General features: G+C 42.4%; 57 protein-coding genes (1 of these 57 running past the window's edge). 49 read left to right on the top strand and 8 right to left on the bottom strand.

Features of this window, described 5'->3' with window-relative positions:
• The 3 genes from ACEQ1T_RS11460 to ACEQ1T_RS11450 form a co-directional block, all read left to right on the top strand.
• A protein-coding gene (locus ACEQ1T_RS11460; protein WP_370223037.1) for an isochorismatase family protein crosses the window boundary here: on the top strand, window positions 1-73 show its final stretch. Its footprint begins 308 nt before the window's first position; only the last 73 of its 381 coding nucleotides appear in the window; its start codon lies off the left edge, out of view; its stop codon occupies window positions 71-73.
• A gap of 118 nt (window positions 74-191) precedes the next feature.
• Window positions 192-1013: a manganese catalase family protein gene (locus ACEQ1T_RS11455; protein ID WP_370222997.1), complete on the top strand. Its 822-nt coding sequence runs from the start codon at window positions 192-194 to the stop codon at window positions 1011-1013.
• A gap of 74 nt (window positions 1014-1087) precedes the next feature.
• Complete coding sequence (locus tag ACEQ1T_RS11450) at window positions 1088-1777, top strand: DUF421 domain-containing protein (RefSeq protein WP_206844657.1); 690 nt, start codon at window positions 1088-1090, stop codon at window positions 1775-1777.
• A 22-nt stretch (window positions 1778-1799) separates the two neighbouring features.
• Here the strand turns inward: ACEQ1T_RS11450 and ACEQ1T_RS11445 are convergent, their stop codons facing one another.
• Entirely contained in the window at window positions 1800-2537 is a 738-nt protein-coding gene (locus tag ACEQ1T_RS11445) for a YqcI/YcgG family protein (RefSeq protein WP_370223035.1), read from the bottom strand.
• A gap of 438 nt (window positions 2538-2975) precedes the next feature.
• Here ACEQ1T_RS11445 and ACEQ1T_RS11440 point away from each other — a divergent pair, with 438 nt between their 5' ends.
• Window positions 2976-3818, top strand: a complete 843-nt coding sequence (locus ACEQ1T_RS11440) for an STAS domain-containing protein (protein ID WP_370222996.1) — start codon at window positions 2976-2978, stop codon at window positions 3816-3818.
• 131 nt (window positions 3819-3949) lie between these two features.
• On the opposite strand, the gene ACEQ1T_RS11435 is transcribed toward ACEQ1T_RS11440, so the two are convergent.
• A complete protein-coding gene (locus ACEQ1T_RS11435) occupies window positions 3950-4234 on the bottom strand; it encodes a hypothetical protein (protein ID WP_370222994.1) in 285 nt (94 codons plus the stop codon).
• 373 nt (window positions 4235-4607) lie between these two features.
• Here ACEQ1T_RS11435 and ACEQ1T_RS11430 point away from each other — a divergent pair, with 373 nt between their 5' ends.
• Both ACEQ1T_RS11430 and ACEQ1T_RS11425 read left to right on the top strand, forming a co-directional pair.
• The gene (locus ACEQ1T_RS11430) at window positions 4608-5324 is read left to right on the top strand and encodes a TIGR02206 family membrane protein (protein ID WP_370222993.1); all 717 of its coding nucleotides are present in this window, start codon (window positions 4608-4610) and stop codon (window positions 5322-5324) included.
• Window positions 5325-5407: 83 nt separating this feature from the next.
• Window positions 5408-6379, top strand: a complete 972-nt coding sequence (locus ACEQ1T_RS11425) for an HD domain-containing protein (RefSeq protein ID WP_370222992.1) — start codon at window positions 5408-5410, stop codon at window positions 6377-6379.
• A gap of 49 nt (window positions 6380-6428) precedes the next feature.
• On the opposite strand, the gene ACEQ1T_RS11420 is transcribed toward ACEQ1T_RS11425, so the two are convergent.
• The gene (locus tag ACEQ1T_RS11420; RefSeq protein WP_370222990.1) at window positions 6429-6587 is read right to left on the bottom strand and encodes a hypothetical protein; all 159 of its coding nucleotides are present in this window, start codon (window positions 6585-6587) and stop codon (window positions 6429-6431) included.
• Window positions 6588-6711: 124 nt separating this feature from the next.
• On the opposite strand from ACEQ1T_RS11420, the gene ACEQ1T_RS11415 reads away from it, so the two are divergent.
• Complete coding sequence (locus ACEQ1T_RS11415; protein WP_370222989.1) at window positions 6712-6936, top strand: hypothetical protein; 225 nt, start codon at window positions 6712-6714, stop codon at window positions 6934-6936.
• A gap of 53 nt (window positions 6937-6989) precedes the next feature.
• On the opposite strand, the gene ACEQ1T_RS11410 is transcribed toward ACEQ1T_RS11415, so the two are convergent.
• On the bottom strand, window positions 6990-7781 hold the full coding sequence (locus tag ACEQ1T_RS11410; RefSeq protein ID WP_370222988.1) for a DeoR/GlpR family DNA-binding transcription regulator: 792 nt from the start codon (window positions 7779-7781) through the stop codon (window positions 6990-6992).
• Window positions 7782-8096: 315 nt separating this feature from the next.
• Here ACEQ1T_RS11410 and ACEQ1T_RS11405 point away from each other — a divergent pair, with 315 nt between their 5' ends.
• From ACEQ1T_RS11405 to ACEQ1T_RS11270, 28 genes are all read left to right on the top strand, one after another.
• Complete coding sequence (locus ACEQ1T_RS11405; protein ID WP_370222987.1) at window positions 8097-9299, top strand: metallophosphoesterase family protein; 1203 nt, start codon at window positions 8097-8099, stop codon at window positions 9297-9299.
• A 78-nt stretch (window positions 9300-9377) separates the two neighbouring features.
• Window positions 9378-10784: a metallophosphoesterase gene (locus ACEQ1T_RS11400; RefSeq protein ID WP_370222985.1), complete on the top strand. Its 1407-nt coding sequence runs from the start codon at window positions 9378-9380 to the stop codon at window positions 10782-10784.
• A gap of 40 nt (window positions 10785-10824) precedes the next feature.
• Window positions 10825-11004 carry a twin-arginine translocase TatA/TatE family subunit gene (locus ACEQ1T_RS11395; protein WP_053435217.1) on the top strand — a complete coding sequence of 60 codons (180 nt, stop codon included), beginning with the start codon at window positions 10825-10827 and terminating at the stop codon, window positions 11002-11004.
• A 428-nt stretch (window positions 11005-11432) separates the two neighbouring features.
• Entirely contained in the window at window positions 11433-12299 is an 867-nt protein-coding gene (locus ACEQ1T_RS11390) for a PHP domain-containing protein (RefSeq protein WP_370222984.1), read from the top strand.
• 32 nt (window positions 12300-12331) lie between these two features.
• The gene (locus ACEQ1T_RS11385; protein WP_206844681.1) at window positions 12332-12967 is read left to right on the top strand and encodes a DapH/DapD/GlmU-related protein; all 636 of its coding nucleotides are present in this window, start codon (window positions 12332-12334) and stop codon (window positions 12965-12967) included.
• Window positions 12968-13108: 141 nt separating this feature from the next.
• A complete protein-coding gene (locus tag ACEQ1T_RS11380; RefSeq protein ID WP_206844682.1) occupies window positions 13109-13810 on the top strand; it encodes a GntR family transcriptional regulator in 702 nt (233 codons plus the stop codon).
• A 123-nt stretch (window positions 13811-13933) separates the two neighbouring features.
• The gene (phnG, locus tag ACEQ1T_RS11375) at window positions 13934-14356 is read left to right on the top strand and encodes a phosphonate C-P lyase system protein PhnG (protein ID WP_206844683.1); all 423 of its coding nucleotides are present in this window, start codon (window positions 13934-13936) and stop codon (window positions 14354-14356) included.
• A gap of 18 nt (window positions 14357-14374) precedes the next feature.
• Window positions 14375-14995, top strand: a complete 621-nt coding sequence (gene phnH, locus ACEQ1T_RS11370; RefSeq protein ID WP_370222983.1) for a phosphonate C-P lyase system protein PhnH — start codon at window positions 14375-14377, stop codon at window positions 14993-14995.
• A complete protein-coding gene (locus tag ACEQ1T_RS11365) occupies window positions 14983-16116 on the top strand; it encodes a carbon-phosphorus lyase complex subunit PhnI (RefSeq protein WP_370222981.1) in 1134 nt (377 codons plus the stop codon). Before phnH ends, ACEQ1T_RS11365 begins: the two co-directional genes overlap by 13 nt.
• Entirely contained in the window at window positions 16109-16963 is an 855-nt protein-coding gene (locus ACEQ1T_RS11360) for an alpha-D-ribose 1-methylphosphonate 5-phosphate C-P-lyase PhnJ (RefSeq protein ID WP_370222980.1), read from the top strand. The genes ACEQ1T_RS11365 and ACEQ1T_RS11360 overlap by 8 nt, the downstream gene beginning before the upstream one ends.
• Window positions 16964-17809: an ATP-binding cassette domain-containing protein gene (locus ACEQ1T_RS11355; RefSeq protein WP_370222979.1), complete on the top strand. Its 846-nt coding sequence runs from the start codon at window positions 16964-16966 to the stop codon at window positions 17807-17809.
• A 42-nt stretch (window positions 17810-17851) separates the two neighbouring features.
• Complete coding sequence (gene phnM, locus ACEQ1T_RS11350; RefSeq protein ID WP_206844689.1) at window positions 17852-19030, top strand: phosphonate metabolism protein PhnM; 1179 nt, start codon at window positions 17852-17854, stop codon at window positions 19028-19030.
• 40 nt (window positions 19031-19070) lie between these two features.
• Window positions 19071-19775, top strand: coding sequence for a phosphonate C-P lyase system protein PhnL (locus tag ACEQ1T_RS11345; protein ID WP_370222977.1), 705 nt, complete (start codon window positions 19071-19073; stop codon window positions 19773-19775).
• 117 nt (window positions 19776-19892) lie between these two features.
• The gene (phnD, locus tag ACEQ1T_RS11340; protein ID WP_370222976.1) at window positions 19893-20927 is read left to right on the top strand and encodes a phosphate/phosphite/phosphonate ABC transporter substrate-binding protein; all 1035 of its coding nucleotides are present in this window, start codon (window positions 19893-19895) and stop codon (window positions 20925-20927) included.
• A gap of 162 nt (window positions 20928-21089) precedes the next feature.
• Window positions 21090-21878: a phosphonate ABC transporter ATP-binding protein gene (gene phnC, locus ACEQ1T_RS11335; RefSeq protein ID WP_206844695.1), complete on the top strand. Its 789-nt coding sequence runs from the start codon at window positions 21090-21092 to the stop codon at window positions 21876-21878.
• Entirely contained in the window at window positions 21868-22653 is a 786-nt protein-coding gene (locus tag ACEQ1T_RS11330; RefSeq protein WP_113881563.1) for an ABC transporter permease, read from the top strand. The genes phnC and ACEQ1T_RS11330 overlap by 11 nt, the downstream gene beginning before the upstream one ends.
• Window positions 22653-23510 carry an ABC transporter permease gene (locus tag ACEQ1T_RS11325; RefSeq protein ID WP_206844697.1) on the top strand — a complete coding sequence of 286 codons (858 nt, stop codon included), beginning with the start codon at window positions 22653-22655 and terminating at the stop codon, window positions 23508-23510. Before ACEQ1T_RS11330 ends, ACEQ1T_RS11325 begins: the two co-directional genes overlap by 1 nt.
• 372 nt (window positions 23511-23882) lie before the next feature.
• The gene (locus ACEQ1T_RS11320) at window positions 23883-25466 is read left to right on the top strand and encodes a glutathione ABC transporter substrate-binding protein (protein WP_206844698.1); all 1584 of its coding nucleotides are present in this window, start codon (window positions 23883-23885) and stop codon (window positions 25464-25466) included.
• Between the two features lie 76 nt (window positions 25467-25542).
• Complete coding sequence (gene gsiC / locus ACEQ1T_RS11315; protein WP_048007856.1) at window positions 25543-26466, top strand: glutathione ABC transporter permease GsiC; 924 nt, start codon at window positions 25543-25545, stop codon at window positions 26464-26466.
• A gap of 12 nt (window positions 26467-26478) precedes the next feature.
• Window positions 26479-27375 (top strand): ABC transporter permease, encoded by an 897-nt coding sequence (locus ACEQ1T_RS11310; RefSeq protein WP_048007855.1) that lies wholly within the window; start codon window positions 26479-26481, stop codon window positions 27373-27375.
• A 15-nt stretch (window positions 27376-27390) separates the two neighbouring features.
• Window positions 27391-28380, top strand: coding sequence for an ABC transporter ATP-binding protein (locus tag ACEQ1T_RS11305; protein WP_206844699.1), 990 nt, complete (start codon window positions 27391-27393; stop codon window positions 28378-28380).
• A complete protein-coding gene (locus ACEQ1T_RS11300; RefSeq protein ID WP_370222973.1) occupies window positions 28373-29341 on the top strand; it encodes an ABC transporter ATP-binding protein in 969 nt (322 codons plus the stop codon). Before ACEQ1T_RS11305 ends, ACEQ1T_RS11300 begins: the two co-directional genes overlap by 8 nt.
• Window positions 29342-29572: 231 nt before the next feature.
• Window positions 29573-30481: a sugar phosphate isomerase/epimerase family protein gene (locus tag ACEQ1T_RS11295; RefSeq protein ID WP_370222972.1), complete on the top strand. Its 909-nt coding sequence runs from the start codon at window positions 29573-29575 to the stop codon at window positions 30479-30481.
• Window positions 30482-30486: 5 nt separating this feature from the next.
• Entirely contained in the window at window positions 30487-31548 is a 1062-nt protein-coding gene (locus ACEQ1T_RS11290; RefSeq protein ID WP_370222971.1) for a Gfo/Idh/MocA family protein, read from the top strand.
• A 1-nt stretch (window position 31549) separates the two neighbouring features.
• Complete coding sequence (locus tag ACEQ1T_RS11285) at window positions 31550-32437, top strand: sugar phosphate isomerase/epimerase family protein (protein WP_370222970.1); 888 nt, start codon at window positions 31550-31552, stop codon at window positions 32435-32437.
• Between the two features lie 224 nt (window positions 32438-32661).
• Entirely contained in the window at window positions 32662-33816 is a 1155-nt protein-coding gene (locus ACEQ1T_RS11280) for an ROK family transcriptional regulator (protein WP_370222968.1), read from the top strand.
• A 28-nt stretch (window positions 33817-33844) separates the two neighbouring features.
• Window positions 33845-34861: an asparaginase gene (locus ACEQ1T_RS11275; protein WP_206844713.1), complete on the top strand. Its 1017-nt coding sequence runs from the start codon at window positions 33845-33847 to the stop codon at window positions 34859-34861.
• Window positions 34862-34894: 33 nt separating this feature from the next.
• Entirely contained in the window at window positions 34895-35581 is a 687-nt protein-coding gene (locus ACEQ1T_RS11270) for a copper homeostasis protein CutC (RefSeq protein ID WP_370222967.1), read from the top strand.
• Window positions 35582-35746: 165 nt separating this feature from the next.
• Here the strand turns inward: ACEQ1T_RS11270 and ACEQ1T_RS11265 are convergent, their stop codons facing one another.
• The gene (locus tag ACEQ1T_RS11265; RefSeq protein ID WP_197204514.1) at window positions 35747-36535 is read right to left on the bottom strand and encodes an HAD family hydrolase; all 789 of its coding nucleotides are present in this window, start codon (window positions 36533-36535) and stop codon (window positions 35747-35749) included.
• A gap of 132 nt (window positions 36536-36667) precedes the next feature.
• Between ACEQ1T_RS11265 and ACEQ1T_RS11260 the strand changes: the two genes are divergently transcribed.
• The 5 genes from ACEQ1T_RS11260 (at window position 36668) to ACEQ1T_RS11240 (ending at window position 40777) form a co-directional block, all read left to right on the top strand.
• A complete protein-coding gene (locus tag ACEQ1T_RS11260) occupies window positions 36668-37276 on the top strand; it encodes a GNAT family N-acetyltransferase (RefSeq protein WP_370222965.1) in 609 nt (202 codons plus the stop codon).
• A 146-nt stretch (window positions 37277-37422) separates the two neighbouring features.
• Window positions 37423-37722: a hypothetical protein gene (locus ACEQ1T_RS11255; protein ID WP_370222964.1), complete on the top strand. Its 300-nt coding sequence runs from the start codon at window positions 37423-37425 to the stop codon at window positions 37720-37722.
• 50 nt (window positions 37723-37772) lie between these two features.
• Window positions 37773-38039 (top strand): hypothetical protein, encoded by a 267-nt coding sequence (locus ACEQ1T_RS11250; RefSeq protein WP_206844724.1) that lies wholly within the window; start codon window positions 37773-37775, stop codon window positions 38037-38039.
• A gap of 223 nt (window positions 38040-38262) precedes the next feature.
• Window positions 38263-38436, top strand: a complete 174-nt coding sequence (locus ACEQ1T_RS11245) for a hypothetical protein (RefSeq protein ID WP_370222963.1) — start codon at window positions 38263-38265, stop codon at window positions 38434-38436.
• A gap of 436 nt (window positions 38437-38872) precedes the next feature.
• On the top strand, window positions 38873-40777 hold the full coding sequence (locus ACEQ1T_RS11240) for an endonuclease MutS2 (protein ID WP_370222961.1): 1905 nt from the start codon (window positions 38873-38875) through the stop codon (window positions 40775-40777).
• A gap of 334 nt (window positions 40778-41111) precedes the next feature.
• Here the strand turns inward: ACEQ1T_RS11240 and ACEQ1T_RS11235 are convergent, their stop codons facing one another.
• Complete coding sequence (locus tag ACEQ1T_RS11235; protein WP_370222960.1) at window positions 41112-42566, bottom strand: flavin monoamine oxidase family protein; 1455 nt, start codon at window positions 42564-42566, stop codon at window positions 41112-41114.
• 348 nt (window positions 42567-42914) lie between these two features.
• Between ACEQ1T_RS11235 and ACEQ1T_RS11230 the strand changes: the two genes are divergently transcribed.
• From ACEQ1T_RS11230 to hutH, 3 genes are all read left to right on the top strand, one after another.
• On the top strand, window positions 42915-44384 hold the full coding sequence (locus tag ACEQ1T_RS11230) for a helix-turn-helix domain-containing protein (RefSeq protein WP_370222959.1): 1470 nt from the start codon (window positions 42915-42917) through the stop codon (window positions 44382-44384).
• A gap of 384 nt (window positions 44385-44768) precedes the next feature.
• Window positions 44769-46349 carry a BCCT family transporter gene (locus ACEQ1T_RS11225; protein ID WP_206844737.1) on the top strand — a complete coding sequence of 527 codons (1581 nt, stop codon included), beginning with the start codon at window positions 44769-44771 and terminating at the stop codon, window positions 46347-46349.
• Window positions 46350-46375: 26 nt separating this feature from the next.
• Entirely contained in the window at window positions 46376-47941 is a 1566-nt protein-coding gene (hutH, locus tag ACEQ1T_RS11220) for a histidine ammonia-lyase (protein WP_370222957.1), read from the top strand.
• Between the two features lie 110 nt (window positions 47942-48051).
• Here the strand turns inward: hutH and ACEQ1T_RS11215 are convergent, their stop codons facing one another.
• The gene (locus ACEQ1T_RS11215; protein ID WP_370222956.1) at window positions 48052-49473 is read right to left on the bottom strand and encodes a Na+/H+ antiporter NhaC family protein; all 1422 of its coding nucleotides are present in this window, start codon (window positions 49471-49473) and stop codon (window positions 48052-48054) included.
• Between the two features lie 93 nt (window positions 49474-49566).
• Window positions 49567-49761: a hypothetical protein gene (locus ACEQ1T_RS11210; protein ID WP_206844743.1), complete on the bottom strand. Its 195-nt coding sequence runs from the start codon at window positions 49759-49761 to the stop codon at window positions 49567-49569.
• On the opposite strand from ACEQ1T_RS11210, the gene ACEQ1T_RS11205 reads away from it, so the two are divergent.
• From ACEQ1T_RS11205 to ACEQ1T_RS11180, 6 genes are all read left to right on the top strand, one after another.
• Window positions 49760-50056 (top strand): heterocycloanthracin/sonorensin family bacteriocin, encoded by a 297-nt coding sequence (locus tag ACEQ1T_RS11205; RefSeq protein ID WP_370222955.1) that lies wholly within the window; start codon window positions 49760-49762, stop codon window positions 50054-50056. The two genes, ACEQ1T_RS11210 and ACEQ1T_RS11205, sit on opposite strands and share 2 nt — an antisense overlap.
• Before the next feature lie 159 nt (window positions 50057-50215).
• Window positions 50216-52171: a putative thiazole-containing bacteriocin maturation protein gene (locus tag ACEQ1T_RS11200; protein WP_370222954.1), complete on the top strand. Its 1956-nt coding sequence runs from the start codon at window positions 50216-50218 to the stop codon at window positions 52169-52171.
• Window positions 52168-54111, top strand: coding sequence for a TOMM precursor leader peptide-binding protein (locus ACEQ1T_RS11195; RefSeq protein ID WP_370222952.1), 1944 nt, complete (start codon window positions 52168-52170; stop codon window positions 54109-54111). The genes ACEQ1T_RS11200 and ACEQ1T_RS11195 overlap by 4 nt, the downstream gene beginning before the upstream one ends.
• A 23-nt stretch (window positions 54112-54134) precedes the next feature.
• Window positions 54135-55709 carry a SagB family peptide dehydrogenase gene (locus ACEQ1T_RS11190; RefSeq protein WP_370222951.1) on the top strand — a complete coding sequence of 525 codons (1575 nt, stop codon included), beginning with the start codon at window positions 54135-54137 and terminating at the stop codon, window positions 55707-55709.
• 364 nt (window positions 55710-56073) lie between these two features.
• Window positions 56074-56853: an aminoglycoside adenylyltransferase domain-containing protein gene (locus ACEQ1T_RS11185; protein ID WP_370222949.1), complete on the top strand. Its 780-nt coding sequence runs from the start codon at window positions 56074-56076 to the stop codon at window positions 56851-56853.
• 138 nt (window positions 56854-56991) lie between these two features.
• The gene (locus tag ACEQ1T_RS11180; RefSeq protein ID WP_370222948.1) at window positions 56992-57669 is read left to right on the top strand and encodes a GNAT family N-acetyltransferase; all 678 of its coding nucleotides are present in this window, start codon (window positions 56992-56994) and stop codon (window positions 57667-57669) included.
• Window positions 57670-57671 lie beyond the last annotated feature (2 nt).

Genomic DNA, 57671 nt, shown 5'->3' with positions numbered 1-57671 from the left:
TAGGGGACAGTCCATCCACCGGAGACGGTACAAGAATTGGAGCTGGCTGCTTGGCATAATGAGTTTGCAGTGATTGTGACGTCCGATGAAGTGATATGCCAGTTAACTTAAAGATATTCAAAAGCATATAAAAGATCAGTATAGAGACACTAACTATGTATGTTTTTAAAAAATATGGAGGTGTCTGTTACATGTTCTTTCACGTAAAGGAATTACAATATAGAGCAAAGCCAAGCAAGCCTGATCCTGTCTATGCCAAAAAGCTTCAAGAGGTATTGGGCGGACAATTTGGTGAAATATCCGTTATGATGCAGTATCTTTTTCAGGGATGGAACTGCAGGGGGGAGCAGAAGTACCGTGATATGCTGATGGATATCGGTACAGAAGAAATAGCTCACGTAGAAATGCTCGCAACCATGATTGCCCAGCTTCTGGATAAAGCGCCAGTGGAGGAGCAGGAGGAAGCTGCAAAGGATCCGATTGTTGCAAGTGTGATGGGCGGCATGAACGTACAGCACGCTATCGTAAACGGTCTTGGCGCAAGTCCTAACGATGCAGTGGGATTCCCATGGACTGCCCGTTATATCATTTCAAGCGGAAATCTTTTGGCAGATTTCAGAGCGAATTTGAATGCAGAATCACAAGGACGCCTGCAGGTCGTCAGGTTATATGAAATGACGGATGACCCTGGTGTCAGGGATATGCTTTCATTCCTGATTGCCCGTGATTCTTATCACCAGAATCAGTGGGCAGCAGCTATCGCTGAGCTGGAGGAGAAAGAAGGATTAGTGGTCCCAAGCACATTTAACAGAGAATATGAAAAATCGGATGTGGCTTATACTTTCATGAGCTGTTCTGAAGGTACAGAAAGCCAGATGGGGCGGTGGGCAAACGGTCCTTCCATGGATGGATTAGGGGAATTCAAATACGAAGCTAAGCCAGTAGCAACTGGACAAGCACCTGTACTTGAACCTGCACCAGGCTATATTCATGGTACGCCTCCTGTAAAATAATGCGAGTTGCTCCCGGGAGACTGGGGGCTTCTTTCTTATAAACATGTCTATCTTGAAAGGTGAGTGGCTTTACTATGCCAGTTAATGAGACGATCCTTCGTGTAACTATCTCGTTTTTAGTACTTTTCTTATTAGCCAGACTGATGGGACGGAAGGAAATTGGGCAAATGACCTTTTTCAACTGGGCTTCAGCTATTGGAATCGGGTCTATCGCAGGAAACCTAGCAGTGAATGAGAGTACCCGCATTAAAGATGGAGTAATTGCACTGTTCGTTTGGACGCTTTTCACCATCGCAATGGACATGATCGACCTTAAATCGAAACAGGGAAGGACAGTCACAACAGGTGAGCCATTAATAGTTATAAAAGCTGGCAAGATAATGGAAGGGGCACTTAAAATATCGAGGGTGGACCTTGATGAGCTACAGGCGTTATTGAGGCAAAAGGACATTTTTTCGCTTACCGATGTCGATTACGCAATCCTGGAGACAAACGGAGACCTGTCCGTTTTGAAAAAAGAAAGTAAACAGCCTGTTACGAAAAATGATCTAAATATTATGAGTCCAAAAAAGGATCTATTTCCTTTACCAACAGAAGTCATTTCTGATGGAAAGATCAATCCAGGGAATCTATCTAAATTACATTTAGACAAAAACTGGCTTGACAGAGAACTGCAAAAAGCAAATATCCAATCAGTTGAGAATGTGTTTTTTGCCCAGGTACAGCGGGATGGCACTCTTTATATTGATCGAAAAAACAAATAGAGAACAAAGCGGCTTTGTCCTCCTATTTGTTCTTTGTGATTTCAAGCAGACGATGAAAAGGGCATTTCGAGATCGTGGTGTTATCGTCGCGAAGAAAATATTGTTTCCATTCGAAATTGTCATCGGTGCCATAACTGTTCAGATCAGGGTGGATGGCGATACTATCATATTTTTGCAGCCGTTTGCGGATTTGATTTTTAAGCCGGGATGCTAATGTTTTCTTTTTCATAAACTCCTGCAGAACCCACCTCGGTGTGATGGCGAGCATCATCGTATCAAAATGCCGGCTCTGCCGATTTTTATGCGCAGGGGTGGCACAATAGACAAAGTACTTTTCTCCGTGAAAGCAAAATTCCCAAAGTGGATCATGCGGGTCTTTTGGGATTTCGTTTGGCCACTCAGCATTATCCATCTCAGATAACCCTGTAAGCTGCTCCCAAAAAAGCTGCTCATATTCCTCCAAACTCAAATAATCCCTTTTTTTGTAAAAAATGATCAGCGAAGTGTAGCTTCCGAATTCTCTTGAATGTACAGAGAATTCCTTCAGCAGGGCTGCGGTTTGCTGAATGGAGGCCGGATCCCTTGGGTCGTCCGCAAATCCGTATCGCAGCTGATTTTTTGCAAACCCGATAGTTGCAGGTATGCAGGGGAAAGGCCTCTCTTTATCCGTCATCTTTGTCAGAAATCTATCAAAAGCAATCTGCTGCCAATCTTCTAAACTGTGCATGCCGGAGGAGTTCGCAGTAAATAGACTATTGATGTTAGTCACCCCCTTTTGACTTCTACACTATATTCAAAATGGGATAAGACAGGTGAGTGTCCATGGGGAAAATGGGCGGACAGAGATGGTGACGGTAGGAGGCGTTGTGAGTTTGGCGGGGGATAGCGACGAGAAATAGGAGTGGGCTGGAGTTTGGCAGGCGTGGCGGGTGCATGGCGATGAAAAGGGATGGAGTAACGGGAAAATAGTAGTCATGCCGGATCATGACGACGGAAAAAGGTAGGGAAAAACTAGTATCCAATTAAGAAATGGCAGTTAATCAGAGAGAATAACGCCGATAAGGCCGCGGGCTAAAAATTCTCAAATTAATTTTAAATTCAAGGTTTATTCCAAAACGCGCACGGGTAAAGAGATGTGTTTAGGATGGAGCGGAAATATACATAAAGGATAAAAATTTAAGTACTTTAGGGGGAGAACATGAGTAATCAAATACGTCTTTTAGGGGAACAGATTTTAAGAGAGAAAGATATTATGGCGGAAAATCTGCATAGGGATCGAATGAACGGTGTGGAGATGACGGAATTGGAGAGAATGCAGGCTGACCAAATGGAAGCTCAGATCATTCGAATTCGTGCTGAGTTTATTGAATTGTTCGGTGAAGCATTGCTGAATCATGAGAATAAAGATAAAACGATGGAAAAGATAGAAAAATGGTGCAAGGAAACAGGGGAATATTTCTTTAAGCTTGGAATCCCTTTGGATGAAGCTTTAAAGGATGCGGGTTATTACAGGAGACATATCTGGAAAACATTAGAGAAGGCCATGTTGGAGCATGAGATGCCGGCAGCAGAGGTTTTTAAAGTTATCTATTTGATAGATCCCCTGCTGGATCATTCTATCCATTGCTTCAGCATGTCTTATGTCAAATACCATCAGGTAACACTCGAAAATGCAAAGCAGGCCTTCCTTGAGTTATCTGTCCCGGTTGTTCCGCTTTCAAAAGGAGTTGGCATCCTCCCGCTAATTGGCAACATTGATACAGAGAGAGCGCAGCTTCTGATGGAAGAAACGTTAAAACAATCTGCGAATCTTAAGCTGTCGCATTTAATTTTAGACATTTCAGGCGTGATGATTGTTGATACAATGGTGGCAGATCAGCTGTTTAAAGTAATTGAAGCACTCTCTCTGATTGGGGTAAAAACGATCATTACAGGAATCCGTCCGGAAGTGGCTCAGACGATAGTCACGCTGGGCATTAAGCTGAATGGTATTCAGGTGAAAGCCAATTTGTATCAGGCTTTTGAAGAACTGCATGGATGAGCATGAAATAAAGCAGAGGAATTCAAATTGAATTTACTCTGCTTTTTTGATTTTATAGATTGGGTTTTCGAGCCCAAAAATTTATATAGAGATTAGAAAGAGAAATTTCAACAGTCTCTTCACTTTCCAAATCAATCTCTGAAGAGTATAAATAGAAACTGAATTTCATCCCCATCCTTGTATTTTAAAGGGGCCGAGCCAGCGGGAAATAGATCAATTGTTTTACCCTGACAGGATGCTGTTGCTTTTGCCTGCAGTGTATCTGTATATCCATTATTATGTCTGTCGTGTTCAATTCCGGAAACCAGAGTCGCACTGCTGAAATTATAGTTACCACTGGAGCGGAAAATCACCTGATAATTTGACTTTGTGTCGATAAATACCTCTGAAACGTAAATCTTATTGTTTCCTTCCACATAGATAATCCTACCCTCATTTTTATCCAAATTGTTTAAGTTTATTTTGACAGTGTAATTCCCTTCAACAGGATATGCTTGAGCAAAAATATTCTCATCATCTGATATATCCTTTATTCCATGTATCCAGATTCCGAAGAATCCGGCTAACCAGAGGAAAAATGTTAAACCAAGTATGGCAATGAAATGATAAAAAGAGGAGACTTAAAATTCATTTCTTTCCCCCTAACCCTTTTAACTATAATGTTAACATAATTTTCCTTTTATGCTGGCATAAAATCTGGTTTTCCGCATAATAACCGTGTTAATTTTCCTCGCCGTGAATACAATGAATCAAACAGCACTTCAATGCATATTGAGGGGTGATGACATCATGTTTTCGGTAACGGGTATGCAGGGATTTGAAATGTTTTCGCTTATGCACCTTGTTACACTGATTCTTTTCTTTTTTACCGCCTGGTGGCTGGTGTATTACAGGCAGGCGTTAAGGGCCTATCAGAAAATTATTAAATGGTCGCTGTTTGGTGCACTGCTGGCTTGTGAAGTAACGCATCATATATGGCTGGTTCTGACACATCAGTGGGATGTGGCAGATCTGCCTCTCCAGTTATGCTCTTTGAGCACTTTCATTGCTCTTTACCTGTTTTTGAAGCCTAATAAAAAGGCTTTCTGGCTGCTGTATTTTATTGGTGCAATTCCTCCAATTTTAAGCATGGTGACACCTGATATGCTTTACCAATTTCCTCATTACCGCTACATCAAATACTTTCTTCATCATTCTGCAATTCCGCTCGCCGTATTATATTTTATTTTGTTTGAAGGATACAGAGTGCCTAAAAAAGCAGTGCTGACTGGCTTTTTAACGCTCAACGTAATTGCGGTGCCAGTCTTCTTTTTAAATAGGCTGCTTGGAACAAATTTCTTCTATTTGGCCAGCCCGACAGAAACTAAAACCCTGCTGTCGTTTTTCGGGAACGGTGTCTGGTACTATGTAACGCTTGAAGCTGCTGCACTGCTTGTCTTTTTTATTACTTATTTACCCATGCATTACATGCAGGCAGCTGAACAAAACAGGGTCCGCGGAAAATGAAAGCCTTAATCCTGCCGGGATTAGGGCTTTTTCTTTAAAACATATATAATTGTAAGTACATATTTATCAAAGCAGGAGGATTTATGCTGGCTGTAGATGAGCTTTACGGAGAATACAAGCTTGAAAGAGTAATAGAAGAAATAATCAACAGCAGGCCGGTGCAAAGGCTGAAAGGTGTACACCAGGGCGGCGCGGGCTATCTTGTCAATGAGAAATGGAATGTAACGAGGTACGAACATTCATTGGGCGTGATGCTGTTATTAAGGAAAATGGGCGGTTCTGTGGAAGAGCAAATTGCCGGTTTGCTTCATGATGTTTCTCACACTGCCTTTTCTCATGTGATAGATGGGGCTTTGGAAAATGAAGAAGAAGATTATCATGAACATATTTTTGAGCGTGTTGTCCTTGAATCTGAGATCCCTGCCATTTTAAAAAGGCATCATCTTGACTTTGAAGGTATCCTTTTTGGTGATTCACAATGGACTTTATTAGAGCAGCCCGCACCTGAACTTTGTGCAGACCGGGTGGACTACACGTTAAGGGATATGTACCGTTATGGTTATATTTCATTAGAAGAAGCGCATCATTTTCTGCAGCATCTGACAGTTGTTGATGGCAGGATGTACCTATCTGAAATTGGGGCTGCTGAGTGGTTTGTAAAAACTTATTATAAAGAAGTCATTGATTTCTTCATGGAACCCTTAAATATTTATGCCAATGACTTTTTTGCAAAGGTCCTAAAAAGATCTCTCGAAAAAAAACTTCTTCATCTGGATGATCTGCTTGGCAATGATGAAGAGGTATTAGTGAAAATGAGGGAATCAGGGGATCTGGAAGTGAAGCGTCTGCTTGAAAAAATTGATCATAAGGTCAGGACAGAAGAAAACAGGTCAGACTATGATATTCACTTCAAAGGGAAAATGAGATTGATTGACCCTTCCGTAATGATTAACAGCAAGCTGGTCAGAGCATCACAGCTGTCAGAAGAGGTTAAAAACAGAGGACAAAAAGCATATGAAAAAGCTAAAGAAGGTGTGTATATAAAAGTCTTATGAGAAATGAAGCCTTATCCCTGCTGGCGGACAGGAATAAGGCTTTTTCTTTTTATCGTTTATTCTGTTCCTTTTCTTTTTCATACTGCCGCTGCGGTGTCATTTTGGAAATGGCATCTTCAACAACTTCCTGTGCTTTCTGAGCATCCCGATCCTGTTTTTGTGCTTCTTCCTGAATGCGGTTTACATCCTGTGGAGTTTTTTCGCTCATATCATTTGCCTCCCTTTTTTCCAGTATGTTACTAATGTTTCCGTTTAAGAAGGAAATAAACAATCCGGAAGGAGATGAAACCAAAAGGCAGCTAAAACGTAAAATGATAGAGAGGGCTGAGAAGATGACAGATTTCATATTGATGTTTATCTTATTTATTCCTGTATACGGGGTGCTGATCTGGAGTTATGTTGATCCGGAAGAAAGCCTGCTGTGGGGAAAGCGGTGGATGTATAAGGAAGAGCCCGAGATATCGGAAGGTGCCATTCGTTATACAAAATTGATGTCTTTGGTCAGTATCATCCTTCTAACTGTAATCTTTGCAGTTGCTTTCATAGGCCTCTTTTAAGAGAACTCTCAGTCAGTCTGCATAAACAGTGGCCTGAGAGTACTGTTTTAATTTTATGTATAGACTTTCACCCATTTTAGCCCATTGAATTTAATTTCCTCCTCTGGCCAATCGTACGGTAAATCCGCATCAGTAATGACAAAATCAATAGACGAAAAAGGGCTGACATGGAAAAATGCCCTCTGATTGAGTTTTGAGGAATCGGCTGCCACATAAACCTGTTTAGATCTTTTTATCATGATGGAAGAGGCGGCAGCTTCATCAATAGTATAATCGCATATTCCATCGCGGTTCATTCCTCCACATGATATAAAGGCCTTGTCAAAGTAAAAGTGTTCCAGCATCTGATTAGTTAGTGAACCTGAGGTTGAGCGCTGCAGAGGATTCACGGTCCCGCCAATCAGAATGACCCTGCCATTGAACAGTTTATTTTCCATACGCGCATTTAATATTTCTGCAGCAGCCAGGGAATTGGTTACGATCGTTACATTTTCAACATTTTCAATCGAACCGGCAATATGAAGAGTTGTGGAGCCGACATCCAAAACGATAGTTTCCCCATCGGAAATAAAGCTTGCGGCAGCTTCACCAATTTTCTTTTTGATGGGAAGGCTTATGCCCATCCTTTTATTAAACTGCTGCTCCTTTTCTAAGCCAAAATAGCATATCGCTCCTCCATGAATTCTCCGCAATTTGTTTCTCTTCTCTAGCCGTCTCAAGTCACTCCGGATCGTTTCTGGCGTTACACTTAATGTTCTGGAGAGCTCCGCTACACTCACTTTATTTTTTATTTCTAATTCCCTGATAATTCTACTGTGCCTTTCCGCAGCGAACCCTTTTTTCATTGTTGGCAACCCCCGTCTTTCATGTTATGCATCATTATAGGGATGAAGTTTTAAAAATTGAGGTCAAAAATATTAATTTATTTAAAAGTTTTAAAACAGAAATGAAAACAAAAGAATACAAAGAGAGGAAAGTCCCGAATTTCATTCTTCCTTCCTATTAATCACCGATGAATAATAGAAAATCATTTTTTGTTTATCTTTTTGCCTTTGTTTTCTTTACTAAACAATCTATTGATATTAATACTGCTTTAATAGATTTACTCTAGGATTTTAACCGTAGGGGAAATTTTTTATCAATTCATGGAGGTAAGGCTGATGAAGAAAGAAAATGAAAGCAAAGGAATGGACAGAAGGGCATTTATTAAAGCGGGAGGAGCAGGGACACTAGCTTTAACCATGGCAGCGGCAGGTTTACCTGGAGACATATTCGAAAACAGGGTTCAAGCGGAAGAGATCAGTGAAAAGCTGGAAGGACCGAAGCTTTCCTTCAATTCCAATGGGAAATTTAAAGTTGTACAATTCAATGATACTCAGGATGATGAACGGATCGACAGGCGGACCATACAACTGATGGAAAAAGTGCTGGATTCTGAGAAGCCTGATTTTGTTGTTTTAAATGGTGACAATATAACAGGCGGCTGTGATACAGAATTAGAAATGAAGCAGGCTATGAATAATGTCGTCCAGCCAATGGAGCAAAGGGGAATCCGCTGGGCGGCTACGTTTGGAAACCATGATGAAGACTCAACTCCAAAGAGCGGCATGGATGAGAGTGATATGCTCAAGTTTTATATGAAATATAAGCATAATATGAACACACCTGGACAAAAAGGCCTTACGGGAACAGGAAATATGAATCTATTAATCAAAAAATCCAAAGGAAATAAGGCAGCATTTAATCTCTGGCTTTTGGACAGCGGCAGATATGCCCCTCAAACGATCGCCGGGCAGGATTTCAAGGGCTATCCAACATGGGATTGGCTGCGATTTAATCAGGTCAATTGGTATTATGAAAGATCAAAAGCAATAGAAAAGCATTATGGCTATAAAGTGCCTTCTCTTGTATTCATTCATATTCCTCTATGGGAGCACCGTTTTATGTGGTGGGGCAGTGTGGACGGCCGTACACAGGCAGGGCATGATTTGGCTGCTGCAAGACATCAAATTAATGGAGAGCGGAATGAAGATGAGTGCCCCGGCCCAATAAACAGCGGCTTGTTTACAGCCATGCTCGATAGAGGGGATGTGAAAGGAGTATTTTGCGGCCATGACCATATTAATACATATTGCGGAAACTACTATGGAATTCTGCTTGGATATGCCGGAAATACCGGTTTTGGCACTTACGGTCTTTCAGGCCCCGACAGAAACAGACTTCGGGGAGCGAGAGTATTTAATTTAGATGAAAATCATGATGGTGTTTTGGTCGATACACATATGGTTTTTGCCAAAGACTATGGTATTGATTTAACAGCCAACGACCAAAGTATTGATCCGCTGCCGCTGGAGAAAAAATAGGCTAAAGCAGGCCTCTGGTGTTAAAAAGAGACTGTGTTAAGAGGAGTCTGGAAAAATGGGAGAAGGAGTTTATAAATCATGAAAGATAATCGGACTGGACAAAAAGATGGAAATATATTTATTAAAGAAATGGATCGCCGTGCTTTTTTGCAGAAAACTACCTTAGCTGCCAGTGCAACAATTGGATTATCTCTTGCTAACTCTCTTAATTTAATTACAGCAAGTGCTGCCTCTTCTGCTTCGATCATGAACTCTGGAGGCAATAGTCCGGATTTAGTATTTCCGGTTATTAGTGACATTCATATCCATAACAGCAGCAATAAAACACTTGAAAAGTTTATAACAACTTTAGAACAGCTAAATAAGGCTATTCCGAAGCAGGATGCTTTTTTGGTTGTGGGAGATTTAACAGATTATGGATATGAATCCGAATACGATAAGTTTATGTCAGCTTATAATGTCCACAAACAGCCAGGTGCCGTTTCCATGTTTGCCATAGGGAATCATGACTATTGGAATGGCTTATCAGTAGCAGACGCCCAAAAGCGATTCCTAGAAAAAACAGGCATGGAATCTATTTACTATCACAAGGTAATCAAAGGCTACCATTTTATCATTCTGGGAACAGAAGATGGTTTAACAGAAGGCACTTTTTCCGTGGAACAAATTAATTGGCTGGGTGAGCAGCTGAAGATTGCGCATGAAGATGATTGGAAAAAGCCAATCTTTGTCTTTCACCATCAGCCGATTAAAGGGACTGTCTATGGAAGTGAATGGGGCTTTAATCAAAATAGAGACCTTTTTTACAACACTTTAAAAGAATATCCGCAAGTCATCTCATTTTCAGGACATACGCACTATCCTCTTGATGACCCGAGAATCATTCACCAGAAGGATTTTACTTCAATTGGAACCTCAACCGGTGCCTATTTGTGGCTGGACGCCGGCAGAATTCAAGGGGAAGTGCCTGAAGGTGCAGATGTCCTGAATCAGGCATTAATTGTGGAGGTGCATAATAATAAGGTGCTGATCAGACGCCGCGATATTCATCAGAATGATTGGACAGGAGAGCCATTTGAACTTAGCTATCCGGCAAATAAGCGGAAATTTTCTTACACAGAAGACAGGGATAAGAAAGCGCCTTTTTTTACAAAAGATGCGATGCTTTCCATTAATCATGAAATGACATCAGCCACTGGCATGGCCATTATGTTTACGCAAGCCAAGGATGACCTGCTGGTTCATGACTACAAGGTAGTGGCAAGACATGCAAATTCAGAGAAAGTCGTGAAGGAATTTCTTGCTTTCTCGGAATTCTATAAAGATCCTGTGCCAAACCCGTTAACGTTAACAATTGAAGGGTTACAGGCAAATACAGCCTATCAAATTGAGGTGCATGCACTGGATGCTTATGGGAATGTATGTAAGAAGCCTTTGAGAGCTTTAGGGAAGACGAAGACAATGGCTGCCGCAAATCCCGTTTGATAATGACGTTTAGTAACAATACTCTGCAGGAGGGATGAACATGCTGCAAAATATAGGTATACCTGGACTAATATTAGTATTAGTTATCGCACTTATCATTTTCGGACCATCGAAGCTGCCGGAAATTGGCCGGGCATTCGGCTCGACTTTGAGGGAATTTAAAAGTTCAACAAAAGAATTGCTGTCAGAGAACCAGGAAGACAGCAGCAAAACTAAATAATACAGCAGAAATGGGCCGACTATTTTGGAGTTGGCCCTATTTCGTGAAGATTTTTTGAAAAATATCTGTCTTCTTGTTTTTTCTTATATTCTTTGTAAAAAAAGGCGTTTGTTACGTCATCTAGTCTAGTAAAAATGGGGAAATCGGTCACTTTCGGAAGTATATCGGCCAGAAATTGAATATATCGGTCACTTTCACGGTATATCGGTAAATTTTTACGTATATCGGTCACTTTCAGGATATATCGGTCACTTTTCCAATATATCGGTCAGTTGCTTTAATGCCGGGCTTTTAATAAGGCAATTCTATCAAACTGAAAAATCAAAATGACAATTACATAATCTTAACAGAAATTTACATCCCATTAACCTATTTGGCTTGGCACCAAGTTATTCTAATAAAAAAGGCTATGAATAGGAGGAATGAAAATGAAAGCAGAGCTGCATTGCCATACGAATGTTTCTGATTGCCCGCTATCGATTGATGAGGTATTGAATCTTGCCATTGCCAATGAGGTTACACATTTGGCCATTACGAACCACGACACGACAAAAGGGCTGCAGGAAGCAATTGATCGTGGAAAGAGGTATGGAGTGGAGGTTATCCCCGGTATTGAAATTTCTGCTTTTGACTTTGACAGGGGACGCCGGGTGCACATTCTGGGCTATTTTATCGAACCAGGGCATAAGGCAATTGAATCGCTGTGCCAGCCGATTGTTGAGCGGAGGCATAAGCTCTCTTTTGAAATGGTTAAAAGGCTGATTTCAGCAGGGTACAGCATAACATGGGAGCACTGTCTGGAGCTTTCTGAAGGAGGAACCGGAGTTTATAAGCAGCATATCATGGCAGCTCTTATAGAGGCTGGATATGCTGATTCCATTTACGGATCCCTTTATAAAAAATTATTTAGCCGCGGTCAAAATGGAGAATCGCCAGGAGTTGCTTTTATCCCGATGGAATATGTGGATGCGCGGCTTGCTGTTGAGGCTATTCTTGAAGCAGGCGGTGTGCCCGTCCTTGCCCACCCTGGCCAATACGGAAATTTTGAAAAGGTGCCTGAGCTGGTTGAAGCCGGCCTGCAGGGGATAGAAGTCTGGCACCCCCTTCACAGCGGACAGCATGAAGAAATGGCTAGGAAACTGGCCATCCAATATGGATTAACCATGACTGGAGGTTCCGACTTTCATGGTGCCTACGGTGAGAAACCGGTTGTGCTGGGCAGCATGTCTCCGGGGGTGGAGAGAGTGCATGAACTGGCTGCGAGACGGCAGAGATTGAAAAGCCAGCGTTTATAGGGGTCACATTAAAAAAGGAGTGGGATATGCCCATGTCAATGATTTTTAAACCAAAAAAGGATGAAAAGCTCTCTGTTTCACCTGCTGTACATCATTCCAGCTTCATCATTGACAGCTATGCGGGAGAATGGACGTCAATCGGAGAAAGAAATAAAATTATCGAATCGAAATTTGGGGACTACACTTATACGATGGATGATGTAACAGTCAACTATACTGAAATCGGTAAGTTCTGTTCCATTGCTTCTCATGCATGCATTAATCCTGTTCAGCATCCGATGGACCGGGTGACCCAGCACCATATGACTTATCGGAAAGTTGACTATGGCTTCGGCGATCAGGATGATCATGAATTTTTTGATTGGCGCCGTACAAACCGGGTTAAAATAGGCCATGATGTATGGATTGGGCATGGTGCTATCATTATGAAGGGTGTCGAAATTGGCACAGGTGCAGTCATCGGTTCCGGTGCAGTCGTTACAAAGGATGTTAAACCCTATACAATTGCAGCGGGCGTGCCGGCAAAGCCATTAAAAAGAAGGTTTTCTGAAAAGACAGCTGAAAAACTGCTTGAAATTGCGTGGTGGGATTGGCCAAGGGAGAAACTTGAAGCCCATTTTGAAGAATTAAATGATACGGAAGCTTTTATCAGGAAATTTGGAAGTTAAATACAGACTTACAAAGACCCAGTTACCAAAAAGATTGGGTCTTTTTTATATTCATAAAAATATTACAATTACGTAACTTTCCATTTAAATTCATTCATTAGACTTAAATTGTTTCTGGATTTCGAAAGGGGCGCCGACTGTATGAGTGAAAAAATGATGCTGGTAGATGAGCTGATTACACAAATAAAGGAAGGGAAGTACAAACCGAATGAAAAGCTTCCTTCTGAGAATGAGCTTGCAGATCAATATAGGATTCCAAGAATGGTTGTACGGAAAGCGTATGAGCAATTGCAGGAACTGGGGTTCATTTTTTCAAAGCAGGGAAGAGGCAGTTATGTCCAAAATAGGAAGCAGCAGATTCCGCTGATTTTAACAGGGGATATCAGTTTTAGTGAAAAGATGAATGAGCTTGGGTTTGACTTCAGGTCGGAGAATATTTGCTGTGAAAAAATCCAGTTTGATTCTGAAGTCTTTCATGCGCTAAAAGTCGATCCGGAGGATGAAGTCTATAAAATCTCCAGGCTAAGAATAGTGGACGGCTGCCCGATTGCCTTGCACACATCCTATGCAGCCAAATCTGTTTTTCCCCAAATTGATAGAGATGGTCCTGGGATCAAATCTATTTTTCACTACTATAGATCCCATGGCTATAAAGAATTTACATCGGGCCAAAGCCAGCTGAGTGTGGTTTTCCCAATAGAGCCTGAACGGAAAATACTGCAATGCTCAAGTTTAATTCCGCTTTTGCTCCTGGAGTCCCTCTGCGTGGATAAGGAGACGGGAACAGTACTGGAATTCTCAAGAATCAAGTATAGAAGCGATTGCTTTACCTATTTAATTTAAACTGGCTTTGGTGCAAATATCAGGTTAATAAAACTCTTACATAATTTACACTTCTTTAACATCCGCCAGCTTGGCAACAAGATAGATTTAAGATGCAGAACAAAAACAGATGGAGGCCAAAAGGTGAAAAGAAAACAGCGTACAGAAATTTTGATTGAAGGTTCACATGAGTTGGCTAAATCATTAGCGAATGAGATTGAACAAAAATATTCAGTTTCTGTTTTACAGGAGCCGGAACATGGACTTGTGATGTTAAAGGTTCGGGAAACTTCCAGGAAAAGCCTGTTTCATTTAGGAGAAGTACTCGTCACAGAATGCAAGGCTAAGGTGGAAGGGAAGATCGGCATTGGGATTGTGAAAGGAGATCACCCGGATTTGGCTTATCATCTTGCCGTGATTGACGCGGCATTTCTCGGGGATCTTCCCGAGATCAAACCATGGGCCGGGATACTCGAAATTGAAAAATACTATATAGATCAAAAAAGAAAAGCAAAGAATGAAGAAATTTTAAGAACAAAAGTCAGCTTTGAGACGATGGATGTTTAATAGAAGGAGGTACAGGGGTTGAAATTAGATGTTGTTCATGACCTGCAAGCTGTATATAGAAAATTGGTCGATAGCTCTTCAAGGCCAGGGCTGATATCAGACCTAGGCAAGGAGGCTGCGCTGCTGGACGGAGAGAATCCAGCAGGCTGCTCCAGCTCAATTTTACTGCTGGCATTAACGCTGCTTGATCCTGAGGTTACGTTTAAAGTATACGGCGGTGATGCTGAAGCACTTGAAAAGGAAATAAATCAATTAACCTTTGCAAAAGCGGTTCAGGCAGACAAGGCCGATTATTTAATTCTCCTGAAGGATGCCGGGGCAGGGTCTCTGGAACATGCCATTGAAATGGCGAATCCGGGAACGTTCATAAATCCGCACAAATCCGCAATGATTATAGCAGAAACAGGGATGATTACTGAAGGGAACAAACTGCTATTAAGTGGACCTGGTATTCAAACAAGCACAGGAATCAATATAGAACTGGCTGGAAATTGGATTGTAAATCGCAATGAAAAAAATAAGGAGTATCCAACAGGGGTCGACCTGGTATTCGTGGACCGAAATCATCAGCTTTTATCATTGCCAAGAACGACTCAAATAACAGAAAGCAGGGAGGTGGAAAAACAATGGGTTATGTAGCAGTAAAAGGCGGGACACAGGCCATTGAAGAGTCGAGTAAACGCTTGAAATATGAAAGGCTTCACAAGGAGCAGGTGCTTGAGACCGGGCAGATTGAAGGCGGTATGAGAGGCTTAATCGATCAGGTGATGTCAGAAAGCAGCCTTTATGATGAAAAGCTTGCCGCATTAGCGATTAAGCAGGCAGAAGGAAATCCGGAAGAAGCGGTATTCCTGCTACGCGCATACCGCTCAACCCTGCCGAGAAAGCACTCTTCTCAAATCATTGAAACCGGGGAGATGAAGGTGGAACGCCGGATTTCAGCCAGTTTCAAGGACATTCCGGGCGGTCAGATCCTTGGCGCTACAACCGATTATACCCACCGCCTCCTGGATTTCAATCTAATGAAGGAAACGGAAGAGTCGGTTAGCGAATGGCTGTCAAATTATGCTTTGGAAAATAGGACAATTGAAATGCTGCAGCATGCACCTGAATTTGTACTGCCAAAAGTGCTGGATTATTTGAGGAAAGAAGGACTGATACCTCCTCTCGAAAACAATGATGCTAAGCCTGATGATGTGACGAGGGAAAGTCTTGAGTTTCCATCAAGCCGAAGCCAGCGCCTGCAAATTCTGACAAGAGGGGAGACTGGAGCTGTTACTTCACTCGCCTATGCGGTCATCAGAGGGTATGGCGCTTTGCATCCGACTGTTGGTGAGCTAAGAGTAGGAAGCCTGCCAATATATGTGGGCCATCCGAATGAAGAGGGCAATGACGAAGAAGAATATTACATTGGTGATATCAAAACAACAGAAGCAGAAATGCTGATGCCGTTCATGGCAGAAAAGGAAAAAGGCAAGAAGGAATTGGAGTTTGAAATCGGATATGGATTGTGTTTCGGACAGAATGAGACGAAAGCGATCGCCATGGGCATTCTCGATAATTGCCTCGAGCATCCTGATAATAGCTTCCCCAGCCATAATGAGGAATTTGTCCTCCTCCATATTGATTCTGTGGAGTCAACCGGCTTTATATCACACTTGAAGATGCCGCATTATGTAACCTTCCAGTCGAAGCTAGACAGTGTGAGAAAGACAAAAGCGAAAGCAGAAGAACAGGAAGAGGTGCAAGCATATGAATAACGCCTATAATTTTGCTTTCTTTGACGAAGGCTCGAAGCGGGAGATTAGAAGAGCCACTTTAAAAGCGATTGCCATCCCGGGTTATCAGGTACCATTTGCATCAAGGGAAATGCCGATTGGAAGGGGCTGGGGGACAGGAGGCCTGCAGCTGACACTCTCACTGATCGGGAAAGAGGATGTATTGAAGGTCATCGATCAGGGATCTGATGAATCTGTCAATGCAGTCAGCATCAAAAAGCTAGTAAAGGATACAACTGGTGTCCAAATAACGGACCATACCTCTCAGGCAACCATTATCCAATCACGTCACAGAATTCCTGAGGTGCCGCTGAGAACGGACCAAATCCTTGTTTTGCAGGTGCCGCTTCCTGAACCGTTACGGTATTTTGAACCGAGTGAGCATGAGACAAAAAAGCTGCATTCTGAAAAAGAATACAGCGGTGCCTGGCTTATGCTATTCGAACAGATAATGAAATACGGAAGCATGACAACAGGTGCAGATCATCCGGTCATGGTTCACGGCCGCTATGTAATGGCACCAAGCCCGATCCCTCGCTTTGATAATCCGAAAATGGATGAAAACGAAGCACTTATTTTGCTGGGAGCAGGACGGGAAAAGAAGATATATGCAGTTCCACCCTATACTAGGATTGTTTCCCTCGATTTTGAAGATTATCCGTTTGAAGGGGAAAGCTTTCATGATAAATGCTGCAGATTATGCGGGTCTGAGGGAGTGTTCCTTGACGAACTGATTGATGAGGCAACGGGAGAGACGTTTTACCAATGCAATGATACCAGCTATTGCTGTGAAATTTTAAACGAAGCTGAAAAGGCAGGAGTGAATTAAATGACTGAATTTGAGGTTCCGGTGTTATCTATTAAAAACTTAAACAAGCAATTCGGTCCTGGCTGTGATCATTGCAGGAACCCTGAGCCTTTGACCCTGATCAAAAATTACTGCAGTGTGTGCGGAACGGTGTATGCGTGCAGGGATGTGTCCTTCGATGTCTACCCGGGAGAGGTGCTTGGGATTGTAGGGGAAAGCGGAAGCGGCAAGTCCACTTTAATGCAATGCCTGTACTTTGACCAGGAAACGACCTCAGGGGAAGCTTATATTTCTTCCTATCAGAATGGGATGAAGAATCTTTTTAATGAGTCTTCCCAGCAAAAACGGTATATCCGCAACCATTTAATGGGGAAAGTCTATCAAAACCCTTTATTGGGATTGAAAATCGACTTTTCTTCGATTGGAAATATTGCCGAAAAGTTGATTGCAGCCGGCAGCAGGAATGTGGGAATGATGGAAGCCAGGGGATCAGAATTGCTCAGCAAGGTGAATATTCCTGTCCATCGCCGAAAAGAAGCTCCAAAGAATTTTTCCGGAGGAATGCAGCAGCGTGTGCAGATTGCTAAGGCTCTTTCTAATCAGCCGCCGATTCTCCTTTTGGATGAGGTTACGACGGGATTGGATCTATCCGTACAGGCTAGCGTTTTGGATTTGATTAAGAGCCTGCAGCGGGAAATGAATATTAGCATTGTGCTGGTTTCACATGATTTGGGTGTTATTCGGATGCTGGCGGACAGAACTTTGGTCATGCTGGAGGGACAGGTCATTGAACAGGGGCTGACAGATCAAATACTTGAAGACCCTCAAGCTCCATTTACTCAAAGCTTGGTTCATTCGCTTCTTTAAGGCAACGGAAAAAATCTCATTTCAAATTAGGGGGAAGCACACTTGTACGTCATTACAAACGGAAAACTAATTACAGAGGATACTATTCTGCAAGGCTATGATCTTCTGATAGAAGGTGATCGGATCAGCAGAATTGCTCCAAAGGGAGAAATGAAATTTGAAGAATCCCTGGAGGTGATAGATGCAGCGGGCGGGTATGTTTCACCGGGATTTATCGATATCCATTCCGATTATATTGAACATATGGCAGCACCGAGGCCAACGTCTTTAATGAACTTTCATTTAAGTCTCAGGGAAGCAGAGAAGGAGCTTATATCCCATGGGATCACAACGATGTTCCATTCGCTTTCCCTCTATAAAGAAACAGAATATGCATACAAGCCGATTCGGGAACCGGAAAATGTCAGAAAGCTCATTGACCTGATAGATGAGACACACAGTACAAAGCATCTTGTGCGCCACCGTTTCCACGCAAGGATGGAGATTGATAATGTGGATGAAATCGAGAACCTCAAAAGCTACATCAGTGAAAATAAGGTGCATTTGATTTCATTTATGGATCATACACCAGGACAGGGCCAATATCGTCATCTGGAAATCTACCGGAACACCGTTAAAAGCTATAACAGTATGAGCGATGCCGCTATAGATGTTTTAATCCGAAATCACCAAACAAAAGAAAAGCTCTCTGTCGAAGATATGAAGGACATTGCCGGGCACGCGCATGCACATGGGATTGCAGTTGCTTCACATGATGATGACAGCTTTGAAAAAATCGAGCTGGTGAAGAGCTTCGGCACGACAATAAGCGAATTTCCAATAACTCAGGAGGTAGCCTATAAAGCGAAGGAGCTTGGCATGTATACGGTAGCAGGAGCACCGAATGTTCTGCTCGGAGGCTCCCACAGCGGAAACCTGGGTGCAGCAGAAGCGATTCAAAATGATTCGATTGATATATTGTGCAGTGATTATTATCCGGCTGCTATGCTTCATGCCATTTTTGAACTGGCAAGAAATTACGGGATGGACCTTGCAGAAATGATCAGACTTGTCACCATTAATCCGGCCAAAGCCGTTAACATGGATGAAGAAATCGGTTCGATTGAGGCAGGAAAGAAGGCTGACCTATTGATTATTGAAAAATTGGCCGACGATTTTCCAGTCATAACAGGCGTGTTCGTTGATGGGAAGCTTATTCAAAAAACAAATTACAGAATTTGATTTCAAGCTGTAATACTACAAAGAGAAAGCAGGTGGATCGGTGGAGAATCTATTGGAAATCAAAGATCTGTCCAAATCATTTACCCTTCATAACCTCGGGAAAAATATTCATGCAGTTAGCGGCATTGATATCAGCTTAAGGGAAGGGGAATTCATCGGGATTACAGGAAAAAGCGGGAGCGGAAAATCGACGATATTGAAATGCATTTTTGGAACCTACTGCCTTCAGGAAGGGAGCATTTGGTACAATTCCAAAAAGTTCGGGCCTATCAATTTGGCTGAGGCAACAAATAGACAGATGATTTATTTGCGCAAGCAAGAAATTGGCTATGTGTCTCAATTTCTGAATGTTATGCCAAGAACGACTGCCAGGCAGCTTGTAGAGCAGGCTATTGTTGAAATGGGAAGGGACCAGGTTCGTGCTGAGAAAGAGACAGAGCGGATCCTATCGCATTTCGAGCTGGATCAAGGGCTGTGGGACAGCTATCCTGCCACCTTTTCTGGCGGGGAAAAACTCAGGCTGAACATTGCCCGGGCTATGGTCAAGAAGCCAAGACTGCTTCTTTTGGATGAACCGACCGCAAGCCTGGACTATGAATCTAAAATGAAGGTGAAAATCTTAATAGAGCAATTAATGAATGAAGGCACGACAATGCTTGGAATCTTCCATGATCTTGAATTTATGAACAACTTATGTGATCAGGAATACAACATGCAGAATGGTGTATTTACATTGTCTCATTAATTCTTTACCAGTGCTTAACGATTTCTCATAATGCCTTATCAGTAGATTAATATTCTTTCGCTATAGTTAGGTCGATGGTATTATAAAAACTTTTCTAAATAAGAGAGGGGAAAAATCATGAAGAAAATGGCGCTATTTTTGCTTTCAATTGTGATGACCGCTGTATTTGCAGGCTGTTCGTTTACAGCGAACTCAGAGAAGGACGATACGCTGACGATTGCCTGGCTTCCGAACGAATCAGGCGCTGATTTAGGAGAAGCACGTGACGAAATTGGGAAACTGATAGAAGAAAAAACAGGCAAGAAAGTAGAGCATCAAACAACGACTGATTATATTGTGGCAATTGAAGCGATTGCGAACGGCAACGCAGATATGGCGTTCCTTGGTGCACAAGGATACATAGAAGCACATAACAAGAATGAAAAGGTTCTTCCGCTGGTTGTTCCAAGCGGTGAGTCCGGCACTCTGGAGGACGCTGTGTATTACAGCTGGCTGGCTGTTCCGAAGGAAAATGCAGATGAATACAAAAACGGCGGGGAATTTGCCATAGACAATATTCAAGGAAAGAAATTCTCTTTTGTTTCGAACAGCTCAACTTCAGGATTCAAGGTTCCATCTACAGGCATTACTGATTATTTCAGTGAAAAAGAAGAGTTTAAGAGTTTGACAGCTGAGGATTTACTTGAGGGCGGAGAGGACAAGTTCTTCAATGAAGTATTATTTGGCGGCTCTCACCAGGGTTCTGCTGTCAATCTATTAACCGGCAAAGCGGACGTGGCGGCATTCTGTGATACATGTGTGAACAATTATGTGGAGCTTGCAGAGGGTGAAGCCAACAAACAGGGTGCTGTTTACAAAGTGAAAGATGATGCTGCTGAGCCATTGAACACGGTTGCCGGAAAAGAATTCAGCTTAATCTCAGTAACTCCTGTATTGAATGCACCATTTGTAATCAATTCCGGCACATTGAGCGAAGAAGATCACAAACAGCTGCTTGAAATTATGACTTCAGACGAAGTGGCAAATAACGAAAAAATCTTCGTTCCGGAGGACTCCGAATTTTCAGGGTTATTCAGCAGAAAGTCCGGTAATGAGCGTTTGGTGGAAGTTGAAGATGAATGGTTCAACCCTATCCGTGAGCTTGCAAAATAAATCGAAGTTCTATCGGCGGGGAGGGCTTTATTCCCCGCTGATGGCCGGTTGAACAATCGAATTTTATCGGCAGTTGAAATATTTATTTACTATATTGTCCTTTAAGTAGTCTGGACTGCCCGTTAATGCGGGATAAAACAATTGGATAGGAGGGGTTAACTCATGTCAGCATTATTGGAAGTTAATCACCTTACAAAGCAATTTGGCAAAGATTCGAAAGCATTAAATGATGTGAGCTTCTCAGTCCAGGAGGGGGAATTCGTTTCCATTATCGGCCCATCAGGAGCAGGGAAATCAACTCTTCTCCGCTGCATCAACCGCATGATTGATGCTACAGGCGGAGATATCCGCTTCCAGGGTCTCCATGTAATGGACCTGAAGAAAAAAGAATTAAAACAGGTCCGCACCAAAATTGGCATGATCTTTCAGCACTATAATTTAGTCAATCGATTGTCGGTAATCGAGAACACTTTGCACGGAAAATTGGGGACCAAATCAACATTGGCTGGCGTTTTGGGACTTTACAGCAAAGAGGAAAAGCAGCAGGCAATCCAGATTTTGAAAGTGCTTGGCCTGAACGAAATGATTTATAAGCGTGCAGACCAATTAAGCGGCGGGCAAAAACAGAGGGTAGGAATAGCGCGCGCGCTTATCCAAAATCCGCGGATGCTCTTGTGCGACGAACCCATTGCATCCCTGGATCCTAATTCGGCGAAAGTAATTATGGATCATTTGAAGAAGGTTTCAACAACTATGGGCATTACAGTGGTTGTAAATCTTCATCAGGTTGATGTGGCCATCAAATATTCTGATCGAATTATCGGCATTAACAAGGGGCAGGCAGTATATAACGGTACAGCTAAAGGAATGACTTCTGAAGACATTCAGCGGATATATGGATCAGAAGCGGATGATTTAATCTTTGACATAGGAGGCATCCATGCAGGCTGATATCTTTGCTAAGAAAAAACGAAACACACTTGCCTTCCTTTTACTTCTTGGAGCCGTGACAATCCTTGCCATGATCATTACAGAATACAATGCTTTAAAGGGTTTTGCTTCAATCCCGAAAGCCATCCAATGGGGAATGGCAAACTTTTATCCAACCGCAGAATCCTTAGAAAAGCTGCCAGTTATTCTTGAAAAGCTGCAGGAAACACTCCTGGTTTCGATTGCGGCCACGACAGCAGCAGCTGTATTCGCCCTGTTATTTTCCATTTTCGGTTCAAATACTACAAGGGTAAATGCCTTTTTTGGAGCGATTACAAGAGGAATTGCCACTGTCTTTCGTAACATTGATGTTGCCGCCTGGGCACTGATTTTGCTGTTTTCATTTGGACAAAGCGCGTTAACTGGCTATTTTGCTTTGTTCTTTGGGTCATTTGGATTCTTAACCAGAGCTTTTACCGAAACAATTGATGAAGTAAGCGGGGGTTCTGTGGAGGCGTTAAAAGCGACAGGCGCAGGCTACTTTTCCATCATCTTTCAATCGGTCATTCCATCAAGCATTCCGCAATTAATCAGCTGGATTTTGTTCATGATTGAAACAAATATCCGCAGTGCCACACTGATTGGACTGCTGACAGGATCTGGAATCGGTTTTACATTCAACTTATATTATAAAAGTTTGGCTTATGACACAGCAAGTTTGGTCGTTGTTGTCATCATAGCTGCTATCCTTTTGATCGAATATGCATCCAATTATGTAAGGAAGGTGATTTTGTAATGGAGGTGAAGGAACAGCTCAGTAATGTCTCAGCATCAGCTGACCATCTGCTTGGTCAAAGAATGCCGGCTAAACCTTTGAATAAACCGGCTATTGTGACGAGATTAACTCTCTTTATTCTCGCTGCTGTAACAGTCTATGCATTTTACAGCTTTGATTATAAGGAACTGAACTTTATGGATGCGCTTCTCGGCACATTCGCCAATTTAAAAACCATATTCCTTGAACCGCACTTGAAGCATTTCTCCTTTGGACATGCCCTATATCAAGTTATGGTTACACTTGGCCTCGCCTTTCTGACTACCTTGTTTGGCGCTATCATAGCAGTCCTATTTGGATTGCTGGCGGCTGAGAATCTGTCTTCGAAAAGGGTTTCAATATTCATTAAAAGCATGGTCGCATTTATAAGAGCCGTGCCGACCGTCCTGTGGGTCCTGATCTTTGCGGTTGCAGCCGGCCTTGGAAGTACAGCTGCAGTTATTGGAATGACCTTTCACTCGATCGGCTATTTAATCAAAGCCTATTCAGAGTCCTTTGAAGAATTGGATAGGGGAGTGATAGAAGCGCTGCAGGCGAGCGGAGCCAATTGGTGGCAAATTGTCTTTCAAGCAGTTATCCCATCTTCCATCACTTATATGATCTCCTGGACATTTCTCCGCTTTGAGATTAACTTTGCAGTAGCCGTTGCCATGGGAGCAGCAGCAGGAGCCGGCGGAATTGGATTTGACATGTTCATGGCAAGCAGCTTTTACCTGGATATGAGGGAAATCGGGGCTATTACTTATTTTATTTTGGCCGTTGCAGTAATCCTTGAAATCTTTGCCGCTAAGATTAAGAGAAAGCTTAAAACAGCATAGTGAATAAGCCATTATTTGACCAGGCCCTGATGAGCCTGGTCTTTATATTTTGCTGTATATGACGACTCTCACTGTTCACAAATTTGATGTTCTGTGAATCTTTGAAAAGTATAGATGAAATCCTGTCTAAAAATTAAAAATATAAAATTTTCTGAATTCACTATTGAAATTACGAGATTATCAATCTATAATGAATTTAATTATTTTCATCAGTGGAGAAAATAATATGTAAATAACCTTTAAATAGCGAAAATACATAGATAATTTTACATATTTACTAACATGGTGAAAATAATTGTCGATTTTAAGCTCTTTTAGATTAAACATCTGAGAAAAGCAAAAAAGACAAAATTGTTCGAGGGGGAAAGCAATTTGAGAAGGGTAAACGTGTGGAAAATGCTGTTTGTTGCTTTTGTATCTGCGATTTTACTGGCTGGCTGTTCCAGCGAAGAAAGCGGTGGAACTTCTGAAAAGGAGAATTCAGGGAAATCAGCAAGCGGCAAGGATCAGGAGTTAGTCATTGCTGTTAATGAAAACTTCATTTCAATGGACCCGCATAATACGGGCGATACGAATTCAAATTCAGTCCAGACTGCCATGCTGGAGGGATTACTGGGATCGGATGAAGAGGGACAAATCATTCCGCAGCTGGCTGAGGAATACAGTGTCAGTGATGATGCACTGGAATATACTTTCAAGCTTCGTCAGGGTGTTACCTTCCATGATGGGGAGCCGTTTAATGCAGAGGCGGTTAAAACCAGCTTTGAAAGGATTATGAAGGATGAAAGCCTTCGTTTAAACAGCCGCGGATTTAATCTTATTACCAGCATTGATGTAATTGATGAGTATCAGATTAAAGTCACTTTAAAAGAACCATATGCAGGTATGCTGACAAGATTTGTTTCCGCTAAAATCCTAAGCCCGAAGCTGATCAATGACTCTTCCAGCGATATCGGCAAAACACCGGTTGGCACCGGTCCATTCAAGTTTGTGGAATGGGTTCAGGGGGACCATTTAACAGTTGAAAGATTTGATGATTATTGGAATAAGGCTGATCGTGTGAAAAAGATTACGTACAAGCCTGTTCCGGAAAATGGCTCTCGTGTAGCTATGCTGAAAACAGGCGAAGCACATGTGATCTATCCAGCGCCAGTACAAAACCTAAAGGAATTGGAGAGCAATTCAGACGTTGAAATTCATAAAATTCCTTCCACGATTGCCCGATATGTATCCATCAATACGATGAAAGAACCGTATGATGATGTCCGTATTCGCCAGGCCATTAACTATGCTGTGAATAAAGAGGCATTTATAAGTGTTGTCAATTCCGGCTACGGCTTGCCGCTGGACTCGATTATTCCTAGCAAAACCCAGTTTTACTCCAAACAGGAAACCTATGATCACAACATTGAGAAAGCCAAAGAATTAATGAAAGAGGCTGGATTTGAAGATGGCTTCAATGCTGAAATTTGGGGGAACACCAATTCCGACACATTGAAGGGAATGCAGTTTATCCAGCAGCAATTAAAAGAAATTGGAATTACCGTTGAGATTAAGTCAATGGAAGAAGGCACGCTGTCTGATGAAATTTATGGAGCTCAGACACCGGAAGATGCAAAGGTGCAAATGTGGTATGTCAGCTGGTCTGCGTATCCTTCCGACACCACTAATGCTACGAAGCCATTGTTCAGCAGCAGCTCATTCCCTCCGGATGGAGCGAATACTGCATACTACAAAAATGATGATGTAGATAAGTGGATTACAGAGGTAAATCAAACTGCAGATCCTGACAGGCAGGCAGAAATCTACAGCAATATTCAATCAACGATCTACAAAGATGCACCTTGGATCTTCCTGGGGGTAGATGAGATCCTGGCTGGTTCAAGGTCCAATGTCGAGGGGGTCTTTATTTCTCCAACAGGCGGAATTAATGTGACTGACGCGAACCTTAAGTAAAAGCAAGGCAAGAAAAGAAGAGGCAAAGGCTTATTATACCCGATGCCTCTTCCTTTTTAAGAAAGGGGTTTTCATTTTGCTTCAATATATCTTGAAGAGAATCCTGGAAATGATCCCAATCCTATTTATTGTTTCCATATTAATCTTTTTCTTCACACATTTAATTCCTGGAGATCCTGCCAGATTAGTTGCCGGAAAGGATGCAACTCTTGATGAGGTCAATATCATCAGGGCGGAACTGGGGCTGGATAAACCGATTTGGGATCAATACATTACATACATGAGCAATTTGTTTCAAGGAGATTTGGGGACGTCCTTAAAAACAGGCCTTCCGGTATCAGAGATGTTTGCAGACCGCTTTATGCCCTCCATCTATTTAACATTCATGAGTATGGGCTGGGCATTGGTGCTGGGTTTGTTAATAGGCACACTGTCAGCGGTATTCAAAAATAAATGGCCGGATTATCTTGGGATGGTCACAGCCGTTTCGGGAATTTCCATGCCGGGATTCTGGCTTGGATTGATTCTTATTCAGATTTTTTCTGTCCAGCTTGGGTGGTTTCCAACAGGGGGGGCTGAGAGCTGGAAGAGCTATATATTGCCTTCTATCACTTTAGGGGCAGGCATCATGTCCATGCTTGCCAGGTTTACCCGGTCATCATTGCTTGAAACGTTAAGGGCAGATTTTATCCGGACGGGCAGAGCGAAAGGTCTTAAGGAATCTGTAGTCATTCCAAAGCATGCATTGAGAAACTCTTTAATTCCCGTCGTAACCATTGCCGGACTGCAGTTTGGCTTTCTGCTGGGCGGATCGGTTGTTGTGGAGACTGTTTTTAGTTTTCCGGGGATGGGACGATTGCTGATTGATTCTATTGCCTTCAGGGACTATCCAGTCATCCAGGCCGAACTATTGCTTTTTTCCATTGAATTTATTCTCGTTAATTTAATAGTAGATATCATGTACAGTATGCTGAATCCGAAGATACGCTACGTTTCCTAGAGGAGGGGAATCATGGAAATCATAAAAGAAGTTAATGCCTATACCCCAGTGATTCCAAAGAAAAAATACTCACCTGTTAAAGAATTCTTTAAGAATTGGAAAAAGCAAAAAATGGCATTTGGGGCAAGCATTTTTATCCTGCTGCTAATCATCATCGCCATTATTGGGCCCTATATTGCACCCTATGATCCATATGAGCCCGATTATAATACGACGCTGCAGGGTCCGAGCAATGAACATTGGGCAGGCACAGATGAATACGGACGAGATATTTTCAGCCGCTTGCTCGTCGGTGCGAGAATTTCACTTGGTGTGAGTTTTCTGGCTGTTTTTTTGGGAGCGGCTGGAGGAATCATTCTTGGACTAATGAGCGGTTATTTTGGCGGCTGGCTGGATCGTCTTATTATGCGCGGCAGTGATGTCATGTTTGCGTTTCCGGATCTGCTGCTGGCAATCGCCATTGTGGCCATTTTAGGACCTGGATTAACAAATGTGGTAATTGCCGTGTCCATTTTCAGCATCCCATCTTTTGCAAGACTGGTGAGGGGTTCGACATTAGAGGGGAAAGAGACCGTCTTTGTCGAAGCGGCGAAATCAATGGGAGCCTCGCACCGGAGGATTATGTTCAAGCACATTTTCCCTGAAACACTTGGAAGCTTAATTGTGTTTATTACGATGAGAATAGGAACGGCAATCTTAGCGGCCTCCAGCCTGAGTTTTCTGGGTCTCGGTGCCAGTCCTGAAACACCGGATTGGGGTGCTATGCTCAGCCTTGGACGTGATTATTTAGGAACAGCTTCCCATGTTGTCATGATGCCGGGATTAGCGATCTTTTTGACCGTGCTTGCTTTCAATCTTGTCGGAGATGGGCTCCGGGATGTCCTGGACCCTAAAACGAAGAATGAGTAAGGGAGATTGAAGAAAATGGAGAAGCTATTGCAGATAAGCGAGCTGGAGACGCAATTTAAAAAGGATAAGCAAAAGCTGAAAATTTTGCGGGGTGTCAGTTTTCATATCAATAAAGGAGAGGTACTTGGGCTCGTTGGGGAATCCGGCTGCGGCAAAAGCTTAACCTCCCTTTCGATCATGAAATTATTTAAAGGCACAAGCGGAGAAATATCGGGCGGAAACATTTCCTTCAAAGGCGAGGATCTTACTCATAAATCAGAGAGGGAAATGAGAAAAATCCGGGGAAAACAAATGGCCATGATTTTTCAGGAGCCGATGACTTCCTTAAATCCCGTCATGAAAATAGGCGAACAGCTGCTGGAGCCCATCCGGCTGCATCTTGATTTAAACGAAAAACAGGCGAAGGAGCATGTGATTTTTATTTTAAAGAAAGTGGGGATTCCCCGGGCGGAAGAAATCGTTTATGAATTTCCCCATCAGCTTTCTGGAGGAATGCGGCAAAGGATTATGATTGCCATGGCCATGTCCTGCAATCCTCAGCTTCTAATAGCAGATGAACCGACGACTGCACTGGATGTAACGATTCAGGCGCAGATACTGGAATTGATGAAACAGCTGCAGCGTGAGGAAGGCATGTCCGTTCTATTAATTACCCATGATCTGGGTGTAGTGGCGGAAATGTGTGACCGGGTAGCAGTCATGTATGCAGGCCGGGTAGTAGAGGAAGCGAATGTTTTCGATTTATTTGAAAGCCCTAAGCATCCTTATACGAAAGGACTGATTGGATCTGTTCCAAAAATCGGACAGAGAAAGGATAAACTGACATCCATTAAAGGAAATGTGCCCGATCCCGGCAATATGCCCAAGGGCTGCAAATTTGCGCCAAGATGCAATGAGGCCATGGCTATTTGTTTGGAGGAAGAGCCGAGTGCCACTGATTTGGGGAATGGGAGAATGTGCAGCTGCTGGATGATTGAAGAAGGGAGGAAGAATGTATATGCCTGAGACACTGCTGAAAATAAACGGGCTGAAAAAGTCATTCACGCTTCCGGGCGGCATGTTTGCCAAAAAGAGAACATTAAAGGCAGTTCATGATGTGTCGTTCGGCATCGAGCAGGGAACGACATACAGTCTCGTTGGAGAAAGCGGGTGCGGCAAGTCTACAACAGGACGGCTGATCTCAAGGCTGCTGACTCCCAGCCACGGTGAAATCTGGATTGATGGCGAAGAAATTTCACAAAAGAAAGAATCACAGCTGAAATTGGTACGAAAAAAGGTGCAGATGATCTTTCAGGACCCCTATGCATCTCTTAATCCAAGAATGAAAGTAAGAGAGATTATTGCCGAACCTCTTGTGATCCATACGAAACTATCAAAAGCCGAACGGCATAGATTAGTCAGCGAAATGCTGGAAGTCGTAGGACTGACAGAACATCATGCCGACCGGTATGCCCATGAATTCAGCGGCGGCCAGCGCCAGCGGATCGGCATAGCCAGGGCGCTGATTATGAAGCCTAAGCTCATAATAGCTGATGAACCCGTATCCGCTCTTGATGTTTCCATTCAATCTCAAATCCTGAACTTACTAAAGGATTTGCAGACTGAATTCAATCTTACGTATCTATTTATTTCTCATGATTTAAGTGTGGTCGAACACATCAGCGACAGCATCGGGGTCATGTATCTTGGCACCATCGTAGAATCAGGGCCAAAGGATGTCATCTTCTCAAATCCGCAGCATCCTTATACAAAAGCACTGTTATCGTCTGTGCCAGTCCCGGATCCGAGGCTGAGAAGGGAGCGGATTGTCCTGCAGGGAGACTTGCCGAGCCCGGTTAACCCGCCTTCCGGCTGCCGCTTTCATACGAGGTGTCCTGCCTGTATGGATATTTGCAGAACAGTGGAACCAGAGGTGAAAAAAGGGCTGGCTGATAATCATTTTGTTGCATGTCATTTAATGGATTAGCCAAACGAGCCGATTCAATGAGGTTTTTCTTAAGGATTTTTCGCTCTGCAGGAATTTATCGGTCACTTTGCCGTGTTTATCGGTCAACTTTTAATTATATCGGTCAGTTTTCGGAGATATCGGTCAGAATTATATTTTATCGGTCACATTTTTAATATATCGGTCACTTGGCGGTATATCAGCATTCCTGCGAATTCACTATAAAAATATAAGAAATAGGAGAGGATTTTCATGAAGGTTGGACTTAGCACGTACAGTTTAGTAAGAGAATTAAGAGATGGCAATATGACGGTTCTGGATGTGATCGACTGGATTGCCGAAAATGGCGGGGAGCATATGGAAATTGTCCCTTATGGTTTTTCAGTTGTAGATAATGCGGAGCTGGCACATCAAATTAAGAAGAGAGCAGAAGCAGCCGGGATTGAACTTTCTGCCTATTCCCTGCCGGCAAATTTTGTCCAGCCAACACAGGAAGCATTCGAACAAGAAGTGGAGAGGCTGAAGGAACATGTGGATATCGTTAATCTCATGGGCATTAAGATTATGCGCCATGATGTAACAGCATTTCAGCTGAAGCCGGAAGAAATGACGATTCACTACTTTGAAGAGCATTTTGATAAGTTAGTAGAAGGAAGCCGTCAAATCGCAGATTACGCAGCACAATACGGCATTACGACAACCATTGAAAACCACGGTTTCAATGTCCAATCGAGCGACCGTGTACAGCGTGTTATTCATGCGGTTAACCGTCCTAACTTCAAAACAACTCTCGATGTCGGCAACTTCCTGTGCATTGATGAGGATCCGCTCGTTGGGGTAAAAAAGAATCTAATATACGCAGCAACGGTCCATTTAAAAGATTTCTATGTTCGCCCATATTTTGAGAACCCGGGTGATGGAGTCTGGTTCAGAACTGTAAATGAAAACTATCTGCGCGGAGCCATCGTTGGCCACGGAGATCTAAATATACGTGAGATTATCAAATTGATAAAAGGATCCGGCTATGACGGTTATCTAACAGTGGAATTTGAAGGCATGGAGGATTGCAGGACCGGTTCCAAAATTGGCATGGATAACGTAAGAAGGTTATGGAATGAAGTGCAGGCAGTGAATGATTCTAAGCCGGTTTTGAAAGGGTGAAGAAAGTGGAGCCTTTAAGAGTCTGTATTATAGGAGCCGGATCGATATCTGATATGCACTTCAAGTCCTTTGCCGGCAATTCTGATGCTGTACTGCACGGAGTCTTTGATTATTCTTCGGAAAGAGCGGAAGCGAAGGCGCTGGAGTATGGAATCAGCCGTGTATATGGGAATATAGGAGAAGTGTATAATGACCCGAATGTTGATGCAGTAAGCATTTGCACCTGGAATAATAGCCATGCGGAAATTTCTGTTGGAGCACTAAACGCTGGAAAACACGTTCTGGTAGAAAAGCCTTTGGCCATGAATGTGGAAGAAGCGCTAAAAGTGGAAGCAGCTGTAAGGAAAAGCGGGAAAACCCTGCAGGTAGGTTTCGTACGGAGGTTTGCTACAAATACAAAAGTATTAAAATCATTTATTGCCAACGGAACTTTAGGTGACATTTACTATGCAAAAGCATCATGCCTGCGCCGTCTCGGAAATCCCGGGGGCTGGTTTGCAGACAAGGATCGGTCTGGGGGAGGTCCGTTAATTGACCTTGGTGTCCATGTCATCGATGTATGCTGGTACCTGATGGGCCGCCCTAAAGTGAAGTCGATTTCCGGGAATGTGTACAGCAAGCTGGGGAACAGAGGGAATGTCGAGAATTTGCGCTTTTATAAAGCGGCAGATTATCAAAAAGACCGTAATACCGTAGAAGATTTAGCAAATGCCCTTATAACGTTTGAGAACGGAGCCTCTTTATTTGTTGATGTATCCTATACACTTCATGCGAAGCAAGATGAAATTGGAGTCAAATTATATGGCACAAAAGGAGGCGCAGAACTTGAGCCTGAATTGGCCATTGTAAGTGAAGAAAATAACACAATCCTTAATATTCATCCGCAGATGGATCATTTAACTTTTGATTTTGCCAATGCCTTCCAGAATCAGATCGATTCCTTTGTTTCAAGCTGCATAACAGGAACAAATCCACTGGCGCCCGTTGAAGATGGGGTGGAAATGATGAAGATCCTCGCTGGCATTTATGAAGCGGCTGATAAGAAAATCGAGGTGACATTTGCTTAAAATGGAGACTGTAAAACTCTCAAATAAAATTGGTGTGATGGTGGATAGCCTGCGGATGCCCTTGTATGAAGGACTTAAAGTCTGCAGGGATATGGGGGCTGATGGTGTACAAATATATGCGGTGGACGGAGAAATGGCTCCTGAAAATATGGATCAGAACTCCCGGAAACATCTTAAGAACTATTTGGCATCCATTGGTCTTGAAATTTCTGCCCTTTGCGGTGACCTTGGGGGGCATGGGTTTCAGGATGCTGAGCAAAATCCAATGAAGATCGAAAAATCCAAACGCATTTTGGATCTTGCAGCAGAATTGGGAACAAATATTGTGACGACGCATATTGGCATTATTCCTGAAGTGCAGGACAGCCCCATCTATGAAGCCATGCAGACAGCATGTGAAGAACTGGCTGTTTACGCAAAAAGCATGAATGCCTACTTTGCCATTGAGACAGGTCCTGAACCATCCGCCAGGCTTAAAAACTTTTTGGATACTATGAGCACGAATGGGGTATCAGTTAATTTCGATCCGGCGAATATGGTGATGGTAACAGGAGATGACCCGGCAGATGGTGTCAGGCTCTTAAAGGATTATATTGTCCACACACATGTGAAGGATGGAAAGAGGCTTAAGCCTGCTGATCCCCGTGATGTATACGGGTTTCTTGGATATGGCGGCGGCACAGACCATGAGGAAATTGCCGAAATGGTTGCCACAGGTGAGTATTTTAGGGAGATGCCGCTCGGTAAGGGAGAAGTTGATTTCGGGGCTTACTTCGATGCTTTGAACGAAATTAATTATCAAGGGTACTTGACGATTGAAAGAGAAGTGAATCAAAATCCAATAAGTGATATCTCAGAAGCGGTAGGATTCATTAAAAGCTTTAGGTAAATGGATTCATGCTTTGAACAAAGTGTATAATGAGATAGGGATTTCCAATGTAAGCTTCCAAAAGGGATTACTCTTTTGGAAGCTTTACCGGACTTGCACAGAAAAGTGATTAAGTTTTAAAGGATGATGTTGGTTTTTCCAATGAAGGCAAGAGTCAACACGATTCTTTAAATGCACCTTCAGAGTTGGAAGTCTAAATCTGCAGGCATAAAGAAGGTAGGATAATGGAGAAGCACGATCAGCTTTTAATGAAAAGACAAAATAAAAATCTTGTTCTGGATATTTTAAAGACCAAATCTCCTATATCGAGAATTGATATTGCAAAAATGACGGGGATGAGCCCGACTTCCATAACACGAATTGTCAATGAGCTTCAGCTGCAGGGTTACCTGAGGGAAACAGAAGCAGTTGCATCCGGAGTAGGGAGAAAAGCAACCTTGCTGGAAGTTCGCGGTGATGTGTTTTATACAGTTGGCATTGAAATTGACAAATCCCTGCTGAAGATTGGTATTGTCAATTATATTGGAGAAATGGTTTCATTACATAAGAGTAAAAGAAATGAATCAGAGAGTTATATGGAAACGCTTCAAAAAATAAATGCGGTCATTCGAAAGATCATGGATGAAAACGAGATTCCTGCTGCTAAAATAATGGGCCTGGCAGTCGGTTTGCCAGGATATATAGATTATAAAAACGGTATTGTGAAGGTATCGGATCAGTTAAAGTGGAAAGATGCAAGCCTGGCTGAAGATCTGCAAAAGCTTACCTCTTTTAATGTCATTGTTGATAATGAATTAAAAATGAAGATTGTGGCTGAAAGCTTTACAGGCAAAGCGAAGGATACGCAGAATTCCATATTAGTAGGAATTGGTTCCGGAATTGGTTCTTCTATCATGCTTAATGGAGAAATTTACAGAGGGGAAACCAATAATGCAGGGGAAATCGGGCATACGGTGATTGACCCTACAGGCAATGTCTGCAATTGCGGCAAAATAGGCTGTCTCGCAACCTATATTTCTGAAGGAGCAATTCTTGCTGACAGCAGGAAGGTGAAGGATATTTCTTCTATAGAAGATGTGTTCCAATCCTATCGGGACCGAGAGCCCTGGGCACTAAATATTATGGATAGAGCCTCTACTTATATTGCTTTGGCCATCAGCAATCTCCTCTGTCTATATAATCCTGAAGTCATTATTCTAAGCGGCAATACGATTGAAAAACTGCCTGAAATGAAGGAAGCCATTGAGCAAAAATGCGAGTTATATATATGGGAGCCGTTGAAGCAGACAGTGAGAATTGTATATTCAGAATTAAGTGATTATGGAGTTGTGCTAGGTTCGGCCATACAGGCCCAAAATCTTATGCTGGAGCTTGAGTAGAAAAGCCAATTTTAAGGAGAGAACTGAATTGAAATTTACTGCATTAGTAGAGGAAGTCAGGGGAGGGATCGTTGAGAATATACATACCGGGATTATTTGCGGTGTGGATGATCAATTGGAATCCTTTTATCAGGTTGGTGATGAAGAGCATTACACATACTTTCGCTCTGCATCTAAGCCAATCCAGGCGCTGCCGGTCTTTCTGACTGATATAATTGAGAAGTACGGATTAACAGAGCAGGAAGCTGCATTGTTTACAGCCTCCCATCGGGGAGAGCCCTATCATATTGAGGCTCTTGAATCCATGTTAACCAAACTCCCTGTAAAGGAAGAAGAACTTTATTGCCCTCCATCTTATCCTTTAAATATACAGCCAAGGGAAGAGATGATCAGACAAGGGAAACAGAAAAGGAAGCTTTATCACAATTGCGCAGGCAAACACATGGGATTTATTACAGTATGCCGTGAATGGGGATTTCCAGTGGAGGGATACTGGAAAGAAGACCATCCTTTGCAAAAGCACATCATGGATATTCTTTCTCATTTATCGGGCATCCCCGTCTCTGCTATTCATATTGGTATTGATGGCTGCGGGGCGCCCGTTTTTGCCATTCCTTTAAATAGGATGTCTGAAGTATACCTGAAGCTGGCTTGTCCCGATCTGATTCAAGATCCTCGGCTGCAGCAGGCAGTTATTAAGATGACAGGCATTATGAATAACCAGTTTAATATGGTTGCCTCACAGCATTTTATCTGTTCGATTTTATTGGAAGACAAGAATATTGTAGCTAAAGGCGGAGCGCAGGGTGTGTATTGCTTCGGACTAAAAAAAGAACGGGCTGGATTTGCGCTCAAAGTATTAAATGGATCTGAGGACGTCTGGCCAAACATTGTAGCATCTATTCTTGAACAAATACACTACAGCAATCATGACACCATAAAAAAGCTGAGAAGCCTGAGACCTTCCGTTATTCGAAATGATGCTGGAATAGAAGTGGGATCTATAAAGGAAATATTCCAGTCAGAGAAATTGCCATTAAATTAAGTAAATTCCAGCACTATTAAAGGAGATACATACATGTTAATAGAAGTGATCGCAGATACCCTAAGTGATGCGCTAATTGCCCAGGAAGCCGGCGCAGGCAGAATTGAACTGGTAACCGGTCTCTCAGAGGGGGGGCTGACACCAGGCTATGGTGTCATTGAAAGAGTGTGCAGGGAATTAAGGATACCCGTGAATGTGATGATACGTCCGCACAGCCGCGGGTTTTGCTATTCGGAAGAAGACATTGAAATTATGATTCAGGATATTAAAATATGCAATAAATCAGGAGCAGCAGGTGTAGTATTGGGCGTTCTCACACCTGACCATAAAGTACATAACGATCATTTAAAGCGGCTAATCGATGCAGCAGGTGGGTTGGATATAACTTTCCATAGGGCATTTGATGAGGCTGATGATCAATTTGCAGCTTTGGAAAGTCTAAAGCAGTATCCGCAAATTTCGAGAATTCTTACATCCGGAGGCCGGAGAAGTGCTGCAGATGCAGCAGAAAGACTAAAGAGCCTGCATGAGCTTACAGCAAATAGTCATTTAAAGATCATGGCGGGCGCGGGGCTTTCAATTGAAAATATCCGTGCATTTTTGGATGAGGTGCCTGTATCTGAAGTTCATTTCGGTACAGGAGTCCGTGTGAAATCCAGCTATGAGCATGCAATTGATCCTGAGAGGGTGCTAAAGGTAAAGAGAATTATCGGTGCATAATGGGGAAAGGGCTTTAGCGGAATGCAGCCTGCTGAGTAATGTGGTATTACGTGTGATGGGTTAGTATTTGTAACCCTTACTAAAATAAAAATATTGCAATAAAAAAATGACAGGTACTAATTACACCTGTCTTTTTTTATTACGAAAAGTCACTATTAAATTACATTAAATCGCATAAGATTTAAGAAGATAACGTTCTATAAACTCAGCTAATCCATCATTTTCGTGGTGTCCCGTAACAAAATCAGCTGCGGCTTTAACCTTGTCGCCAGCGTTCCCCATTGCCACACCAGTACCGGCGTTACGAAGCATCTCTATATCATTGGGTCCGTCTCCAATGGCTGCGACCTCATTTGGGCTGATCCCAAGTTCGTTAAGTAAGCTTTTGATAGCAGCCCATTTGGAAACATCAGGAGCAACCAGCTCAAACCCGTCATTCCATTCGATGACTCCTGCTTCCGTTTTAAACAAAGCGGATATTTCAGGACTTGGTGAACCTGTTCGAACACTATATTTAAGAACATCCTGATAAGTTGCCTGTCTTAAATCTCCTATATACTGCGGCGGAATTTGCCCAATTTGAGTCCAATAATCGATTTCTTCATTTGTTTCCTTACAATATAGCCCAGCTGCTGTGTGGATCATAACATTACATGGACTTTCTGCGGTCAGATGGTGAAAGCGTTCTTCATTCAATCTTACGGTTTTTATTTGCGTTGCTCTTCCTGTCTCTGCATCGTGAATAGCGGCACCATTCAAACAGATCATCGGAGTTTGTAACCCAATTTCTTTATGGTAGGGAGCAGTTACCTCATAGTGACGGCCAGTGGCCAGAAACACCATGACTCCCTGATCTATGAGCCGATAAATGGCTTCCATATTTCGGCGGGAAATGCAGTTTGAGGCTTTCAGGAGTGTACCATCCATATCAATAAATACTGCACGCATATTCATTTATACTGCCTCCTCATTCGTTGTTAAACCAATCATATCCTCTGAATATTAAATCCAGGTAAACTCAGTGTATAGATTACGTGTTTTTTATTTATCAAGCTTAAACATCCACAAAGAATAGAGGGATCGACTATGAATATTATTCGTGCTTGTGAAGCAAAAGGAAATATAAGAAATGAGATGAGTGTCATTTTTGTAGACGGCTTTTATCAATGGCTGAATTATTTTTCAAAGGATAAAGCTAAACTTTACAGGACATTTGCCCATATGTTTAATACAGAGGTCTTCTATACAACTGCAGTTGACAATCATATTTCGGCTATAGCCGCCTGTACAAACAATACACCTTCAGTGAAATTGAAATATAGTGAATTTAGAAAGCATCTTGGTTTAATCATGGGAAGTATTGCTTATATCATTCTCAGAAAAGAATTTGAGAAAAAACAATATCCGTTTCAAATTTCTGAAAATATGGGTGCTATCGAATTTGTGGCAACGTCGGTTAATTATAGAGGACAGGGTATGGCGGCAGAGCTGCTAAGGACCATAATGGATTCAACTTCATACTGCGAATATGTACTAGAGGTAGCAGATACCAATACAAATGCCATCAAGCTTTATGAAAAACTGGGATTTGCAGAGTTTATGCGTATACCTCAAAAGCATAGTGAAAAAAGTGGTGTCAATAATCTTGTCTATATGAAGCATGTGAAGGAGAAAGAAGTTGAATCCCAGGGCTAAGGGACGAGCTGAGAAACCGATGCTGTATATTCGATTGGAAACCATTTATAAAAATAGAAGGAATACGGTTAGAGTAATTTTCCGCGAAAAAGAGGCTTAATAGAAGTAAAGATATCAAAATATATCTAAGAAGGAGATTATTTATTATGGCATCTGTATTCAAAGAAGAGAAACTTTATCGGATCCAGGTAAGTAAACCATGCCGGGTAATAGGTATACTCGACAATGTATTTGGCGGGTTTTATCCTTTTTTAGACGATATTAAAGAAGAAAACTGGGGAATGATCCCGGCAGGCTGTGAAGGGTGGTTAATCAAAAAATGGGGACGAACATCCTTTTTGCCTGATGAAAACCAGAATGGAATCCAGCAATTCACACATACAAATCAGCCATTTGTGTTAATTCCATTTCATAAAATAAAAGACTCTTACAAAAAAATGAGCTAGTGGGAGTTGAAAATTAATAGGGTCATAGAAAAAAAGGAGAGGCTGCTGCAGTGATTAATGGCTGGATTCTTACACTTACTATCTTGCTGATTATAATCCCTTGTCTTTACTTTATTACCAGACATAAAAAACTAGCGGTTCAGGTATTTACTTTAGAGAGTTTTTTAAATGCACATCACTCGAATGGAAGTGCGGATACAAATAAAAGTAAATTGGATTCTATTAAAGGATTTTTTGATGAAGCCGATCATGCTGGGAACGGCGATGAAAGTAATACAGGAGACATCGATGATGGAGGCGACGATGGGGGAGAATGAGTGCCAGCAGTTTACCCGAAAATAACTTAGACCATGAGTTTCAAGGTACCCATTTGTGAAGGGCTTTTAGTCCCGCTATTTGAAAAACCTATGTTTTATTTTTATTAACTTTCTTAAAAGAAGGTTAATGTATGTAAAAAAATGGATTACGACCTTCTATTTCCGTTTGGATTCTTCTATGATTACTACTGTAACAAATATAGCAGCCAAGGAGGAATTTGAAATGAAAAAATGGTTATTAGCTATGATGGCAGTTTTAATGATTACAGGTGTGGCTACAGGCTGCAACAATGAAGAGGATCCTGAAGAGACTAACACAGAAGAAACTGAAGATACGGGAACTGAAGAAGGCACTGAAGAAGGAACAGAAGAAGGAACTGAAGAAGAAACAGAGTAAAGAATTAAATTCAAAGAAAGTGCGCCTTTTGGGGAAGGTGCACTTTCTTTTTGAATGATTGCGTAAATATTTCCATATGCAGTTTGACGAGACTGGCAGTTCCGTGCTACATTAATTTCATAATACAAAAAGGTGTGGTGAAGTATGTCGGTAGTAGGTGTCAACTAATTGTTATTAGTTGAATAAGGTGTTTATTTTCTGGTTTTAGCCAGTTTATTAAGAATGCCTTTTTTTCAAACATAAATTGTTTGAATACCTACTATAAGACTGCTTCCATTTCTAAATATTCGTCTAGCTTAAGACACTAAGCCTGCTTCAGGGTTTAGTTTGTTTATGCCTGTTCGAAATAGTACGCCCGCGGAAGCTTTCTGCCCAATTAATATTGGCGGTGGGGAAGGCTTTTGCGGGCTATTTTATTTGGAATGAGGCAGAGAAAATGAATAATATGACTTTTGAAAAATTACAATACCACGAATTGAAGAATAAAGTGAAACAGCATTGCGTCAGCAGTTTAGGGAAAGAGTTAATCGACCGGCTGCAGCCGAGTCCAAATGTGAAAGCCGTCCGCAATCGCTTAAATGAAACAAGCGAGGCCCGAAGGCTGCTGGACGCCGAAAAGCATTTGCCATTAACAGGCATTTCCAATATCACAAGCCATATTGAAAAATTGGAAAAAGGCATCATATTAACTCCCTCCGAGTTAAATGCGGTATCCGATTTTTTAAGAGGCTGCCGGAAAATCAAAAAGTTTATGGCTGATAAAGAATTTTTTGCTCCAGTCCTGTACACGTATGCGCTATCTATGACTGAATTTAGACATATTGAAGAAGAGATCTTATATGCGATTAAAGGAAACATGGTTGATTCCGGTGCCAGCAAAGAGCTGAAACGAATCAGAAATCACATAGCGAAAACAGAAGGGAAAATCGAAGAACGATTGAACAAGTTTTTGCGCAGCGGAGCAAATAAAGAATACATTCAAGAATCATATATCAGCAAAAAGGATGACCGTTTTACGATTCCGATTAAAGCATCTTTTAAAAATCAGGTAGCCGGAACCGTTATCGAAACATCTTCAAAAGGCTCGACTGTTTTCATTGAGCCTGATGCAGTTTCAAAGCTTAATGTTGAATTGGCGATGCTAAAATCGGAGGAGTCGGTAGAGGAATATCAAATATTAGCCACGCTTTCCGGAGCGATTCTAGAATCCATTCATGAGATCCGCATCAATATTGAATGCATCAGCCAGTATGACATGATTTTTGCGAAAGCGAAGTACAGTAAAAGTACGGACGCCATTGAACCGGAGATTAATAATCATGGGTATATCAAATTAGTAAGCAGTAAACACCCTTTATTAGAAGGAAATATTGTCCCGTTGGATTTTGAAATCGGGAAAGATTATAGAAGCTTAGTCATAACAGGTCCTAATGCAGGCGGGAAAACCGTCGTCTTAAAGACAATCGGAATCCTCACTCTTGCTGTCATGTCCGGGTTTCATATTATGGCGAAACCGGGAAGTGAAATCGCCATCTTTGATCATGTGTTTGTAGATATTGGCGATAATCAAAGCATAGAGAACGCACTGAGCACGTTTTCTTCCCATATGAAGAATATTTCAGAGATCATGAGTGCTTCCACGAATAATACGCTGCTGTTATTCGATGAGATTGGCAGCGGGACAGAGCCGAATGAAGGTGCCGCTTTAGCCATTGCCATTCTGGAAGAGTTTTACCATATGGGATGCATCACGATTGCCACTACTCACTATGGGGAGATTAAGCGTTATTCGGAAATGCATGATGATTTTATGAATGCTGCCATGTTATTCGACAGTGAGGAATTGAAGCCGATGTATAAGCTATTAATAGGTGAATCAGGAGAGAGCAATGCGCTTTGGATTTCCAGAAAGATGAATATCCGCGAACATGTCCTGAAGCGAGCGCAAATGTATATTGAAAACAAGGATTATAATCTGGAAGCAGTAAAAGAGAACAAAGTAAAGAAACCAGTGATAGAAGTAAATCAGACTGCAGAAGTATATCAATATGACATCGGTGACCGTGTGAAAATGATCAGCCAGGATGATTATGCCATTGTATATGAGCCAATAGATAAATTCAATAACATCAAGCTGTTCTATAAAGATGAAATAGTGGAAGTGAACAGTAAACGGATTGAATTGGACATTAAAGCAAGCGAGCTATATCCAGAAGGGTATGATATGAATACCTTATTTACCAGATACCATGAACGGAAGCTGCAGCATGATTTGGAGAGAGGTTCGAAAAAGGCGCTGCGAATGGTCCAGAAGGAGATTAGAAATAGAAAGCAGGAATAGTTTTACGAAGGCGATCTTCCACTTTTGGAGAGATCGCCTTTTCTTCAGGCTAATTATCTGACAGAATAATTTGGTAATCTGTCGCCGAAAATGCCGAGGTTCCGCTCATAAATTTGGAAGTTCGCCGATAAAATTGCGATTTCGCTCATAACTTTGGAAATACGCAGATAAAACTGCGATTTCGCTCATAACTTTGGAATTTCGCCGATAAAACTGCCGATTTCGCTCATAAATTTGGAAATTCGCCGTAAAATCTGCCGATTCGCTCAAAACTTTATAATTTCGCCGATAAAGCTGCGATCACTCGCCATTACACCATGTAATTGAAAATTCCTTACTTAGGCAAATCATTCACCTCATAGGCAGCTCGTATTCCGGATTCGATTGCCCCTTGAATCCATGTCCTGGTTTTGGATGTATGCTCTCCGGCAAAATGGACACGCCCCTCCGGTGAAACAATACCGGGGAACAATTCGGTTTCCTGTCCGGGTTCAAAGAATGAAAATCCCCCAGAAGCATATGGATTCAGTGCCCAGCTGTATGAAGCTCCTCTAACAAATTGGCTATAAACGATATTACCGTAAATTTCCGCCAGGTTTTTGAGTGCATATTGAATACGCTTTTCCTCCGGCTGACTATCCCATGTATGAGCCTCATCCGCCCAGGTATAGCTGGCAATAAGGATGGCAGGGCCGCTTGTGCCAATCCCATGACTTGGCAGATAGGTAAATCGAATCGGCTGGTCTGTAATGGTTTTGCCGCCAAGCTGGCCTGCTATTTCCCAAAACCGGGACTTAAACTCAATGGCAATTTTAGTTGCTGCCATATAATTAAGTTCGCGGATAGCTCTCCGCTTGAAATAGGAAAATGAATGAAAGGGTTCTAAATTTACAAACCGCATAGCTGAAAAGGGGATAGTGACAATGGCAAGGTCTCCGGTTATAGTGGATTGCTCTTTGGTTTGCTGATGGGATAATTGAATGGCCACGCTGTTTGTGCCCTGAATGATTCCCGTCATTTTTTGGTGGAGATGAATATCAGTTTTCAATTGAGGGAGGAAAGCCTTTGGCAATCTGTCCATTCCGCCTGTTATTTCATAGTAAGTTCCTGGAGCAGTGAAAATGACCAGCTCACGTAAAACTTCAGTGAAAGACATTCCCATAAAAGCTTCCAAATCCAGCAGCACACCGATCATATCAATCGCGCCAGCGGAAAAATAAAGGTTTAATATATAGCCAAAAGAGTATTTCTTATATTGGCTTTCTAAAATGGCCCAATTTCTTGCAGGATCTTTGCTGATAAAGTCAATAAAAGGCTGTAACGCTGTCAGCAGAAGTTCCTCAGCCGATCTTCCTCTCTCATTAGGATGAATGGGGAAATTTAATATGCCTGGATAGCGCTCATACACCTCAAGCCGAGTTTTGATGCCATTTGCGTAAAGTATATCCATAGGAGTGCGGTTTATAAAAACATTTATAGGGAGTTTGAATTTTTCTATATAGGATAAGGTCAGAGAATGGATATGAGGTATCCTCATTGGGCCTGCGTTAAAGTATAATCCTTTGCTGAAAGGGGAGCGCATAGTATAAACACGTCCGCCAATTCTGTCATTTGCTTCCAGAATAGTAATCTTATGCCCGGATTCCTTTAATAAAGAACCTGCCACCAGACCAGCCATACCTGAACCAACTATGACGATATGCTTTGGCGACCGTGTCTTTTGTAGGCCGTGATGAACCACATTCAGCATTTGATCATTCGTTAATTCCGGCTTTTTCTTCCAAGTCATCTCTCCGCCCCTTTGCAATAGGATTCATTGCAGTATATTCAGATTAAGGAATCACCATGTGTCATTATTAGTAAAAGGGCTAAAATTAGAATCTTGTCTTAATACTCCTTATGTGGCGTACAAGCTGAAAAAATTAAATCCTGCAGCTAGTTAGCCTAACCAAAACCATTAGATCATATATTGCCAAGTCAATAAGAGAATTATAGTAAGAAATATTGTCATAGGATTTGTTTGGTTGTAATTATCGAAAAATAGTTTATTTATTAAAATTTCCTTTATACTAAATAAAAAAGTTTTACAACTTAGTAGTTTAACATTTTTCAATTAGGATTGGCAGGTGCAGCGATTATGAAGTTATTAATTTCTGAAAGGGACCAGCATGAAAGAATAGCAATTGAATGGCTTATTTCAGCATACTCACTCCCAATACATCAAGTAGTTACAGCTAGCACGATGAAGGAAACGATGACATTGTTAGAAAAAGAAGCGCCTGATATTTTATATATTGAGATTGATATGATTCCGAATGAAAATTGGGCCTCTATGACAAGAATTGTCAAAAGATTCTGCAATAAGGTGATTTCAGTTTCGGCAGAAGCAACTTTTGAAAGAGCTAAACAAGCTCTTGAATGGCAAAGCGTTGATCTGCTTGTAAAGCCACTTGACCCGATTAAAATTAAACGCTGCCTTCAAATGGCCATTTCTCACGATGTACATCGTGAGCCAGCCGATATTGCATCATCAGTCTTAAAAAATAATCAGTATTCTTATCGTACTTTATTCTTACAGGATGAACTCTCGGAATCTGATGCATCCCTTATGCTTCTGCAAACAGAGAATCAAGGTGTATTAGAATTAAATGCATTCATAAGCTTTTACTCATTTATGGAGCCCCCGGTGATTATGCCTTTAATGGACGCTGTTGTCTGTGTTTTCAGAGGCACTAACGGGGGACTGAAAGAAGGGGCTTGGAAAATTTTAGGAGATTGGGAAGAGTTGAATTTTGAGCCGTTAGCAGCAGTCATCATCCCTGGAGGTATTGAAAGCGGTTCCGTTCATGAAAAATATTTAAGGGCAAGAAGCTTGTTGAAAGTGACTTTTTTTATTGGTTATAGACAGGTCATCTTTCCGAAAAATGGATATGAAACCTGGTGTGAAGTTGATCCCTTTTTGACTCCAAATGAACAACGTGAGTGGATAAATATGATGAACAGTTTTGATAAGCCAAAAATAAAAGAATGGATGCATGATGAATTTTCACATATTCATACACCTTTTCCAAATCCAGAAAACCTTCGTACAAGATTGACTAGTATTTTAGCCCAGATTAGGCGTTTTATGAAGACCTATAAGCTCGACAAACAACAATTGGAAAGTGATTATATGAAAATATACTCTGAAATATTAAACAATAGCGTTTTATTTCGAATCGTACAGGAAATGCTTTTATTTATCTATCAAATAATTGATTGTGCTCTTCAGGCAGAAGCAGTTTCTAAAAATGATGTAATAGAAAAAGGAATCAGGTTTATTGAATTAAATTATAGTAACCCAGATTTATCATTGGAGATAGTTGCTGAAGAAGTCGGCAGGAACCCTTCATATTATAGCCACTTATTAATGAAAAAGCACGGCACGCCTTTCCGGCAGATCTTAACTAATGTAAGAATTCAAGAGGCAAAACGACTTTTAACTTCTACGGAATTTTCAATTAAAGAAATATCGTATAAAGTTGGTTTCCATAACCCCAATTATTTTGCACGCCTGTTTAAAGAAACTACTTACTTTACACCAAGAGAATATCGATTAATTAAATAGTACATATAATTTCTCTGGTTCATCTAAAAAAAATATAGAAAACTAAAATAATTATAGATTTCCATGATAGACACAATTAAATATCAAATAAATGTATTGATGTTCAAAACGAAGGTGCATTTTTATCAAACGTTGTATAATTTATAATTTTCAGTAAATTAGCAGGAAGTTGGTGAGTACACCGTTTTAGTAACACAGTGTAATTATCTTACTAGGTATGAAGCTTTTTTAAAAGAACAGTTGCGAAGGGAGCACGGTAAATTAGGTAAATTCGGCAGGGCTGTTAAGAGAAAATCAAATCTTACTTACTTCAGGATTGTAAAACGGGGCCGAACCCTTTAATGTATTTTTATTTGTATTTAATTTGTAAAAGGGGGAATTGTCATGTCTTTAGAAACGGGTAAGCCAAGCAGTCCAGAGATAATGGTTGAGACAGAAAGGAAAACACGTAAAGGTGTTTTCTGGCCAGCGTTCCTGATTGTAGGCGGAGGGGCTATTCTGGGGATCGTAAACAACAAAATGCTGACTGACATTTCAATGAATGGTTTTTTAGGTTCATTACGAGGATTAGGCTGGCTTTATCAAATTATTTCTATAGTAGCTTTGGTCATTGTTGCACTGGTCACGTTCACAAAGCTTGGGAAAGTGCGGCTGGGGGGAGATGATGCAAAGCCAAAGTTTTCATTCCCTGTTTGGTTTGCGATGGCATTAACAGGGGGGATTGCAACAGGTGTTATCACATATGGGGTCAATGAACCCATTATCTATTTTGGGAATATTTATGGAGAAATGGAGCAAACCGGAATCACCCCAGGAACCACAGAAGCAGCAATTTTTGCAATGGGGCGAAGCTTCTATAATTGGAGCTTTATACCTTATGCCATGTATTCCTTAAGTGGCCTCGTTGTAGCGTACATGTACTTTAATCGTAAAAAATCTCTCTCGGTTACAGCCACGTTAATTCCCTTATTCGGAGACAAGGTGACAAAGGGTATTTGGACGAGCATCATTGATACTTTGTCGGTACTAGCCATTGCATTAGGTCTAGCATCTTCACTTGGTGCAGGGTTGGCTCTTGTTGGCTCAGGAATTGAGACAACTTATGGAATTCAGCAGGGACCTGTTGTTTGGCTGGTATTAACCTTCCTAATAACTGGTACATTTACACTTTCTGCTTTGAAAGGTTTAGATAAAGGGATTCGTATCTTATCTGATGTAAATGCAAAAATCTTTTATGTTATCTTAATTACTATCATAATTGTTGGTCCCACTCTATATATACTGCGCACTTCTACTGCAGGGATGGGATATTGGCTTCAGAATTTCTGGTCTTGGGGACTGGATCCTATAGACATGGGCGGGGAAGCGCTTGTCATGTGGTGGACTTTGTATGACTGGGCCATCTGGATAGCATATGCACCATTAATGGGAATTTTTCTGGCTATTATCTCGCATGGAAGAACCATTCGAGAGTTCATGCTGATCAATTGGATTTTACCCTCTGTATTTAGCATCATCTGGTTTGGAATCTGGGGAGGAACGGCATTATTCTGGCAGCAAAATGACGTGGTGGATCTGGTTGGGACAATAACAGAAAGCGGAGCAGTTGCTGGACTATGGGCTTTCTTAGCTAATTTGCCTCTAGGCAGTATATTAATTCCTGTTATCATGATAACCCTAATTCTTTCTTTTGCAACTGCTGCCGATTCCATGGTTCGGACCATTGCATCGTTATGTACCGAGAATATACGTCATGACGAGGAACCTGCTAAGTGGAAAAAGCTTCTTTGGGCACTTTCGATTGCTGCGATAGCATTTATCATGGTGGCATATGCTGGTGGAGCACAAGGGGTTGACGGAGTAAAATATTTAGCAGCCCTTGGAGGTTCAACAGTCCTCTTTATATTTGTACTTCAAGTCGCGTCCGCGATAAAGATGTTTTTTATTGATAAAGTTGAAAGATAGATCGCATAGAAATGGGGGGATGGAGAATGCATGCTAAAGATATAAGAAAGGTTGTCTTAGGCAATAGACTGACACTAGGAGAGGTTGTAGCGGTCGCCCGGTTTAAGGCTGATGTTGAATTTTCTGCAGTTTATCAGGTGAAGGTGGATAAATCTCGGCGTCTGTTAGAAAAGCAGATCGAGCAGGGGGAAATCATGTATGGTGTTAATACCGGTTTTGGAGCACTCTATACTCAAATAATCTCTCCTGAAGAAACTGCACAGCTGCAGAGAAACATTTTATTATCTCACGCAGCCTCTGTTGGTGAACCACTTCCAAAAGAAGTCGTAAGAGCGATAATGCTAATGGTTCTGCAAAATCTTGGCCAGGGTTATTCTGGTGTTCGTCTTGAAACTTTGGAGATGTACCGACAATTCTTAAATTTAAACTTGACTCCATTTTCTCCAAAAGAAGGATCGGTGGGATATTTAAGTCCAGAGGCTCATATCGCCCTTGTTTTAATAGGGGAAGGACAGGCTTATTTTGGCGGGGAGCTGATGTCGGCGAAAAAAGCGCTGCACCTGGCTGGGATTGAACCAATAACCCTTTCAGCAAAAGAAGGGCTGGCACTTACGAGCGGTACAACCAGTCCAACTGGCATGGGAGCACTGGCATTGTACGATATGTTAAAGGCAGCGGAGACCGCTGATATAATTGGAGCCATGTCTCTTGAAGTTTTAAAAGGAACAGTCCGAGCTTTTGATGAACGGCTGATTTCTGTACGACCGCACAAAGAACAGCAAGAAACAGCTTCCAACATACGTAAGATACTTTCAGACTCACATATGGCTAAAGCTTTTGAAAATTACCGTTTACAGGACCCCTTATCCCTAAGGGCTATTCCACAGCTGCACGGAGCTGCAAAAAAAACCCTTAATGATGCACATACAACAATTGAAATAGAGATGAATGGATGCAGTGACAATCCAATTTTATGGCCAGATAGTGAAGAAGGGGGTACAATCTCAGGCTGCAATTGTGATTCTTCCTATGTTGGCATTGAACTGGATTCTGCCTGTATCGCGGCAGCTGCCCTTGCCAAGATGTCAGAAAGGCGTAATAGCAGACTCATTAATGAAAAGCATTCCGAGTTACCCAATTTTCTAATTAAAAATGCAGGGTTAAATTCTGGTCTAATGATTCCGCAATATAGCCAAGCTGGTCTTTTAAATGATATGAAAATACTTTCCCATCCTGCAACAGCAGACAGCATTCCTACATGCGCTGATCAAGAAGATTATGTTGCGATGGGCTACAATGCAGCAAAAAAGGCACGAGAGGTTGCCTCAAAACTGGAATATGTGTTAGCAATCGAGTTGTTATCTATTTACACTGCTCACCAGTTAACTGACAATTATCCTTCACCAGGATCTGCAAGCCAAGCTGTTTTGGACAAGCTTGCTTGCTTTATCCCTAAAATGGAAGAAGACCAATATTTATATCCTTTTCTCGAAGGAATTAGAGATTTGATACATTCGGGTGAAATGATTCAATGTGTGGAGGATAAGCTAGGGAAGATTTTTAATAAAGAATTTATAAATGGGAATTTATGAAAAAACTAATTTGCATTTAATGAATAATAGATGGACTAAATACAGTTGCTTTCCCATGGCTAGAAAGGCTCCTGCTATAACAGCAGGAGCCTTTTGATATATTAGATATACTATTGGACGAACAACCCGCCAGCAATGAATAGCCCGGCAGCAATCACACCGCCAATCGCTGAAACCTTCAATTTGTACCGGGCATAATCAACTAAATCCATATCGAGAATCGAAGCAGTGGTAATGGTCGTATCTCCAAGCGGTGAGGTTAACGCTCCGAATGCCCCGCTTGCAAATACGGCTCCAACAGTAAGCGGAATGGAGGCGCCAGTCGAAACCGCCAGGGTAATTCCAAGCGGCATGAATAATCCCCAGGTTCCCCACGAGCTTCCAATAAAGTAGCCGACCACTGATCCGAGCACGAAGATGGCTGCTGGAGTCAGGAAGGCTGGCAGAAAGCTTCCAAGTGAATGCCCGATAAAGTCGGAGAACCCAAGATCCTCCGCCGCCAGTGTCAGCGCCCAAATCAGAATGAGCAGGCTGATCGCCTCCATCATCTGATTGCCTCCGTCATAAAAATGATAAAGAATTTCGTTCATCTTCTCCCGTCTAATTATGTAGAAAACAAAGGTTAAAACGAGGGTAATAAAAACAGCCAGCAGCATCACAAATGTAGCATCTGCCATGGAAAAAGCCTCAAATATTGTATTTGCGCCCTGTGCCATGCCATCCTGCCATAACAGGAACAAAGAAAAGGCAAGCAATAAAAAGACCGGGAAAATCAAATGCCATGGCTGGGCTTTGACAAGCGATAATTCCTTCTTAATTCCCATCCGGTGGAATTCATGCTCTTCTTCTTCCAGATCTGTATGGGCTTGCTCCTGCCCTTGCTTTTTTCTTCGCGGCCAGAATGTCTGAAAAATACCAATCAGCAGCATAATGATCGCGTAAAAGTTAAACAAAATACTTAATAAAAAAATCTCATATGCCGACATATCCAGGTTCAGCCCGCTGATGCCGCCTTCAACCAGAGACACCATGAAGCCTACAAATGCCGTTGCAACCGGAAGCAGCACGATGACTGATTCGGTTGAAATATCCAAAGTCATGCCCACTTTTTGCTTGGACAGGTTCATCTTTTTGATTAAGGATTTTATAATAGGCCCAATCATCATAATTCGAACCCTCGGCATCATGAAGGTGAAGGGGAGGGTGATCCAGATGAACAAAAGAAGACCGCGTTCTGACCGAATCCGCCTCCCGGCCCATTCGGAAAACCCCTTAATGCCACCCGCAATATTCATCATCCCGACAAGCCCGCCGAACAGATATAAAAATCCGACTATCTTGATATTCGTTTCATCGGATAGGGTCGTTACAATATAAGCCACCGACTGTTCCGTCCCCGCAAGCAAGTCTGCCGAAACTATAATGGAGCCTACAAGTATGCCCACTACCAAACCCGGCAGGATGTTCTTCAGCCAGATGGACATTCCGATTACGATTAGAAATGGTATGAGCGATAGCCAGGTGTTATTCAAGTTTATGCCCTCCAATGAAAATGCCGTTACTAAATTAGTATTGCCAGGGAAGAGGGGTAAATTCCTGAAATTTGACCGCTATTCATGATACGTCTACTCCTGTGGTGAAGGGTACTGCCAGCTATTAGCAGGTACATCCTTTTTTGCTTTAATAAATGAAACCCGCTGAATATGGGTGTTTGATTCAGTAACAATCCCCCATCCTGACACATATTTTGATGAAGAGAGTATCCGAAGAACAGACAGGATCATGATTGATTTCTGATGTTCTTCATTATGCCCCTTCATGTTGCTGGCACATTATATTAAAAAATTCGGAGGTATGATCATGAATGATTTCCAAAACGAACTTCAAATGCTGAATGTTGGTGATTTCCATGCGAACGAGGCCGTTCCGTGGGATCAGAACCAATACTATATGGATCAGGCTCGGCAATGCGGCGGGTTTGGCGGCTGCTTTAGCTGTTTTTTCTTTTTCTGCTTCAGCTGCTTTAACTGCTTTAATTGTTTCCGGTGCTCTAACTGTTTTAGATGCGGAGGCCGCTGTGGCGGGCGCTGCGGTGGCCGTTGCGGCGGACGCTAGCCTGTTTGGTATTTTCAGTTTTATAAGAAAAGGGAAGCCCCTCAGTATGGAGGGGCTTTTCATCTGAGTCTCAGACATATGAGACAAATCCCAATACATAGAATGATGGAGAAGGTATGTTTCATAAATAGGCATAGTTTACGGGTAAGGAGGAGCGAAATGAAAAATTTGACCCCTTCTGTGCGGCTGAAGGTAAAAAGGGACACGTTTTTTATCCCTGATCCAGCCAAAGGTGTGTATTTTCGGAATAATGCAAGCTCCTTCCGCATGGAAGGCAGCATGATCGATCAGTGGGTTCAAAAGCTGATGCCAATGTTTAATGGCGAGTATTCGCTGGGGGAATTGACAGCCGGCTTGCCAGGCCCGCATAGGAATCGGGTGTTTGAAATTGCAGAAGTGCTGTACCGTAACGGCTTTGTACGGGACGTAAGCGGGGACCATCCTCATCAATTGGAAGAGCATGTTCTTAAAAAGTATTCTTCCCAGATTGAATTGCTGGAAAGCTTTGGTGATTCGGGTGCATTTCGCTTCCAGGCCTACCGGAAGGCAAAAGTGCTGGCAGCAGGATCCGGGCCTTTTTTCGTTTCGCTGGTTTCTTCGCTGATTGAGTCGGGATTGCCTAAGGTTCATATGTTTATAACGGACCCTGAATCGACTAATACACAGCGGCTGAAGGAGATAGTCGCACATGCCCGGCAAATAGACCCCGAAGTTACTGCAGAGGAGGCAGCCCGCGAGAGTGAGGAAGATCATACCTGGGCAGAATTGATTCAGCCGTATGATTCCATTTTATATGTGTCAGAAGCAGGGAATGTTGAGGAGCTGCAGGTTATACATGCCGCTTGCAGGAAAGAGAAGAAGATATTTATTCCTGCTTTTATCCACAAACAGGCAGGTATGGCAGGTCCCATCGTGCATCCGGAATCAGATGGGTGCTGGGAGTCTGCCTGGCATCGCGTACATCAATCCGCGTTTTGCGAAGACAAGCAATTGCACACCAGCTCCTCCACGGCAGGAGCCATGCTGGCTAATTTGATCGTGTTTGAACTGTTTAAAGAGGTTACTGGATTAATCAGTGCTGAACAGAGAAATCAGTTTTTCCTGCTGAATCTAGAGACGCTTGAAGGAAATTGGCATTCCTGCCTGCCTCATCCGATCCTGACCGGAAATGCAGCTGTGGAATGGATTCAAGATGTTGATCAGAGGATCGGTCAGAGTTCCGGAAGAAATAATCCTGACAGCTTGTTTCTTTTTTTCAGCCAATTGACTTCCAAAGAATCTGGGATTTTTCATACATGGGAGGAAGGGGATTTAAAGCAGCTTCCTTTAGCGCAATGCGAGGTTCAGGCAGTCGATCCGTTGTCAAAGGGACCGGCGGATCTGCTGCCGAACATTGTCTGCACCGAATTGAGCCATACGGAGGCACGCCGGGAAGCGGGTTTGACCGGGATTGAAGCGTATGTGTCGCGGATGGCCGGCCGGCTTGACCTGCCTCCAAATATTGAAATAAAGGAAAATATTGTAGATTTTTCTGATCCAGCTGGAATTGGAGCAGGGGAAACATTTGCAGAGGGTGTTTTACGCGGGCTGGATAGGTGTTTGGAAAAGGAACTGGCTAAGCGTCAAGCGATTCAGAAAACAGTTGCTCCGCTGCGATTGAGTGCAGTAGATGATGAACGCTGCAGGTTCTATTTGGATGCATTGACAACGCTGCAGGGAACACCGAAAATCTGCCTGGGTGAGGAAGTGTCCGGCTTCCCTGTGGTCTGGGTAGGTACGAACCATCGCTGGTTTGGCAGTGTTGGCTTTAATATGACATTAGCTTTGAGGAAAGCGCTGCAGCATGCGATTATACAGGTGCAAAACCAAATGGGCAGACATAAGGGAACTGCAGTGGAGGCATCATCTGTGCTTCTGGAAGAAAATGAGCCTCAATGTCTAGTCATTCCTCCTTGTGATGAGAAGGAACAATCCCAGATCTTGCTGTATGCCAGACAGGTGCTGGAAGAGAACAGCAAGCGGCTCTTTGTCTGTGAATTTTCGTTCGAACCATTCTTGAAAGAGAGTCTGGCAGGGGTTTATGGGGTGTTCATACGAGAGGAGGAATCTCAGTGAGCGCTATCGTGGTAGTCGTGGGAGAAGGACTGCTGGCGGACAGCATATGCAAAGAACTGCCCGCCGAATATAAGGTAGTTCATCATGTGAATTTCGAGCCTGAACTGCCGGATGGGACTGATTTGATTCTGGTGGTGAACGATACCTGGATGCCTTCAGCTCATAAAAAGGCGGAAGAAGTGTCACGATCATCAGGTATTCCCTGGCTGAGAGGTTTTGTATCATTTGGAGAGGGTGTGATTGGCCCATTCGTTCACCCGTCCGAGCCGGGATGCTCACAGTGTGCGGACACTCGAAAACTTCTGGCAGGGCGTGACCGGGAAGAGATGTGGGAATTGCAGCAAAGATTCGAAGAGAGCAGCGGATTAAAGCGTGACGCATGGTCATCGCGCTCGGGACTTTTACAGATGTCCTACCTGCTTGCGGCAGAGGTGCACAGGGTCCTGGAGGACAGCTTGGCGGACCTGGAAAGGCGAATGTATTTGGTCAGCCTGAAAACATTTAAAACCTCTTGCCACCTCATTCTGCCGGATTCATTGTGCCAAGTGTGCAGCTCCCTGCCTGAAGATTCACAGGCAGCTGCAAGAATTACCATCAAGCCAAGTCCGAAAATAAGCGCAGACAGTTACCGCTGCCGCTCATTGGAAGATTTAGATCAAACGCTCGTCAGAAATTACCTGGATCCGAGGACAGGTTTATTAAATGGCAAAATGTATGATTTCACACCGCCTTTTGCGGATGTAGTCGTAAACCTTCCGATGTTTAGAGGGGACGAAGGTGTGGCTGGCCGCACTCATTCCTATAAAGTGAGCGAGCTGACAGCCATTTTGGAGGGGCTTGAACGTTCCTGCGGCATATCGCCCCGTGGAAAGAGGACAGCAGTCTATGACAGTTTCCGTAACCTGGAAGATCAGGCTCTTAATCCTTTAAAAGTAGGTGTGCATGCAGATGAACAGTATGCACGGCCGCACTTTCCATTTAAAAAATTTGATCCTGATATTCCGATGAATTGGGTATGGGGTTATTCGTTTTTGCAGGAGCGCCCGATTTTGGTTCCTGAGCTGCTTGCTTATTACAGCCTAGGGTGCGGGAATGGATTTGTCTATGAAACATCCAACGGATGCGCACTGGGCGGCAGCCTGGAAGAAGCGATCTTCTACGGTATTTTAGAAGTGGTGGAGCGTGATTCATTCCTGATGGCCTGGTACGGGCAGCTGGCCCTTCCGCGTCTTGATCCTTATTCCTCCAATGACCAGGAATTGCATCTGATGATTGATCGGGTGAGAACAGTGGCGGGATATGATCTGCATCTGTATAACGCGACAATGGAGCATGGAATTCCGAGTATTTGGGCGATGGCGAAAAACAGGAAGAAAAAAGGCTTGAATATCATTTGCGCGGCCGGAGCCCATCCCGACCCGGTACGGGCGGTAAAAAGCGCGGTTCATGAGTTAGCTGGAATGATGGGGACACTGGACGATAAGTTTGACGAGAACAAGACGGATTTACAGCAAATGCTGCAAAATTCTTCCCTCGTCGGCAAAATGGATGACCATGGGATGCTTTACGGTTTACCGGAAGCAGAGGAGCGCCTAAAGTTTTTGCTGGATGAAAATCGTCCGCTCCGAACGTTTTCAGAGGAGTTCAAGCGGGATAGGAGACATGCAGATCTGACAGATGATCTGCAGGACCTTCTTCAGGCATTGCACCGGCAAAATCTGGATGCAATAGTGGTGGATCAGACGACACCGGAAATAAAACGGAGTGGGTTGCATTGTGTCAAGGTTCTGATTCCCGGTATGCTGCCCATGACATTTGGACACCACCTGACACGTGTAACAGGGCTGGAAAGGGTGTTAAAGGTTCCAATGAATCTCGGATATGTAAAAGAGCCGCTTACACTTGAACAGCTTAATCCACATCCCCACCCATTTCCATAAGCCCTGACCGGGAGGTAAATAGGATGAATCCAGATACATTTCTGCACAATTTGCATTTTGATATTGACCAGATAAGCCCGCCGGATTGGGAAGTGGATTGGGACGATGCACCGCTTGCCTATAAGCTTTACCGGGGCTTGCCAGTTGTTCCCCTGTCGCTGGAGGTTCCCCTTTCTCTTGAAGAATGCGAGGCACCGGCAAATCCTGACCTTAGGAGAATCGGTCATTTTCTTTGGTATACCTTCGGCCTTAATCAGTTTAGCCAATCTGTCTCTCCAATGGGTTCCAATGAAGAGGCGGATGGGTTTATGCAGTCGCTTCGGCGGTCTGTACCTTCTGGCGGAGCGCTGTATCCTAACGAATTATACATGTTTCTGAAATTGGATGATTTGCCGGAGGGGATCTACCACTATGATGTGCTGCACCACCGCCTGGTGCTGCTGCGCAAGGGTAATTTCGATTCCTATATTGCCCATGCTCTTGGCAATCGCTGTGATGTGTCATCTTGTTTTGGGACTGTGTTTGTGACGACCATGTTCTGGAAAAATTACTTTAAATACAATAACTTTGCTTATCGTCTGCAGGGCTTGGATGCAGGTGTAGTGATTGGACAGTTATTGGAGGTTACAAAGAGGTTTGGTTTTGCAGCGGGAGTTTACTTTCAATTTCTTGATCGTGCTCTTAACCATCTCCTTGGACTGTCTGATCAGGAGGAAAGCGTATATGCCGTTATCCCGCTGTCAGTTGAACCGACCAGCTGGTTTGCGAACAGAAGCAGCAGGGACGAAATGGCCACTGCCTCTGATTTGTGCCAGGAAGTAACATCGATTGATAATAATTACTGCGTCAGATCCATCAAAGTGAAAGAATTTCCGATATTAACCAGCATCAATAAAGCATCCATGCAGGAATCAGCTAAATCGTTTCGTCAAATCATCACCCAAGAAAGCAATTGTGAAGGCCGGCATTTGACTCTTCCCCCTGTAAAAAGGATATCGTATGATTTGGCGGCAGTCTGCCGGGAGCGCTTTTCACCGGACATGGATTTCGTTTCAGGCAAGGTAAGCCAGGAGCAGCTTGCTGCACTGCTTCAGGAGGCGACAGAATCCTATTTGTATAGAAACGATTTAGATATGGCTCTAGAAAAGCGCGCGTCACGTGTAACTCTATATGTGTGTTTGAATAATGTCGAAGGGATTCCGGATGGGGCTTACTATTACGACCGCGATGCTCATTCACTAAGGGAGCTTAATCCCGGAGACCATCGGCTTGCGCTTCAATACGGAATGCCTGCTGGCAATGTGAATCTGTACCAAGTCCCGCTCTGCTTTCATGTGGCAGGGGATAAAGATTTCTATAGAACTACACTTGGGTACAGAGGCTATCGCATCCAGCAAATGGAAGCGGGCATGCTCGTGCAGCGGCTGCTTTTAGCAGCGACAGCTCTTGGGATGGGCGGACATCCGCTTCTCGGGTTTGATGTGAAATTGTGTGATGATATATACAGAATGGATACACAGGGAAAAACCAGTCTGATCCAAATCCCGATTGGCTTCTACCGGGCCCGACCGTGGCTGAGGGGAAATTTGATTAGCTAGATTAGAAGATGATTCTGCCCGCAGTAAAAGAATTGTCCCGATTAGCGGCCATCCATAATGAGGATTGGAAAATTCAATCAAACTGTAAAAAAATATTGTTAAATCTATTTTTAAAACCGTTAATAAAGATTTGACAAGGGAAGGCTGTTCCGACAGCCTTTTTTTATACTTAGTTAAGCTTGTGAAACATTGTACTTAACTATAGGGTGCAAGAGTTGAAGATCCAATAGGCTCCGGCTCTTTTTTCTTATTCAGCTAAAGAGCAGCATAAGTTGATTTAATTATATTTAAGTTTTACCTTGACCAAGTTTTCAGTTGATCTATACTTAGAGTGCTGATGGAAGAATATGGGGAGTGGGTCGATTTGGATACTAAGCTTTTCTTAGACAAAATAACTAATCTTTTTAAAGAAGAACTTAGGGATAATTTGTTAGGGATTTATTTACATGGATCTCTGGCAATGGGTTGTTTTAACCCCTATAAAAGTGATATCGATTTCTTAGTCGTTGTAAAAGAAAAGCTAACACCAGTAAATAATTCCAGGATCGCAAAATTAGCTTTATCCTTACATGATGAAATGTCTAATGAGCGCGGAATAGAGTTCACTATTATCTTAGAAACTTACCTAAAAAAGTTTGTTTATCCAACTCCTTTTGAGTTTCATTACTCCGATTATCACAGGGAGAAATATCGCACATATGAGAATTATTTTTGCGGGGGATTTGAAGATGAAGATTTAGCTTCACAAATCGTTGTTGCCTATGAGAGAGGAATAACACTGTATGGAAAACCATTAAGTGAACTTTATGAACCGATCGATAGTCAATATTACCTTGCCTCCATTCTGCATGACGTGGAGGGAGCTGCAGAGGAGATTATAAGCAATCCACCTGCGTACCTGACTCCTATGTACCTAACCTTAAATCTCTGCCGAGTTCTTTTTTTTATTAAAGAAGGTAAGATATCTTCAAAGCCAGAAGGCGGGGAGTGGGGATTAACTAATCTGCCTCATAAATATCTGCAGTTGGTTGAACATTGTCTAAATGAATATAATGGTGAAACATATAGTAGTGAGGTTGTTTCCCAAACTTTTTATGAATTCATTGAATTCATGCTTAAAAAAATAAAGCAAGAATCTTATTGAGCTAACTGGTGTTTATGTTCAAGAACAGATTCGAGCTGAGAAGGATTTTTGTGCTATAGAGGCAGGATTAAATTAACCGGCAGGAAATGACTCTGTTATCTTGAATATAAGACAGAAAGATGATGGCGGAGGAAAAGTATGATAACTGATTTAGAATTGATGGAGCATCATGTGAATGTGTTATTTAGACATGATAGTGAAAATCGAGTGACAGTTGTGAATGAACCACCTTACAGTGCAGCGCCAAAAATTTTCGTTGGTGCCACTAGAATGGGGAGTATTGTAAGGTATTCAAACTCTCTGGATAAGAGTATTGCAGAGAAGTTAGAGCAAGTTATACGAGCTAACTCTGATGATCATCTAGAAAAAATTATAAGGGCATTAAGCATTGACCATCTTTTAAATACTGTATGGATTGGGCCGGCGTATGTATTCCCTGATGTAAGGGACAGAACTTATTCAAGAGCAATTAAAGTAACACATGAAAACAAAGAAATTTTAAAGCCTCATTTTCCATATACATATGAAGATTTTGATTACAAGCAACCCTGTTTTGTAATAATTGAAGACAATATACCAGTTTCAATTTGCTGTAGTGCAAGGCAGACTTCAAAAGCCGACGAAGCAAGTGTATTTACACATGAAGACTACCGTGGAAGAGCATACGGTGCAGATGTTGCAAAGGCCTGGGCTGCAGAAGTACAAATACTAGGAAGAATTGCGCTATATAGTACTTCTAAGGACAACTTAGCATCTCAATCTGTGGCAAAGAAACTACAATTAGCCCATTATGGAACAGACATTCATATAAGTTGAGT

The organism is Cytobacillus sp., from assembly GCF_964223445.1.
Classification (GTDB): domain Bacteria; phylum Bacillota; class Bacilli; order Bacillales; family Cytobacillaceae; genus Cytobacillus.
The sequence above is the reverse complement of the archived record's forward strand: the minus strand, read 5'-3'. Positions and strand labels throughout refer to the sequence as shown.

What these genes read in the sequence shown, in the direction of transcription:
- ACEQ1T_RS11205 (WP_370222955.1), top strand. Translation starts at nt 49,760, where the DNA reads ATGTTGCTGGCACATTATATTAAAAAATTCGGAGGTATGATCATGAAT.
- ACEQ1T_RS11400 (WP_370222985.1), top strand. Translation starts at nt 9,378, where the DNA reads ATGAAAGATAATCGGACTGGACAAAAAGATGGAAATATATTTATTAAA.
- ACEQ1T_RS11255 (WP_370222964.1), top strand. Translation starts at nt 37,423, where the DNA reads ATGGCATCTGTATTCAAAGAAGAGAAACTTTATCGGATCCAGGTAAGT.
- ACEQ1T_RS11200 (WP_370222954.1), top strand. Translation starts at nt 50,216, where the DNA reads ATGAAAAATTTGACCCCTTCTGTGCGGCTGAAGGTAAAAAGGGACACG.
- ACEQ1T_RS11425 (WP_370222992.1), top strand. Translation starts at nt 5,408, where the DNA reads ATGCTGGCTGTAGATGAGCTTTACGGAGAATACAAGCTTGAAAGAGTA.
- ACEQ1T_RS11395 (WP_053435217.1), top strand. Translation starts at nt 10,825, where the DNA reads ATGCTGCAAAATATAGGTATACCTGGACTAATATTAGTATTAGTTATC.
- ACEQ1T_RS11430 (WP_370222993.1), top strand. Translation starts at nt 4,608, where the DNA reads ATGTTTTCGGTAACGGGTATGCAGGGATTTGAAATGTTTTCGCTTATG.
- ACEQ1T_RS11285 (WP_370222970.1), top strand. Translation starts at nt 31,550, where the DNA reads ATGGAGACTGTAAAACTCTCAAATAAAATTGGTGTGATGGTGGATAGC.
- ACEQ1T_RS11235 (WP_370222960.1), bottom strand. Translation starts at nt 42,566, where the DNA reads ATGACTTGGAAGAAAAAGCCGGAATTAACGAATGATCAAATGCTGAAT.
- ACEQ1T_RS11450 (WP_206844657.1), top strand. Translation starts at nt 1,088, where the DNA reads ATGCCAGTTAATGAGACGATCCTTCGTGTAACTATCTCGTTTTTAGTA.
- ACEQ1T_RS11385 (WP_206844681.1), top strand. Translation starts at nt 12,332, where the DNA reads ATGTCAATGATTTTTAAACCAAAAAAGGATGAAAAGCTCTCTGTTTCA.
- phnD (WP_370222976.1), top strand. Translation starts at nt 19,893, where the DNA reads ATGAAGAAAATGGCGCTATTTTTGCTTTCAATTGTGATGACCGCTGTA.
- ACEQ1T_RS11380 (WP_206844682.1), top strand. Translation starts at nt 13,109, where the DNA reads ATGAGTGAAAAAATGATGCTGGTAGATGAGCTGATTACACAAATAAAG.
- ACEQ1T_RS11310 (WP_048007855.1), top strand. Translation starts at nt 26,479, where the DNA reads ATGGAAATCATAAAAGAAGTTAATGCCTATACCCCAGTGATTCCAAAG.
- ACEQ1T_RS11420 (WP_370222990.1), bottom strand. Translation starts at nt 6,587, where the DNA reads ATGAGCGAAAAAACTCCACAGGATGTAAACCGCATTCAGGAAGAAGCA.
- ACEQ1T_RS11300 (WP_370222973.1), top strand. Translation starts at nt 28,373, where the DNA reads ATGCCTGAGACACTGCTGAAAATAAACGGGCTGAAAAAGTCATTCACG.
- ACEQ1T_RS11245 (WP_370222963.1), top strand. Translation starts at nt 38,263, where the DNA reads ATGAAAAAATGGTTATTAGCTATGATGGCAGTTTTAATGATTACAGGT.
- ACEQ1T_RS11330 (WP_113881563.1), top strand. Translation starts at nt 21,868, where the DNA reads ATGCAGGCTGATATCTTTGCTAAGAAAAAACGAAACACACTTGCCTTC.
- phnC (WP_206844695.1), top strand. Translation starts at nt 21,090, where the DNA reads ATGTCAGCATTATTGGAAGTTAATCACCTTACAAAGCAATTTGGCAAA.
- ACEQ1T_RS11270 (WP_370222967.1), top strand. Translation starts at nt 34,895, where the DNA reads ATGTTAATAGAAGTGATCGCAGATACCCTAAGTGATGCGCTAATTGCC.
- ACEQ1T_RS11230 (WP_370222959.1), top strand. Translation starts at nt 42,915, where the DNA reads ATGAAGTTATTAATTTCTGAAAGGGACCAGCATGAAAGAATAGCAATT.
- ACEQ1T_RS11365 (WP_370222981.1), top strand. Translation starts at nt 14,983, where the DNA reads ATGGGTTATGTAGCAGTAAAAGGCGGGACACAGGCCATTGAAGAGTCG.
- ACEQ1T_RS11415 (WP_370222989.1), top strand. Translation starts at nt 6,712, where the DNA reads ATGACAGATTTCATATTGATGTTTATCTTATTTATTCCTGTATACGGG.
- ACEQ1T_RS11440 (WP_370222996.1), top strand. Translation starts at nt 2,976, where the DNA reads ATGAGTAATCAAATACGTCTTTTAGGGGAACAGATTTTAAGAGAGAAA.
- hutH (WP_370222957.1), top strand. Translation starts at nt 46,376, where the DNA reads ATGCATGCTAAAGATATAAGAAAGGTTGTCTTAGGCAATAGACTGACA.
- ACEQ1T_RS11240 (WP_370222961.1), top strand. Translation starts at nt 38,873, where the DNA reads ATGAATAATATGACTTTTGAAAAATTACAATACCACGAATTGAAGAAT.
- ACEQ1T_RS11355 (WP_370222979.1), top strand. Translation starts at nt 16,964, where the DNA reads ATGACTGAATTTGAGGTTCCGGTGTTATCTATTAAAAACTTAAACAAG.
- ACEQ1T_RS11210 (WP_206844743.1), bottom strand. Translation starts at nt 49,761, where the DNA reads ATGAAGGGGCATAATGAAGAACATCAGAAATCAATCATGATCCTGTCT.
- ACEQ1T_RS11260 (WP_370222965.1), top strand. Translation starts at nt 36,668, where the DNA reads ATGAATATTATTCGTGCTTGTGAAGCAAAAGGAAATATAAGAAATGAG.
- ACEQ1T_RS11360 (WP_370222980.1), top strand. Translation starts at nt 16,109, where the DNA reads ATGAATAACGCCTATAATTTTGCTTTCTTTGACGAAGGCTCGAAGCGG.
- ACEQ1T_RS11180 (WP_370222948.1), top strand. Translation starts at nt 56,992, where the DNA reads ATGATAACTGATTTAGAATTGATGGAGCATCATGTGAATGTGTTATTT.
- ACEQ1T_RS11225 (WP_206844737.1), top strand. Translation starts at nt 44,769, where the DNA reads ATGTCTTTAGAAACGGGTAAGCCAAGCAGTCCAGAGATAATGGTTGAG.
- ACEQ1T_RS11405 (WP_370222987.1), top strand. Translation starts at nt 8,097, where the DNA reads ATGAAGAAAGAAAATGAAAGCAAAGGAATGGACAGAAGGGCATTTATT.
- ACEQ1T_RS11280 (WP_370222968.1), top strand. Translation starts at nt 32,662, where the DNA reads ATGGAGAAGCACGATCAGCTTTTAATGAAAAGACAAAATAAAAATCTT.
- ACEQ1T_RS11410 (WP_370222988.1), bottom strand. Translation starts at nt 7,781, where the DNA reads ATGAAAAAAGGGTTCGCTGCGGAAAGGCACAGTAGAATTATCAGGGAA.
- ACEQ1T_RS11265 (WP_197204514.1), bottom strand. Translation starts at nt 36,535, where the DNA reads ATGAATATGCGTGCAGTATTTATTGATATGGATGGTACACTCCTGAAA.
- ACEQ1T_RS11390 (WP_370222984.1), top strand. Translation starts at nt 11,433, where the DNA reads ATGAAAGCAGAGCTGCATTGCCATACGAATGTTTCTGATTGCCCGCTA.
- ACEQ1T_RS11325 (WP_206844697.1), top strand. Translation starts at nt 22,653, where the DNA reads ATGGAGGTGAAGGAACAGCTCAGTAATGTCTCAGCATCAGCTGACCAT.
- ACEQ1T_RS11190 (WP_370222951.1), top strand. Translation starts at nt 54,135, where the DNA reads ATGAATCCAGATACATTTCTGCACAATTTGCATTTTGATATTGACCAG.
- ACEQ1T_RS11295 (WP_370222972.1), top strand. Translation starts at nt 29,573, where the DNA reads ATGAAGGTTGGACTTAGCACGTACAGTTTAGTAAGAGAATTAAGAGAT.
- ACEQ1T_RS11455 (WP_370222997.1), top strand. Translation starts at nt 192, where the DNA reads ATGTTCTTTCACGTAAAGGAATTACAATATAGAGCAAAGCCAAGCAAG.
- ACEQ1T_RS11305 (WP_206844699.1), top strand. Translation starts at nt 27,391, where the DNA reads ATGGAGAAGCTATTGCAGATAAGCGAGCTGGAGACGCAATTTAAAAAG.